At 55.2% G+C, this 48,565-nt stretch carries 38 protein-coding genes, 2 tRNA genes and 1 riboswitch; of the genes, 18 read left to right on the top strand and 22 right to left on the bottom strand.

The features are described 5' to 3' along the window. The 6 genes from JXO50_09375 to JXO50_09350 form a co-directional block, all read right to left on the bottom strand. Positions 1–759: hypothetical protein (locus JXO50_09375; protein MBN2333300.1), on the bottom strand; the 759-nt coding region annotated here is incomplete at its 3' end. Between the two features lie 14 nt (positions 760–773). Further along, on the bottom strand, positions 774–1,658 hold the full coding sequence (locus JXO50_09370) for a YjbH domain-containing protein (GenBank protein MBN2333299.1): 885 nt from the start codon (positions 1,656–1,658) through the stop codon (positions 774–776). A 27-nt stretch (positions 1,659–1,685) separates the two neighbouring features. After that, positions 1,686–2,924 carry a YjbH domain-containing protein gene (locus JXO50_09365; protein ID MBN2333298.1) on the bottom strand — a complete coding sequence of 413 codons (1,239 nt, stop codon included), beginning with the start codon at positions 2,922–2,924 and terminating at the stop codon, positions 1,686–1,688. A gap of 15 nt (positions 2,925–2,939) precedes the next feature. Then, positions 2,940–4,037 carry an SLBB domain-containing protein gene (locus JXO50_09360; GenBank protein MBN2333297.1) on the bottom strand — a complete coding sequence of 366 codons (1,098 nt, stop codon included), beginning with the start codon at positions 4,035–4,037 and terminating at the stop codon, positions 2,940–2,942. Beyond that, on the bottom strand, positions 4,034–5,650 hold the full coding sequence (locus JXO50_09355; GenBank protein ID MBN2333296.1) for an SLBB domain-containing protein: 1,617 nt from the start codon (positions 5,648–5,650) through the stop codon (positions 4,034–4,036). Before JXO50_09355 ends, JXO50_09360 begins: the two co-directional genes overlap by 4 nt. 135 nt (positions 5,651–5,785) lie before the next feature. Then, positions 5,786–6,094, bottom strand: a complete 309-nt coding sequence (locus JXO50_09350; protein ID MBN2333295.1) for a hypothetical protein — start codon at positions 6,092–6,094, stop codon at positions 5,786–5,788. 191 nt (positions 6,095–6,285) lie between these two features. Between JXO50_09350 and JXO50_09345 the strand changes: the two genes are divergently transcribed. Then, complete coding sequence (locus JXO50_09345; GenBank protein ID MBN2333294.1) at positions 6,286–7,029, top strand: hypothetical protein; 744 nt, start codon at positions 6,286–6,288, stop codon at positions 7,027–7,029. 706 nt (positions 7,030–7,735) lie between these two features. Here JXO50_09345 and JXO50_09340 read toward each other — a convergent pair. The 5 genes from JXO50_09340 to dprA form a co-directional block, all read right to left on the bottom strand. After that, positions 7,736–7,812 (bottom strand) — tRNA-Arg (locus tag JXO50_09340). Positions 7,813–7,910: 98 nt separating this feature from the next. Further along, on the bottom strand, positions 7,911–8,423 hold the full coding sequence (locus JXO50_09335) for an ATPase (protein MBN2333293.1): 513 nt from the start codon (positions 8,421–8,423) through the stop codon (positions 7,911–7,913). Positions 8,424–8,513: 90 nt separating this feature from the next. After that, entirely contained in the window at positions 8,514–10,778 is a 2,265-nt protein-coding gene (gene topA, locus JXO50_09330; GenBank protein MBN2333292.1) for a type I DNA topoisomerase, read from the bottom strand. A gap of 137 nt (positions 10,779–10,915) precedes the next feature. After that, positions 10,916–11,398: a DUF494 family protein gene (locus JXO50_09325; GenBank protein MBN2333291.1), complete on the bottom strand. Its 483-nt coding sequence runs from the start codon at positions 11,396–11,398 to the stop codon at positions 10,916–10,918. Between the two features lie 102 nt (positions 11,399–11,500). Next, positions 11,501–12,616 carry a DNA-processing protein DprA gene (gene dprA / locus JXO50_09320; GenBank protein MBN2333290.1) on the bottom strand — a complete coding sequence of 372 codons (1,116 nt, stop codon included), beginning with the start codon at positions 12,614–12,616 and terminating at the stop codon, positions 11,501–11,503. Between the two features lie 384 nt (positions 12,617–13,000). Here dprA and JXO50_09315 point away from each other — a divergent pair, with 384 nt between their 5' ends. From JXO50_09315 to JXO50_09290, 6 genes are read left to right on the top strand one after another with little or no spacing between them, the layout of a single operon-like run. Beyond that, positions 13,001–13,474, top strand: a complete 474-nt coding sequence (locus JXO50_09315) for a GspH/FimT family pseudopilin (GenBank protein MBN2333289.1) — start codon at positions 13,001–13,003, stop codon at positions 13,472–13,474. After that, complete coding sequence (locus JXO50_09310) at positions 13,458–14,435, top strand: PilW family protein (protein ID MBN2333288.1); 978 nt, start codon at positions 13,458–13,460, stop codon at positions 14,433–14,435. Before JXO50_09315 ends, JXO50_09310 begins: the two co-directional genes overlap by 17 nt. A 14-nt stretch (positions 14,436–14,449) precedes the next feature. Continuing rightward, positions 14,450–14,893 (top strand): prepilin-type N-terminal cleavage/methylation domain-containing protein, encoded by a 444-nt coding sequence (locus JXO50_09305; protein ID MBN2333287.1) that lies wholly within the window; start codon positions 14,450–14,452, stop codon positions 14,891–14,893. 2 nt (positions 14,894–14,895) lie between these two features. Further along, positions 14,896–15,357: a hypothetical protein gene (locus JXO50_09300; protein MBN2333286.1), complete on the top strand. Its 462-nt coding sequence runs from the start codon at positions 14,896–14,898 to the stop codon at positions 15,355–15,357. 21 nt (positions 15,358–15,378) lie between these two features. After that, positions 15,379–19,308: a hypothetical protein gene (locus JXO50_09295; protein ID MBN2333285.1), complete on the top strand. Its 3,930-nt coding sequence runs from the start codon at positions 15,379–15,381 to the stop codon at positions 19,306–19,308. Between the two features lie 35 nt (positions 19,309–19,343). After that, a complete protein-coding gene (locus JXO50_09290; protein ID MBN2333284.1) occupies positions 19,344–19,688 on the top strand; it encodes a hypothetical protein in 345 nt (114 codons plus the stop codon). 145 nt (positions 19,689–19,833) lie between these two features. Here the strand turns inward: JXO50_09290 and oah are convergent, their stop codons facing one another. The 8 genes from oah to priA all read right to left on the bottom strand — a co-directional run bounded on the left by oah (position 19,834) and on the right by priA (position 30,028). Continuing rightward, a complete protein-coding gene (oah, locus tag JXO50_09285) occupies positions 19,834–20,970 on the bottom strand; it encodes a 6-oxocyclohex-1-ene-1-carbonyl-CoA hydratase (protein ID MBN2333283.1) in 1,137 nt (378 codons plus the stop codon). Between the two features lie 58 nt (positions 20,971–21,028). Beyond that, a complete protein-coding gene (gene had / locus JXO50_09280; protein ID MBN2333282.1) occupies positions 21,029–22,117 on the bottom strand; it encodes a 6-hydroxycyclohex-1-ene-1-carbonyl-CoA dehydrogenase in 1,089 nt (362 codons plus the stop codon). 33 nt (positions 22,118–22,150) lie between these two features. Next, positions 22,151–22,927, bottom strand: a complete 777-nt coding sequence (locus JXO50_09275) for an enoyl-CoA hydratase/isomerase family protein (GenBank protein ID MBN2333281.1) — start codon at positions 22,925–22,927, stop codon at positions 22,151–22,153. A 158-nt stretch (positions 22,928–23,085) separates the two neighbouring features. Continuing rightward, positions 23,086–23,829, bottom strand: coding sequence for an SDR family oxidoreductase (locus JXO50_09270; GenBank protein MBN2333280.1), 744 nt, complete (start codon positions 23,827–23,829; stop codon positions 23,086–23,088). A 57-nt stretch (positions 23,830–23,886) separates the two neighbouring features. Further along, a complete protein-coding gene (locus tag JXO50_09265) occupies positions 23,887–25,071 on the bottom strand; it encodes a thiolase family protein (protein MBN2333279.1) in 1,185 nt (394 codons plus the stop codon). A 192-nt stretch (positions 25,072–25,263) separates the two neighbouring features. After that, positions 25,264–25,488, bottom strand: coding sequence for a hypothetical protein (locus JXO50_09260; GenBank protein MBN2333278.1), 225 nt, complete (start codon positions 25,486–25,488; stop codon positions 25,264–25,266). Between the two features lie 474 nt (positions 25,489–25,962). Further along, entirely contained in the window at positions 25,963–27,405 is a 1,443-nt protein-coding gene (locus JXO50_09255; GenBank protein MBN2333277.1) for a hypothetical protein, read from the bottom strand. Positions 27,406–27,559: 154 nt separating this feature from the next. Continuing rightward, a complete protein-coding gene (gene priA / locus JXO50_09250; protein MBN2333276.1) occupies positions 27,560–30,028 on the bottom strand; it encodes a primosomal protein N' in 2,469 nt (822 codons plus the stop codon). A 168-nt stretch (positions 30,029–30,196) separates the two neighbouring features. On the opposite strand from priA, the gene JXO50_09245 reads away from it, so the two are divergent. From JXO50_09245 to JXO50_09195, 11 genes are all read left to right on the top strand, one after another. Next, positions 30,197–30,955, top strand: a complete 759-nt coding sequence (locus JXO50_09245) for an NYN domain-containing protein (protein ID MBN2333275.1) — start codon at positions 30,197–30,199, stop codon at positions 30,953–30,955. Positions 30,956–31,081: 126 nt separating this feature from the next. Next, positions 31,082–32,302, top strand: coding sequence for a class I SAM-dependent methyltransferase (locus JXO50_09240; protein MBN2333274.1), 1,221 nt, complete (start codon positions 31,082–31,084; stop codon positions 32,300–32,302). A gap of 152 nt (positions 32,303–32,454) precedes the next feature. Further along, positions 32,455–33,027, top strand: coding sequence for an aminodeoxychorismate/anthranilate synthase component II (locus JXO50_09235; GenBank protein MBN2333273.1), 573 nt, complete (start codon positions 32,455–32,457; stop codon positions 33,025–33,027). 63 nt (positions 33,028–33,090) lie between these two features. Beyond that, positions 33,091–34,521, top strand: coding sequence for a CCA tRNA nucleotidyltransferase (locus tag JXO50_09230; protein MBN2333272.1), 1,431 nt, complete (start codon positions 33,091–33,093; stop codon positions 34,519–34,521). A 248-nt stretch (positions 34,522–34,769) separates the two neighbouring features. Continuing rightward, positions 34,770–36,551 carry a formate--tetrahydrofolate ligase gene (locus tag JXO50_09225; protein ID MBN2333271.1) on the top strand — a complete coding sequence of 594 codons (1,782 nt, stop codon included), beginning with the start codon at positions 34,770–34,772 and terminating at the stop codon, positions 36,549–36,551. Between the two features lie 183 nt (positions 36,552–36,734). Continuing rightward, positions 36,735–38,711, top strand: coding sequence for a DUF4445 domain-containing protein (locus JXO50_09220; protein MBN2333270.1), 1,977 nt, complete (start codon positions 36,735–36,737; stop codon positions 38,709–38,711). Between the two features lie 60 nt (positions 38,712–38,771). Beyond that, positions 38,772–39,533 (top strand): AAA family ATPase, encoded by a 762-nt coding sequence (locus JXO50_09215; protein MBN2333269.1) that lies wholly within the window; start codon positions 38,772–38,774, stop codon positions 39,531–39,533. Between the two features lie 115 nt (positions 39,534–39,648). Next, the gene (locus tag JXO50_09210; protein MBN2333268.1) at positions 39,649–40,593 is read left to right on the top strand and encodes an acetyl-CoA decarbonylase/synthase complex subunit delta; all 945 of its coding nucleotides are present in this window, start codon (positions 39,649–39,651) and stop codon (positions 40,591–40,593) included. A gap of 56 nt (positions 40,594–40,649) precedes the next feature. Next, positions 40,650–42,866 carry a CO dehydrogenase/CO-methylating acetyl-CoA synthase complex subunit beta gene (cdhC, locus tag JXO50_09205; protein ID MBN2333267.1) on the top strand — a complete coding sequence of 739 codons (2,217 nt, stop codon included), beginning with the start codon at positions 40,650–40,652 and terminating at the stop codon, positions 42,864–42,866. Next, a riboswitch (cobalamin riboswitch) is annotated at positions 42,862–43,052 on the top strand. Its footprint overlaps the gene before it by 5 nt. 69 nt (positions 43,053–43,121) lie before the next feature. After that, complete coding sequence (locus tag JXO50_09200; GenBank protein MBN2333266.1) at positions 43,122–44,471, top strand: acetyl-CoA decarbonylase/synthase complex subunit gamma; 1,350 nt, start codon at positions 43,122–43,124, stop codon at positions 44,469–44,471. Between the two features lie 147 nt (positions 44,472–44,618). Then, a complete protein-coding gene (locus JXO50_09195) occupies positions 44,619–45,506 on the top strand; it encodes a dihydropteroate synthase (protein MBN2333265.1) in 888 nt (295 codons plus the stop codon). Positions 45,507–45,611: 105 nt separating this feature from the next. Here JXO50_09195 and JXO50_09190 read toward each other — a convergent pair whose 3' ends face one another. The 3 genes from JXO50_09190 to JXO50_09180 all read right to left on the bottom strand — a co-directional run bounded on the left by JXO50_09190 (position 45,612) and on the right by JXO50_09180 (position 48,120). Next, entirely contained in the window at positions 45,612–45,803 is a 192-nt protein-coding gene (locus JXO50_09190) for a helix-turn-helix domain-containing protein (GenBank protein ID MBN2333264.1), read from the bottom strand. Between the two features lie 190 nt (positions 45,804–45,993). Beyond that, positions 45,994–46,069: transfer RNA gene (locus JXO50_09185), tRNA-Ala, on the bottom strand. Between the two features lie 134 nt (positions 46,070–46,203). Further along, a complete protein-coding gene (locus JXO50_09180) occupies positions 46,204–48,120 on the bottom strand; it encodes a SurA N-terminal domain-containing protein (protein ID MBN2333263.1) in 1,917 nt (638 codons plus the stop codon). Positions 48,121–48,565 lie beyond the last annotated feature (445 nt).

Here is a 48,565-nt window from a genome sequence, read left to right as displayed (position 1 = left end):
TTGGGATGCCAGCAGCTCCCTGGTTATGGCGGCCTGGGAAGTTTTAACATTTGGCACCTGCTGTTCCCAGCGCTCCAGTTCAGTTTTGGCCTTTTGCAGCTGTTCCTCAATAAATACCCGTTCACGTTGGGCATCAGTCTCGTATTCGAAGTCGAGATAATAATTTAGCTCGTTAATAACTCGGTCTAGCATGGTGGCGGCAAACTTGGGGTCTTCATCGACCCAGGAAATAGTTATCAGCTCGCTTTTTTTGTCACTGGAAACGGCATAAATGTCTTCCAGGACTTCATCCTGGATCGTTTTAACGATGGACGGCTGATCTTCGGGGTCATCCTCTTTCCATTTTTTTTTGTCAGCATCCCAATCATCCGCAAACAGATAGGGCAGCAGGTCGTATTTTTCCAGGAGTCTTTCTTTGAGGGTGCGGCTTGAGAGGAAGTCCATCAGTTTCTGGCCGGTGGTGTCGCCGGTGGGCAGGCCGAGGGAAAAGGGCAGGCTGCCGGCCAGGGCACTCAGTTTGCCCATGGTGCCTGAGTCAGGGGTAGTGGGTTGGAGAACGGCGGTTGACCGGTAGGTCACTGGCAGGATGAGAACGATGATCACCGCCAGGATGGTGCAGCCGAGAGTGAAGAGGGAGATGAATTTTTTCGCCCCCCAGATGACATTCCAGTATTCCAGCAGGTCGATCTCGTCCTCTTCATAGGGGGCGGGATAATAGCGACATGGCTCCTGGGGTGGCTGATGGTGGTCGGTGGTCATGGATTACTCCGTTGTCAATAGCGGCGCATCGTGTCCAGGTCCCTGCCGGTCTGCAGGGGCGTGTTGTAGGGGTCAAGGGGGTAGAGGCTGCCGGGCTGGGCAACCGTCTGCCCCTGGTCACGGGTAAAACTGGTAAAGGTGTAACCCAGGTGGCCCGGGACATCGCGATCCTTGAACAGGGCCAGCGGGAAGCGGATATAGACTCCTTTTTGCTCCGCGGCGCGGTTTTCCGGGGCGCTGAAGCAGCTGGTGTCGGTCTTGGTGTACCAGGCGCCGATGGTAAAGTATTTGAAGGAGCGGCGCAGTTCAATGCGGACGCCGGGGTCGCCGGCCAGGAAGCGGCCGATCTTCAGCCCTCCCTCCAGCCCCTGGCTGGGCCACAGCTGCGCGTAGAGGTTGAGAAACGCCGTGTGGAACCAGCCATCCATGCCCGCTTCATCCCGCAGCTTGATGTTGTTGTTGACGTCGCGCTTGCGCACCGCCTCGCTTTCCAGGCCAACACCCCAGCGGCCGTCGTGAAACAGGCGGAAGACCTCGCCGCCGAAGCCGGCAAAGGCCCGTTCGAAGAGGCCGGCGGCCAGGCGGCCCTGCCATTGCCCGGGCAGGGTGGCATACTGCTCCAGAGCGAACATGGTGAGCTGGGGGTCGGTCTGCCGCTGATATTCAACCAGGTCGGTGCGGACAGAGTCTTCCTCCAGCTTGTCATAGATCAAGTCGTCGAACTGGTTGAACAGGACCAGCTCCACCTGGCCCACCAGCCTGGCTCCCGGCCACAGGCGGCAGCCGCCATCCAGCAGGGCAACGCCCTTGTGCTTGAAAAACCCGGCCTTGTTGTTGAGAAAGGTGAACAGGCGCGGGTTGATCTCGTAGTAAAAGCGGCTGTCGCCGCCGACCTGCACCTTCCCCGGGTTTTTCCGGTCAAATTCCTACCGATGCTCCGCCCCGTAGAGGGTCAGGTCAGCAAAGGTGTTCAGGCCTTCATCATCCAGGCGCTGCTCCATGAAGGCCTGGAAGCTGGCCCGCGGCAGGCACAACGACTGGACGATCTGCTCGTTGTGGCGCTGGTTGAGGTAAAAGGTTGCAACGCGTTCCGGCAAAAAGGCCTGCAGGGTGTCGGCCAGGTGGCCGAAGGCCCGCGGAATCTCCAGGTGGCGGCTGTTGACGAACTCCACCCAGATGGCGTCGTCGGCACATTGGACCCTAAGGTCGGCAAACCCCTGGCGGCTTAGCTGGGCGGCCGCCAATTGGGCCAGTTCGTCGTTGTCGGCCCGGGCGGCCCGATAGCGCAGGCTGGCGCCCGGCTCGAAGGGTTCGGTCCGCTTCCAGCCCAGCAGGGAGTTGAGCTCCAGCGGTGTGGCGAACTCCAGCGTCCCCGCCAGGGTGTCGCCACGCAGCAGGGCCAGACCGCCCTGGAGATTTTCCCCGTGATACTTGATGCCCATATTGACCGGCCAGCGGTCGTCGTCATCATAAATTTCCAGGCCATGGTGGTCCCGGTAGCCAAAGAGCTTTTCCCGCCTGATGGGCGAATACTCGGCGCTCAGCGTCCATGTGGGCGCAAACTGGTATTCGATCCCGCCGAACATCCTGGTGCGGCGGAAAGGACTGGAAAGGAGAAAATCCAGCGCCTTGTCCTGGCTGACGCCGACATCGAGACTGCCGCCGGTGGCCAGGTATTCACCGGCCAGCACCCCCTGCCCCAGGCCGAGGGTCAGATCCCATTTGCCGAGCTGCTTGCTGGCGACGATATAGCGCTGGGCAAAGAGCGATGTTCCGGTGGCATCGAAGGCCCCCACCGCGATCTGCGGCAAGACCTCATCTTCCTTGTACAAAACCCAGCGCAGGCCTGCCGCCCGGTCCTTGTAGTTGCCGTAGTCGTAATCAGCAAAAGCGGTGATCGTGCTGATCTCGGTAAACTGGCCGCAGACCTCGAACCGGTCGAAGAGCCCCATGGCGCCGCCGTAGTAGCGGTAGGGGTCGGCATGGCCGTAGCCCAGGCGCAGATGCCAGTCCGGCAGGATGCGGGCGTTGGGCATATTCCAAAGACCGGTGTACGACTGCAGGGACGGCAGCGCGGCCGCCGCCAGCGGTGCGGCCATGCCAAACAGCAGAACCAGCACACTCCCTGCCAGGCGGACGGCAGCCGGCAGGCCGCAGCATTTCATACCCTGTCCCATACGCTAGATGGCAAAGAAAATCCCGGCCGTGGTGACGATGCGAAAGACAATCTCCGTCACGTCTTTGAAGACGCGCATGACCGGCAGCCGTTCCAGGTCTTCGAGGACCACCACCGCATCGCCGGGCATCAGCTCCTGGCTGTAAAAGCGGCTGAACATGCCCGACTGTTTGGCCGACAGCACTTCCCCGTTGGCCCGCTGGACATAAATATAGTCTTCATCGGCATCCTTGGTGGGGCCGCCGCTCAGTTCCAGATAGTCAGCCACGGTCAACCCCGGCTGGAAAAGATAGGAGTTGGGGGAATAGACGCTGCCGACAACCGAGACAAAGGCCGGTTTCGGTGGAATGTGCAGGTGGTCGCCTTCCTGCAGCTCGACGTCAAATACCGAACCGGTCAGTTCGCTGAGCGGTGCCAGGCGCATGCTGATCCGGCCGCTGGCCTTGACAGCCGCCAGCTCCTTGATCAGTTTTTGCGCGGTAATCTGGCTGACTTGCGCCTCGGCGGCGGAATCTTCGGCAGCCGCCAGCTGTTCCATCTTGGCAATATTGCGCTGGGCGGTCAGCTCCAGGGTTTGGACCATCTTGTCGATGCTCTGCTGCTGGACTTTCTGGGCCTGGAGGGAGGTGAAGGACGCGCCGTAGAAATAAGCGTTGTCGGTGAAACCGCCGGCCCGACGGATGACATCGGAGAGATATTCGCCGTCGGCAATGCTGTAGGTCCCCGGATAGCGGACTTCACCGCTGAGGGTCACGGTGGCCACCCGGGTGGCATCCTTGACCCGGGGGACGAGGACGTAGTCATAGGGCTGGAGGATGAAGTTTTGCTGATCGGCAAGATCGACGGTCAGGTGGCTGATGTCGGAAATCCCCTCTTTGATGAGGATTCGGGAAATCTCCACCCGGTCGGTACGGGCGCCGATGGTGGGGCCGCCGGCCAGATCCACCAGATTTTTGACGGTGAGGGCCGGATGCCAGACAAACTCGCCCGCCTTGCGCACCGCTCCGGCGATATGGACCGGTTCGTCGAAGTTGTAGTCGGTGCGCGACAGCAGGGTGACGCGGTCGAAGGCTTTGAGCTCCACCGGGGTGGCGTCGCTCAAGGCTGTTTGCAGATCAAGCTTCTCAATCGAGTAGCGCAGGGTTGCCTGATCGTAGCGGTACAGGTAGGCGTTGCCGTCGATATACTCGTGATCCTTGACGCCGCGCCGGCCAGCACCAGCAGGTCGGCCACCGTCAGGCCGGGGTGGAAGCCATAGGTCCCCGGCCGCCAGACGGCCCCGGAAACGGAGACGTTTTCCTTGATGCCCAGGTCAGCGCGGGAAAGAATCTCGATCGTGTCGTAGGGCTGCAACGGCAGCTGGTAGGTGCCGGCAAAAAAATCGCCCAGGGGAAACTTCTGCACTTCGTAGCGGGTGGTGGCCGGATTGTAGCGGTGCAGCAGGGCGTGGTCGAGAAAAGCTTCCGGTTTGAGTTCGTCTATCGAGTGCAGGATATCCTTGAGGGTCAGGCCGCTGGCATAGTTGAAGGTCTGGCCGACTTTGACATGGCCCATGAGGCGGACGGTGTCGGGCCGGTCTTCGGGAATGAAGGGCACTTCCAGCAGGCCGCCGGCCGGCATGGCCCGGCGGAGGGCGTCCTGGTTGCCGGGGCGGATATCTTCCACCTGGAAAACATTGGCGGCATCGTAGTATTTGACGTACAGGGCCTGGGAATAGGCGTTGGTCAGCAGGCCGCCGCCGAGGGCCAGCAGCTGTTCAACCGTTTTTTCCTCCTGGAGTTCGAAAATTCCCGCCTGGTAGACAGCGCCGGCAAGGGCGGCGGTTCGGCCGATGCGGGGCACGAAGATGACATCGCCGTCCTGGAGGATTTGGTCGGCTTGGCGATTGCCCTTGAGAATCAGGTCATAGAGATCAAGCCAGGTGTTCGCCTGGCCGTTGCGGTAGAGGGTGATGCGCCGCAGAGTGCCGGATTTCTTGACGCCGCCGGCGGCCTGCAGGCCTTTGAACAGGGTCGAAAAGGCCGGGACAACATGGAGGCCGGGGCTGCCGACCTCACCGACGACGTAGACTTCGACGCTGTGGAGGGTTTCCAGGGTGACGCTGACGTTGACCCCCTGGGTGTATTTCTGCACCTCGCGGCCGATGACCGTGTTGAGCTGTCCGAGGCGTTCGCCGGCCACCGCCACCACGCCGATTTTCGGCACGTTGATGGTGCCGTCGGCATCGACCGGGGAGATATACTGGGTGTCCTCGGTGGTGCCCCACAGGCGGATGCGGATCTGGTCGCCGGGGGTGATCAGGTAGTTGTCGTTGGGAACCACCTTCTGGGCCACCCGGGAACTGGCGGCGCTGAATAGATTGTAGCCGAACTGGTCAAGCTGGGCCGCCAGCGAGGACTGGTAGCGGCCGCGAAACTGGCGCTCCAACAGTGAGAGGCCGGCAGGCAGGTCAACCTTTTCCGGCCGGTCGGCGGCCGGCGGCGCGGTATAAGCCGGAGCAGCGGGGGTTTTTACCGTCTGGGTGACAATCTTTTCGCTGACCGGATTGGGGCTTACGGAGCCCTTCTGGTATTCCTGGATGATTTTTGCCTGGACATCGGCCGGCAGGGCCTGCAGCTGCTGCAGCGCCTGCGGATCAAGGTCGGCGGCAAAGGCGCCGAGGCCAAGGGAAAGAAAAAAGGTCAAAAAAGCAAGCAGACGGAACAATCTTTTCATGGCTTTTTAAGTCCTGAAATAAAACAGCGGGTTGCATTCTCAAAGAAAGCAACCCGCTGGGTAGAGTTCTGCAACGGGCTTATATAGTTGTCCCGTTCAACCGCAGCAGCCTTTGCCACCGCCAACCAAGGAAAATCAATGTCCGTGACCGTGCGCTGTGGTGGTACTGCTGCCGCCGCCGTCGGAACCCAGGGCCGCGGCACCGCCGATGACGGCCGCGGTTACGGCCAGGGTGGTCACCACCGCCGTGGTGGAGATGCCGGTACCGGCAGCAGCTTCGGTATTTGCCGTTGCTATGGTGCCGGGTGTTGGTACGTTTGCTGCCACCTGGCTTCCCGCAGCTTTATCGGCAGCGGCAACCTGTTGGTTTTCGGCGGCAAAGACCGGTGAGGCACAGAGAGCGGCGACCAGAAGACCCGCAAGTAAACAGTTCATCAGTTTCATGCTGTACTCCTTTCTGCAGTATGTCAGGATATGATGTTATCAGGATGTGCTTCAAAACATCAACTTAAAAACCCCTCCCCCATAACCTGCAGATTCGGCGTGACAGGGAGGTTAAAATAGTCGTATAATGCAAATATGGCTATACCCTTTCTAAAACAATGTCAGCAACAAAATAGTAAAGAACTCTAATCATGCGAGTGTTGTTGGTACATGCTATTCGGCTGTTTATCCTGGTTTCTTTAGTGTTCACTGTCGGTGGCTGCCAATCGGGGCAGCAGTGGTACCATCCCCACAAGCGGCTTTGCGATTTTCGGCTGGATGATGCCATGTGCCAGGAGATTGCCCTGGCCAAAGCCCGGGATGCCTCGCTGACCCCGCAGCATATTGCCGAGGTCTACAGCCGGGTCTACAGCAACTGTCTCAGTGCCCAGGGCTGGCAGCCGGTTGGCACCCGGTCTGAACCTGTTGTTTTTGCGGCGGTGCAGCTGCGGCAGACGCTGGCGGGTGTGACCTTTGCGGCTGACCGTCTGTCAATGACCCTGGCGGGGGCATATCAAGTCCTTCAGCAGTCCGACACCTCGGCCCTGTTGCTGGCTGGCCAGACCTACCTATCGCTGATTTTTCAGCTCCACTCTCCCTCCCGTTTTTTGAAGATCCTGCCGCCCCTGGGGCCGGACGCGGTGTTGTTTGATCGCTGCCGGGAGAAAAAGGCCGCCAGCCAGTTTTACTACCAGGAGGTCAGCGGCCGGCTGATCTTCGCCTGTACATCATACCTTTATCCCGGTCGCCGTGACCGGATCATCATGACCTTCAGTCGGGATGTCTGTGCCATGCCGGAGGATTTCATGGAGCTGCCCAGGGAGCAGTTTGACCTGCTGCTTGCCTGTCAGCGCGAGTGGCAGGTGACGTTGGCAGCCCTGGCCGAGCAGCTGTGAGCTTTACCCCCTCAGCTTTAGCAATGGTGTAGATCTTTTTCTGCCCGGAGCCTGGTGCCTGCACAATCAAATCCACTTTTTGTTCACCGAACTTTTTCTCAAATTCCCGTAAAAAAGCTATCTTTGCCGGCAGGAGAGGGGTGTCATTTTAAGGATTCCCGGGTTACAGCATTCATCGCGGATACAGGCACTTACCTGCCCAGAAGGCCAGCCGGAAGCAATAGCCTATTTTCACAACACCATTAACCACATCATCAATACTCTTCGGCCGTTCATTGTCAACCTTACCAGAACCATATAAAATGGACCTGGATAACGCCAAAATTTTAAGAGCCCAGGGCTGCCTACTCGGCCAGCTGGCCGGCGACTCACTGGGCAGCTTGGTGGAGTTCCAGTCGGCTGAGCGGATGCCGCCATCACTCACCCCCACGTCATTTGCCTTCAGGTCAATGCATTCTTTGCGGTGGTGATTGCTGGAGCGATTGCCTACTTTGTCCGAGATGCTCACTTTTCAATTACGTCGGGCAGTTTAAGCATGGCTCCGGTCGCCCTTCTGGCTCCCTCCGCCATGCTTTCAACTTTTCAACCAGTAGCATAATTCATTCCTGTTTTTGAGTCATAAATTCAGAAACGGGGGGATAGTCAATCAACAAAAAATTAGGCTGTTAACTGATATCAGTTAACAGCCTAATTTAACTAGATAATTTGGCGCGCCAGGGAGGACTCGAACCCCCGGCCTACGGATTAGAAGTCCGTTGCTCTATCCAGCTGAGCTACTGGCGCCTGGCATTTGCTGATGGGAAAAAACAACGAGCCGAAAGTATACTATCGGCTCGGATTTGTCAATTATGGAACGAGCACCTTGCTCCCCGGCAATGCTTTTATGTCTGACGTTCCCAGTAGACCCGGGTAAGTTTCAACCCCTCAGAAAACTTGACTTCGAGATTGCCCTTGAAGGCGCTGTTCAAAGCCTTGCCCAAACGCACCGCCAGATGATCGCTGGTGGTGGTGATCTCCCATTGGGGCGGTTCTTTTTCCCAGGTCATAATCCGCTGCAGGGGATGTTCGGTTTTTGCCTGATCAGCCTTATTGACAAGCAGCTGCTCAATTTCTCCTGCGTGGCGTCGCAAAAATTCAGAGTCGGCGAGGTAGAGGTAGCCGGCCGGATTTTTATCCATTATCCGGCGGCAGGCGGGACAGACCACTTCATGCAGCTCTTTGCCCGTGGGCAGCTGCTGCCGGTCAAAATCATCCCACCACATTCCTTTCACGTAAACAATGCCACATTGGGAACAAACAGTCGGCTCAGGAAACTGCTTGTCACCCAGATAGGGATCAGAGCGTTTGAAATGCAGATCTTTCCGGTACACCTCGTTGACAGTTCGATTCTTCATTATCCCCTCCTTCACCGGTTAGATGACGACGCACCTTGGTAAAAAGTATAAAAGGAGGGACATGGGTTGTCAACTATCGCCCGCAAAGACCTACCCTTTATCCGGCAGATCAGCGGAATAGGAACACTCTTTCTCGGGACATTGCAGGAAATGCCCCCGGGATTTGGACGTTTTCTCCACCAGAAAAGGATGGCCGCATTGGGGACAAGTCAACGGATATGGCTTATTCCAGAGGGCATAGGTGCAGTCAGGGTAACGGGAACAGGAGTAAAATATTTTTCCCTTGCGCGACCGTTTTTCAACAATTTCGCCATCACAACCGTCCTGCGGGCAATGGATGCCGGTACCGATGGAACGGGTGTACTTGCATTCCGGATAACGAGAACAGGCGATAAACCGGCCAAAACGACCACTTTTGATAGTCAGTGGCTGCTCACATTCAGGGCAGTTGCCCAGCTGATCCAGCTCTTCCTTGGTTGCCGGGGGAACCTCCGGTCCTTCTTTCTGCTCAAGGTTTCTGGTATTTTTACATTCGGGATAGTTGGGGCAGGCAAGAAATTTGCCGTTGCGTCCCCACTTGATGACCATCTGGGCGCCGCATTTTTCACAGACCTCATCCGTTGTCTGCTCCTGCTGTTTCACTTCCTTCATGGTTGCCACTGCCGCCACCAGTTTCTCATTGAATGGCTGATAAAAATCGTCCAGCAGCTGTTGCCAGTCCTGTTTCCCTTCACCCACCAGATCCAGTTTACCCTCGAGCTGAGCGGTGAAACTGACATCAAGGATATCAGGAAAACTTTTTTTCAACAGCTGGGTTACCAACTCACCCAAATCGGTCGGGTAGAACTTTTTCTCTTTCAATTCCACATAGTCACGATCCTGAATCGTTGACAAAATAGTGGCATAGGTGGAAGGCCGGCCGATACCCTGCTCTTCCAGCTCCTTCACCAGCGTACTCTCAGTAAATCGGGGCGGCGGCTGGGTGAAATGCTGCGACGGGACCAGTTTTTCCAGGTTGAGCTGATCGCCTTCAGCCAATGGCGGCAGCTCGGTATCCTGTTCACTGACGTTACCATTATCCGTCCCCTCTTCATAGAGAGCCAGAAATCCGTCAAAAATCTGTCGCCGGCCCACCGCCCGGAACAAAAATCGTTCACCGGCCTGAATATCGGCTATCGTCTGAAAATACTGGGCCGGCGCCATCTGGCTGGCCGCAAAGCGGTTCCAGATGAGTCGGTACAGCTTAAGCTGTTCGGCAGAGAGGAATGGAGCTATCCGCTCAGGGTCATGCTCCATGGATGTGGGACGGATGGCTTCATGGGCATCCTGGGCGGCATTTTTATTTTTGAAATGTACTGCCCGGGCAGGAAGATAGTCATCACCAAAACGGTTTTTAATATAGGCCCGACAGTCCTGCAACGCCATATCTGACACCCGCACCGAATCAGTACGCATATAGGTGATCAGACCGGTGGGTCCGGCATCCCCCAGATCTACCCCTTCATAGAGCTGCTGGGCAACCATCATCGTTTTTTTAGCACTGAAATTGAGCTTGCGGGCCGCTTCCTGCTGCAGTTTACTGGTAATAAAGGGAGGCAGCGGATTGCGCCGGCGCTTTTTCTGCTCACATTTTGCAACCAGAAAGGGTACCGAAGTAAGCTGCTGAACGATCGTTTCCGCCTCCTGCTGATTGCCAACGACAGCTTTTTTGCCGTCGACAGCATGGAGCCGCGCGGCAAAGGGAGGTGGTTGCCGGCCTTCAAGATTGGCCTCAATATGCCAGTATTCCTGCGGTTTAAACGTTTGAATTTCGGCTTCACGATCACACACCAGGCGAACCGCCACTGACTGTACCCGCCCGGCGCTTAAGCCCCGGCGAACTGTTTTCCAGAGCAGGGGGCTGATTTTATAGCCCACCAGACGGTCGAGAATCCGCCTCGACTGCTGGGCATTCACTTTATCCTCATCAATCGCCAGCGGATTTTTCAGCGCTTCGGCAATCGCCTGGGGGGTAATTTCATGAAAAAGAACCCGGTAAACTCCCTCCCCGCGGCCCAGTTCATGGGCGATATGCCAGGCAATGGCCTCCCCTTCGCGGTCCGGGTCGGGAGCCAGATAAACGGCCTCGGCAGTTTTGGCAGCTTTTTTCAGTTCACTGATAATTTTTCCCTTGCCGCGAATGGTCACATAGGAGGGCACAAACCCGCCTTCCTTGGTGATCTCAATTCCCAGCTCCTTTTTCGGCAGATCTTTTACATGACCCACCGAGGCCTTGACATCAAAATTTTTGCCAAGGTACTTTTTGATCGTCCGGGCCTTTGCCGGCGACTCGACTATTAAGAGTGATTTTGTCATCTGCTTCCATTTTAGTGCCCCCTGGCATCCGGGGGCATACATCTTCAGGTGAAAAGGAACAATACAAAAAGGCAGAGTAAGGTGCTCCTCTGCCTCCCGCGAATCTTCACAGCACCGACTAACTGCTTTTCCCCGGACTAGTGATACATAACCTCAGCATCAGCCTCAATGAACCGCAGGAAGCGGGTTTTGGCGTCAGCGGCACTCTGGCTGAACATCACCACCATGGTGGAAATCATTTTGATCTCCTCAACCCCGACCGCCGGGGTATCCAAAAGCAACGCCTGATCAATAATCTCTTCCAGCAAAGGGGCATCAACCAGATCCAGGTTATGGAGCTTCATGAGATAGCCACGGGCCGGGTTGCTCAGCAGGCGCTTCTCCTCAGCGGTAAAAATGCGAACATACCGGCCAAACTCCTGGGCGTCAAGAGCCTCATCCGTCCGGTTAACCCCCCGGGAAAGGTTGGCAATCCAGTTAAAGGCAGCTTCAATCTCATCCGTTTCAAATCCCAGCGACAGCAGATCTTCAACGATTTCTCCTTCCTGATCAAGAACATCGATATCTTCCATAATATACTGGGAAATAATGCTGATTATTGCCAACATCCGTTCAAACATAGACAGTCCTTCCATATCACAGTTCTGGGAACAGCATCACCCCTGACAGCGGCGGGATAGCTCAGGAAAACGGTTTCCCATGGGATACGCCATAATACGCTTTCACCGGTGGTGAGGATTTCGCTGAAACCTGCCGGCATCAGTGCGCCAGAGGGTCCCTGCCAGCTCCAATCCCAGCACAATGCTGCTGACTTTATCGTGGGTCCAGCCGGAAATCTCCATCAACTGGTCAAGAGAATACTCCGTCGGCCCCATCTTGGCAAGGAGCAGTTTTTCCTCGTCCGAATGCCCCGTCACCCTGCCGGCCGCCGGCGTGCAACCCACCTCAGCTATGGTCTGCAGACGGGGCAGGCAGCAGAAAAGGTCATCGGCACTGTCAAGCAGCTGAGCACCCTCCTTGATCAGCCAATTACTGCCGCGACTGGCGGCACTGCCCGGCAGACCTGGAACCGCAAAGACTTCCCGTCCCTGCTCCAGAGCACAGCGGGCGGTAATCAGGGAGCCACTCTGCAGGGATGCCTCAACAACAACGACGGCCTCCGACAAACCGCTGATAATCCGGTTGCGACGGGGGAAATGGTGTTTTTCCGGCCGGCTGCCAAAAGAAACCTCGCTTACCAGCAGGCCATTGCTTTCAATCTCGGTCGCCAGGCGGCGATGACGGGCCGGGTAGCAGACATCAAGACCGGAACCCCACACCGCTACCGTTCTGCCGCCTGTGTGGAGACATCCTTCGTGGGCGGCACCGTCAATACCCAAAGCCATCCCACTGGCAACGCCGATATTCCGCTCGGCCAGTTCCCCAGCCAAATGGAAAGCAAAATGACGGCCATGGGTGGACGCCTTTCGCGATCCAACAATGGCCACCATCGGCGCAGCAAAGGCGTGTAGATCTCCTTTGCAATACAATATCGGCGGAGGATCATAGATATTGAGCAGATTTTTTGGGTACCGTTCATCGACCCGGGGGATAATAACGGCTCCCAGGTACTCCGCCAGCTGTCGCTCATGGGCAACAGACTGCCAGTCGGCAAAAGCTGATATCCGGACTGCCACCTCAGGGCTGAGGGCGCAGCGGGTCTGCAACTCATGGCCTGCAGCGGAAAAAACCTCTTCCGGACCATGAAACGCCTCTAGAAGACGGTCCACCCCTTTTTGCCCCAAACCGTCGATCATGGTCAGGGCCAACCAGTAATCCAGCGATTCCCGCGGCATCATACCCAGTCCAACACCATATCAAAGAAAAGGATGAAAAAACGCGGCTGCCAAACATCTCCCACAGCTGATTGCCCGGCTGGAGACAGGTCATCTCCCTCTGGACACCAGCATAAGAGGCCGTACTAAACAGAATGACAACTGTTAGTCAAGTTATTTTTTAATCTGCTTAATTTTTTTGAAATCCTGCCGATTAATATGGAGATATGGCTTTAATGCCAGCTGCCAATTCCTATGAATGGCAAAAGATACAGAACTTTAACGGTAGCCGTCGGGATCGGAATGCGGCTTGCATAGGATTGTCCACTGATGGGGAAATATCCCTTTTTATCGAAAAATAGCGACAAAAACGTAATTCTGGTTCCCCTTTCTTCATATTGCAGGCCTATGAATACTGATTTTTCTTCTCGCCGTCATGCACCACAAGCCGGCTTCACCCTGGTGGAGCTGATGGTCACCATGGTGGTCATAGCCGTCATCGCCTCCCTGACCTTTGCAGAGATCAACTCCCAGAGCTACCAGCTGAAAAGCAGCGCCAACACCCTGAAGGGCACCATGCAGCGGGCCCGGCTGGAGGCCATCAACCGCAATCTGGATGTCCGTATCGATTTTGACCCGGATGGCGACGGCACGGTAAATCACGGCTATAGCATGATTGATGCGGACGGGGTCACCGTTGAGACCATCAGCGAGGAAAAGGTTGCCTTTACCCCCAGTCCCGCTTCCCTGATGTTCACATTCACCCCTGAGGGGACCGGCACTGCCGGCAACATTACCATGATCACCACCGGCCGCCCGGCACCGGAATACAAAATCACCACCAACAATATCGGCAGGATAAACATTGAAAAGACCAAATAACAATCATCCACGGCCTTTTTCCCGCCGCGGCTTCACCCTGGTGGAGCTGATGGTGGTCCTAGTCATCCTGGGCATCACCGTGGTCGGCACCCTGGGGCTGGTGGTCACCCAGAACAAGGCTTACCATAGCGAGGAAGCAATTATCGACATGCAGACCAACGCCCGCCTGGCAATGACCGAGATTACCAGGATCGTCCGCATGACCGGCTATGGCTGCGCCGGCAGTTTCGGTGCCAATTACACCTCGGGAAACATGACCGTTGAAGGCGACGCGGTTGCCGACCCCCTCACCTCGCTGATCGCCATCAACACCCTGGCGGATTATGATGATGATGGCAATTATGACAATGAAAAAGATGCCGGCACGGATGACCTTACCATCGTTGCCGGCATGAAATATGTGGGGCAGGTTACCGCCGTCCCGGCAACCAACCAGATCACTCTCGACAGCATCGGCAACCTGAAGGATGATGACACCGATGCAGCCAAAAGCTATATCTATGTCTCCCCCAACATCAACAGGGCTTATGATGCGATTGACACCGTTGCCGGCACCACCCTCACCACCCATGCCAATACCGACGCCCAGGTGGGCGATACTGTCCATCAGGTGCAGGCCTTCACCTTCCGGCTGGTGGACGGCAGCCTGAGGATTGATGAAAACGTCGATCCTTCGACTGCCAACATGGATCGGGCAAACAACATCGAGGACCTGCAATTTCAGTATGGCATTGATACCACCGGGGACGGCTTCTACGACAGCTGGTCAGACAACCCGGCCAGCATCAACCGGATAAAAGCGATAAAAATCTTCATCCTTGCCCGGACCGCCAACCCGGACCGCGAGTATACCGACAGAAGAATCTACTCCATTGCCGGGGTCAATGTGGGCCCCTTCAACGATCATTTTCATCGTTTTCTCCTGGAATCAACGGTAATGATCAGAAACCTCAACTTTTGAGCTGCCACCCGACAATGATGAACAAGGACCAGTCAAACCGGGGATTTACCCTCATCGAGTTGATGATCGCCATGGTGGTCATGGCCTTCGGCATCCTCGGCTATATGTTTCTCATGAACCGGGCCATTGAAGGCCGGGTCTTCTCCCGGGAGATGAGCCGGGCGGTGATTGTCACCCAGCAGCAGCTGGACCAGCTGCTGGCCGCCGATTTCAATAGCGACCTGCTAGCGGCCGGCAACCACCCCACCGCCGCCGAAGACACGGCCGACGGCAATAATGCCGACGGCCTGCTGACCACCACCATGCAGGGCTTTGAGTATAACACCCGCTGGGAGGTGACAGATACAACCGCGACATTGAAAACCATCGAGGTGGAAACAACCTGGAACATCAAGGGCGAGGCATCAACCGCAACCAGATTTAGACCCATCTACTTAGGTTCCATGAAAAGAGAATAACCATGAAGACACTGAACCAACCCCTCACGATCAACAACAACCAGGGCATGGCCCTGGTGGTCGTGCTCCTGGTCATGGTGGTGGTCACCGTCCTGGCGGTGGGCGTCTCCACCAGCTCACGCATCGACGTGAAAATTGCCGGCAACCACCGGGTGGCCACCGTGGATTTTTTTGTTGCTGAGGGGGGCAACCAGATCGAAGTACCGAGAATCTCCACCGATAACGACCTGGCGGTGTCGGACATCACCAATCCTGCAACCCTGGATAATGACAGCACCTATACCATCGCCAGCCTTGACGGCAGCCCCACCTACCAGTCAACGATCAGATATCACTTCTACCAGGTTGCCATCGTGCCCGGCTTCTCACTCGGCTCGTTCAATCTCTATGTCTACAGCACCCAAACCGACCGCAATAGCAACAGCATTGAAACGGTCGAAAGCAAAATCGGACCCCAGTTATAACTGCTCCCTGGAGGCTTTGCCATGAAGACCAAACGATCTTTCCGCCACCTTTATCTCCTGTGTCTCCTGCTGTTGCTCTTCGGCCTCAGCAATACTCCAGCCATCGCCCTGGATACCGACATCTACGAGATGAATTCCATTCCCAATGTTGCCGTCCTGCTGGACAACTCCTGGAGCATGGATTTCGGCGTCTACGAGCACACCGTTGATTACGGCGGTTTCTACAATGAAGCGTCCGAGCTGGGCGACTATGACCTGATTGCCGGCAGCACCGGCGGCGTTGGGGGAACCAGCAACTATTTCTACGCCGCCGGCGGTCCCGGCACTTCCCCCCAGTATCCACGGAATGAAATTCTGCTGATCAAAGGCAATCTTGGCGTCTCGATCACCGTCAACGGGGTCACCACCACCGGCGATCCGGGCGATCCCGATTACATCTGGTACGTCGGCAGCGTCGTCCACACCTACACCTACATAGACCGAAACGGCAACTTGTCTGATGACGGCACCCATACCCCGCGGATTACGGTGGATGGTGACGGCTATATCCTGCTGGACGGCGATCGCCTGCCCCTGGACCGTGATGTCCTGCTCCATGATTGGCGGCCCAACCCAGACAACACCATGACCGACCATGGCCTTGGCGGCCAGATCAACGCCCCCGGCTGGTATTTCAGCGGCATGGAGGAGGTGACCGCCGGCGCTCATGATCAGGTGGAAGACGGCGATGCCAATGTCTATTTCTTTATCACCGGCAACTGGATCAACATGCAGATGATGTACAATCTCTACACCGGCAGCACCGTTGATGAAGACGACCGGACCTGGAGAACCAGAACCTACAGCAATGTGGAGTGGACCTCCGTCCCCCTGACCGGCATCGAGTCCCGCAACTACCCTGCAGTCTACGGTAGCGGGGCCGATCAGGTTTGGAGTCTTAACGCCCCTTCGGATAACTGCCAGATCAAATTCCACTTCAACGATCTGATTACCGAATCCTCCAATAAGGATTATGTCTCCCTCTATCGCTATGATACCTCCAATCCCAACCTGCTGGCCAAGCTGGGGGGCAATCTGGGCTCGGATATCTGGTTTGGCCCCTACGACCTGGAAGACAACAACGAAATTCACATCACCTTTAAAACCGATACCAAGAACAACAACTACAAGGGTTTCCAGCTGGACCGCTACGAATACCTGGATGACACCCTGGCCACCAGCGGCTACCAGATGCAGCGCCGCATCGACGTGGTCCAGGAGGCTTGCGTCTATGTCATCGAGATGACCCGCGGCAAGATAAACTGGGCCTTCAACCACTACAGCACCAATCAGCTGGAGAACTGGGAACCTTCGGTCAACCCCACCACCAACGATGACGCCAGCCGGGAAAACCTGGTGAACAAGCTGGAAAATGCCGAACCGGAACCGGATAGCGAATCACCCATCGGCGGCGCCCTCCAGGAAACCTTCAACCACTTTGAAAAGAAGGAGCATCTGCTGGATTCGGAATGCTCCAGCAACCATTGCATCACCCTCTCCGACGGCTACCCGTCCGGCGATGATAACTGGGAACGGATCGACGGCCTGACGTTCACTGACAGTGACGGTGACGGCTGGCAGTCAGACCCTTACCAGCCTCCGGTAGTAGACAACTATACCGACGATGTGGCCCACTATCTCTACACCCACAGCTTCCGCGACCGCTCTGAAGTGGATGAACCCACCTCTTCAGTCAACAACATCACCTGTCACATGCTCAGCTTTGTCCAGGGGCTGCCGCTTTTGGAAGATGCGGCCATGGACGGCGGCGGTGTCTACCTGGCGGCTTACAATAAACAGCAGCTGATCAATGCCTTTTATGCCATTGCCCTGATGATCATTGAAAGCTCATCCTACGTCGCCCCGGTTATCTCGGTGGACACTTCCAACAAGACCCAGAGCGGCGACCAACTCTATATGGCCTTTTTCAAACCGGGAGTAGACCGCTGGACGGGCAACCTGAAAAAATATAAACTTGAAAAGAGGGTGAAAAACGGCTGTCCTGACCGGACTGAAGAGGAATGGGTGGTTGTGGATGTCAACGGCGATGACGCGGTGGACTGCGATGGAGAGTTTATTGAAACCTCGCAGTCCTTTTGGAGCACTGAAGATGATGGCGGCGAGGTGGAAAGGGGCGGCGTCGGCCAGGTACTGAAAATTGCCCTGGATGCCTCCAGCCTGAATGACCCCTACAGCTACCGGAACATCAAAGTTCTCATGAATGACGGCTCCACGGAAGATTTCCTCCCCGGTGAATTCACCAACGCCCAACTGGGTGCCGCTGATGACAGCGAACGCTACAAGATCTTCAACTACGTCTATGGCTATACCTATGACGAGGACGGCAGCGGGGATCACTACCCGGTTGAAAAACGCTATTGGCCCCTGGGCAGCATGATCCACTCCAACCCGACGGTCATCCAGTATGAGTCATCTCCCTATGATGCCGACGGCAATTTTAAAACCTTTATCGTCATAGGCGGCAATGACGGCTTGCTCCATGTCTTTGACAACGACGATGGCAGCGAGGTGGTGGCCTACATCCCGGAAAACCAGCTTATCCGCCTCAAGCTCCTCAATCCCAGTGATATCACCGCTCCCGCCCCTCTGTTTTTCCTTGACGGGCCGCCCACCTACCGCTACACGTTTGATGCACAAGGCCGCATCGAACCCCTGCAGCTGCTCACCGGTGAGCGGCGGGGCGGTCGGGCTTACTACGGCCTGGATATCAGCGATCCCGATCCTGACAACTGGACCCAGGAATGGCTGATCACCAACGGCACCGCCGGCTTTGCCGAACTGGGCCAAAGCTGGTCGAAGATCCAGCTGGCCAAGATGAAAACCGCCGGCGGGACGATCACCGCCGCCGTCTTTGGCGGCGGCTATGACCCCGAAGAGGACAATGACCCTCGAGGCGATGACACCATGGGCCGGGGCATCTTCATCATCAACCCCGACGATGGCTCACTGGTAAAAAACGTTGCCTACTCGTCAACAGCCGGCGATCCGACCGAAACAATGACCTATGCCGTCGTCGCTGATCCCCAGGTCATTACCGACGGCCACGGCTATCTCACCGATATCTTTTTTGCCGATCTCGGCGGCCAGATCTGGAAAATCTCCTACAACAACAGCACGTACACCTGGTCCGATCCCGACCGGGTCTTCACTTCGGGCGGCGACCGGAAGATGTTCTATTCCCCCTCCGTTACCCTCCTGGGAGATTGCGATTATATCGACGGTTCCGGCGACCTGCGTGATTATCGGACCTATATGCTTTTTGTGGGTACCGGGGATCGGGAAAAACCGATGGAAACAACAATTCACAACCGGATCTATGGCATTGTTGATGCCCATACCGCCGGCACCCCCCTGACCGAAGCTGATCTGCTGGATGTCACCGATGACGAACTGGATGTCGATTCCGGCGCCACCGATGCCGAAAAAGATGCCCTGCAGGCTCTTTTGCGGGCCTCCGCCGGCTGGTACATTGCCCTCGATGAAATCCCCGATAGTGAAAATCATCTCGGTGAAAAAATCCTCTCGGAGGCAGTCATCTTTTACGGCATCGCCTACTTCACCAGTTTCACTCCCTATGGTGATGACCCCTGTGACCCGCGGGGGGATGCCAGGGTCTACGGCCTGAACTACTGCAACGGCACCGCCGGCTTGAACTACAACCCGGCCAATGATGCCGGCGATGACGCCGCCTATGACCTCACCGACCGCTACCGGACCATCGGCCAATCCATTCCCTCACCGGTAAAGATTGTCATTCGGGAAGGCAAGGTGGGCGCTTTTGTCAGCGTCGGCGGCAGGCTGGGTGGCGCCGGCGGGGGCGGCTCACCAAACATTCCCCAGCCCCCGCTGGCCATTGACATGATCAACTGGCAGGAGAGGATTGGTCAGTAATGCAGGCAACAATTCCGTTTAAAGGAGAACAACACATGAAAAAATTGCTATCTTTAGCAGCAATGTTGCTCTTTCTTGCAACCGCAGTTCTGAGCCAGGCAGCCATCGTTCCAGTAACTGACGAAGTTGTAACCGGCAAAATAACCAGCATCACCCTCCATAATGATCGCTATCGGGTGAAAATCAACACCCAGGATGGTAAGGAGATGAAATTCAAGTATGGCTACCAATCCCTCTACGTTCCCCAGGATAACCAGCTGCTACTCCAGCAGGTCACTGACTGCAAGGCCGGCCGGCATACCATCGCCACCATCGCTTATCAGAAATCGGATGGCAAAATCATCAAGATAACCTGCCGGGGGCCGGGAAAAGGAAAATAATCTTTCCCAACCTACATTGCTAAGACAATAAAAAAAGCCCTTTCGACATGAAAGGGCTTTTTTTACGCTACTTAAAACATGTGCTCTCTTTATGCCCGCACCCGGCAAAGCTCGATTGGGGCACTCCCAGAGCATGACATCCTGGCTATTCCTGCGGGGTACCGAAAACCTGGGTATAGAGCTTTTCACCCAGCTCTTCACCCTCAGCGACCAGCTGCCGGTAACGGATGAAGTCGATGGTATCCTGACCGGTAATCTTCTTGGTGTTGAAGGCATTAAAGCCCATGAAGGCCTCATAGTTCATATTCGCCGCCAGCCAGTGCCGATTGGGCAGCTTCATCTGATCCCAGAAGAATTTTTTCTTGGCCCGGATGCCATCGACGGACTTCATCAGACAGTGGGGCATCAGGTTGGCAAATTTCCAGACGATCTCATCAACGGCCTCATCCAGCAGGCTCAAATCAATCTGGGCCTCCTTCACATAGGCCCGGGCCTCCTTGGCAGCTGCCCCGGTTTTGAACTCACCATAGGCAATTTCGCCATCTTGAACCCAGCTGTCAGTAATCACCAGCGGATTGCGGACCCATTGATCACCCTCTTTGATCACCGGAACCACCTTGGTGAGCAGGCCCAGCCGCTTCATCTTATAGGCACTCCACATTTCACAGGACACACAGTTCCACATGGCATCCTCAATCCCCAGATACCAGGGGAGAAAATCGGTGGAACCGCCATCGGGGGCGGAACCATGCTTCGGACCCGCCTGGCCGAGAATAGCCAGATCGGAAGCCACCGAAAGATCGGTCGCCATGCCAATCTCCTGGCCGCCGGCCACCCGCATGCCGTTGATCCGGCAGATGGTGGGTTTTTTACAGTTCAGGATGGCATCGACCATGCCGTTGAAAAGGTCCATGTAATCGCCATACTCCTGGGGCCGCTTGCTATAGTACTCGGCATACTCCTTGGTATTACCGCCAGTGCAGAACGCTTTGTCACCCACGGCAGTAAAAATTGCCGCCACGACACTGGGGTCAGCCGACGCCCGCTGGAAGCCGGCAATCACCCCTTTAACCATGTCGGTGGTATAGGAGTTATACTGATTGGGGTTGTTGAGGATGATCCAGCCGGTATAGAGGCCGTCAATCACCTTTCCCTGCGGATCAAGCACCGGCCGCTTCTCGTAGATGGTACAGGGCGCTTCACTTTCGCTGCCAAAATGGGCATCAAGCCACATGCCATGATCTTTTTTCCCGTGTTCACGGGGTATCCACTCTAAAGCCATTGTCCAACTCCTTGTTCTGGGCACATTATTATTTGGTAAACGGTTGTGGTTGTTTTTCCTAAAAATCAGGTTCCAGCACAATCCGGCGCAGCAGCGGTTTGGCATGCACTTCAGCAAAGGACTCCCTGATCGTACTCATGGGCCTGGTTTCCAGAAACGGCTCAATGGCCACCTTGCCACTCTGCACCATCTCCAGAACTGCCGGATAATATTTGGGATGGCAGCCCCAGGTACCAATCAGTTCGGCGTCAAAGGCCATCAGACGGGAAATCATGTATTCATGCTTCACCATATTGAAGCCGACGATGATCATCTTGCCGATGAAGGACAAAAGCTCGAGGCCCAGCGCCTGCCCGGGCTTGGAGCCTGAACATTCAAATATCTTCCAGCCGAAATTATGGGGCACCCCCCGCTCTTTGGCAAAAGCTTTAATCTCCCCCTTCACCTCTTTTGCCGTTTTGCCCATGACATTGATCGCCAGGTCGGCACCGTACTGGCAGGCCCGCTGCAGCTTTTCATCATCAACATCAACGGCAATCACCACCTGGGCTCCCATGGCTTTGGCAATCTGGGTCATGTAAGTACCAACGCCGCCGCCGGCGCCGATAACCACCACCAGATCACCTTCGGGGAAGTAAGGTTTGTCCAGTTCAGCCCGGATCGCCGCCTGGTAGGGAGTCGTCCCGGCATCGGCAACCACCGCATAGTGGGACAGAGGCAACCCCTTGAGATCCTCAATAACGCACACCCCATCGGTAGGCACGACGATGTGGCTGGAAAAACCGCCATAGATCCCCAGGCTGTTGCCGGGCATCTTCTGCGCCAGACAGCGGTTGCCGCGGCCGGCCTTGCAGATCTGGCATGTGCCGCAGGGCATCACCGCCGGAATGATGACCATCTTGCCGATCATCTCGGCGTCGCCGCCGATCACCGTGCCGCTGATCTCATGCCCCAGAGTAAGGGGCGGTTCATTGACGGTGGGCACCCCATCATAGAAGTATCCCAGATCGGTATGACAGATGCCGCAACCGGCAACTTTCACACACACCTCGCCGGCCTTGATCGCCGGCATATCAATCTCGGTTCGGACCATCTCCCCCGGCTTGACCATCTGCCAGGTCTGGATTTTTGCAGGTATTTCAGACATCGACAACCTCCTTTGACGGCAGCCAGCGTGAGATCATTTATTCTGCCACTCAGGCTTGCGCTGCTCAAGAAAAGAACTCAACCCTTCATGGGCATCGTGGTTTTTCATACAATCATTGAGATACAGGTCTTCGACCGCATCAAGAGCGGCGGCAAACGGCTTGCCTGCAGCCGCCCGGAGTGCTCTTTTGGTTGACCGCAGGGCCGAACCGCTCAGGGAGGTAAAACGGCTGACAAATGTAGCCACTTCATCATCAAACTGCTCAACCGGTACTACCTTGTTCACCAGTCCGCAGGCCAGGGCTTCAGGAGCCCGCAGGGCGTCACCGCCAAGAACAATTTCATAGGCCTTTTTCGAGCCAATGATCGCCGGCAGGGCGGCGGCAGCAATCGGCGGAAAGACCGCCAGCTTGATTTCCGGCTGGCCGATTTTAATGTTTTCAGCGGCAACAATCATATCGCAAAACAGGGCCACTTCACAGCCGCCGCCCAGCACCGCGCCTTTGACCGCCGCCAGAGTGGGAATCTCCAGGCGGTCCAAACGGCGAAAAATGCCGTGAAAAACCCCGATCATGGTCCCGACTTTATCTTCGGTATGGTCGGCCACATCAACGCCAACCGAAAAGGCTTTCTCGCCGGCCGCCTGGATAACCAGCAGCTTCAGTTCGGCACCGGCCGCCAGCACCTGGTCCAGGGCTTCATTCATCTCCCGCATGGTGGCAATATCAAGCCAGTTCAATGGCGGGCGATTAATGGTCAGATACGCCGCGCCGCCCTTCTCCTCATAGGTAATACATTGATAATCAGCCATTGGTACTCCCCCTTCGTCCTGATGGTCTAGAAAAAATGAATATCCCGCTCCAGATCCTGAGATGCCTAACAGTCATAAACTGTTTACGGTTCAAGGTTGCGGGTTCAGGGTTTTAAGCTTCTCCGTATACCGTCGACCGTACCTCTTTTACCGCTCCCTTAAATGTATTGGCCACCGTCAACTTTGATAACCTCACCGGTAATGTGACCGGCAGCATCAGAAGCGAGAAAAGCCACCAGATTCGCCACATCTTCCGGTTTGCCGGCTTTTTTCATCACTCCTTCATTGATGGCAATCTGCTTGAATTCATCGGGCATCGCTTCGCCCATCTCGGTCAGGATAAAACCGGGTGCCACTGAATTGCTGGTCACCTGATACTTGCCCAGATCCTTGGCAGCCGCTTTGGTCAGTCCGATAACCCCGCCTTTGGCGGCCGAATAATTGCTCTGCCCGAACTTGCCCCGTAGACCATTAATCGAGGTAATGGTAATGATCCGGCCATAGTTCTGCTCCCGGAACAGGGGCGCCGCCGCCCGGATAAAATTGAAGGTGCCGGTGAGATCCACATCAATAACCCGCTGCCATTGCTCCGCGGTCATTTTCCAGATTACCCCGTCCCAGTTCATTCCGGCGCTGGTAACCACAATATGGACCGTACCCCAGCGTTCCTTGACCTGATCCATCATCTTCTGGGCGTCATCGAAATTTGCCACATCCGCTTGGCAGGACAGCGCATCACTACCGAAGGCTTTGATCGCCGCCACCACTTCTTCCGCCTTGTCGGCACTCTTGTTGTAGTTAACTGCAACCTTCGCCCCCAACCGGCCAAGAAGCTTGGCGATATCGGCGCCAATCCCCCGGCTGCCGCCGGTAACAACGGCAACTTTTCCCGTCAAGTCAATCATCGTCAACTCCTCTTTAACCTTATGACCTTCAGCTTTCAGCCATTGGCCGTTCGTTTATGATTCCCGCTTCATGATGACAGCCATCGTTGCGCCGCCGCCGCCACAAATGGAGGCAACACCAAACTCCTTATCCAGCCGCTTCAAGGCATAGTATAAAGAAACGATGATCCGGGCACCGCTGCAGCCGGTGGGATGCCCCAAGGCGATGGCGCCGCCATGAACATTCAGGCAGTCAAGATCAAGGTTGAGCATCGCCACATTGCCCAGGACCTGGGAAGCAAAGGCTTCGTTTATTTCAAACAGATCAATGTCCTTCAACGTCATGCCGGCCCGCTTGAGAACCCGGGGAATGGCAACTCCCGGCCCCTCACCCATGTAGGTGCCTTCAACCGCCGTCTGAGTGAAATCAACAATGGAAAACAACGGCTTCACGCCCCGCTTTTCCGCCTCTTCCCGGGCCATGGCCACCAGCATCGCTGAACCGTCCGTCAAGCCACAGGCATTGCCGGCAGTCACCATACCATCTTTCTTGAATGCCGGCCTCAGGGACGCCAGCTTTTCCACCGTGGTCTCGGCTTTGATCGATTCATCGACAGCAAACTGATACTCCGCCTTTTTTCGGGTTGCCGGAATGGTCACCGGGATAATTTCCTCGTCGAACCAACCGTTTTTCCGGGCCTCATCCGCCCGCTTATGGGAATTAACCGCATAGAGATCCATATCTTCCCGCTTGATGCCGTATTTCTCCGCGACATTTTCCGCCGTCATCCCCATGGAAACCTTGGCAATGGGATCAAAACTATCACCCCAGCCATCTTCCAGCTTCTGGTCGCCCATCTTGAAACCACCGAACCGGGCACCCTTTAACATATAGGGAATGGTACTCATGGATTCCATCCCGCCACAAAGAACGATATTCCCCTGCTCCATGACAATCTGCTGGACAGCCATGGAAACCGCTTTCATGCCGGCCGGACACGCTTTGTTGATGGTAACGCCAGGAACAAAGGAGGCACAACCGCCCTTGAGAGCCACCGTCCGGCCCGGGTTGACATGATTGCCGGCTTGGCGGCAGTTGCCGATAATGGATTCATCCACCTCGTCACCAGCGACCTGCGCCCGTTTCAACGCCTCGCGCACCGGGAAACTGCCAAGATCATATACCATCATATCCTTCAGCGTCCCGCCAAAACTGCCCATCGGCGTCCTGACGGCGCTGACAAACACCACATCGGTCATCTTGCGCATACTCATGCTCTCCTTCTCAGGTTGGCGGCATCATCACATCCATGCCATAATCATTACTATATCTTTGCCCACAAGCAGATGGCAATAAAACTAGAGCCCCTCGGTCGTCCCGGCATGTTTCATGTTGCTGGTGAAAGGTAGCCGCAACCGGCCAACAAAACCATCGGCGATGTCCTGCCACGTTCAGACCTTTCTGGTGAAAATAACCTTCAATCCGGAAATTTCCCCTGCGTTGCAGCCATGACAGCCAGCCTTCCCGACGGCTACCGGAAGATCATCAACGGGATCGAGCAGCATCACTTCATGCCCCATCTCTTCATAAGACTCGACAGCCAGCTGCAGCCGTTCGCCGGCGGCACTGAACTGCCGCCTCCAGCCAGCAAGGATAAGCTCTTCCCCCTTGGTCATGGCACCCCCTGCCAGGCAGCATTCTCCTCCTGCAGCTTTTCCATGGAGGCTGGAGGGGTGCAATATATATGCCACCAGCCTTCCCGAACCAGCCAGTGAATGCAGCCGGACGAAAGCACCATACGATTCATTGCAGGGTCAGAAAGCATGCTGTAAACCTCTCTTAGCCTGGAGAAAAAACATGGCTTCAGTCGGCATCCTGATGATAAAATTTCACCATGCCAGGTGAATTTCTGCTGACAAAGCAAGGATCAACACCCCAGAGGCCAGCTGTCCCATAACCTGATCAATGGCAACTGACAACCGTGGGCACAGTGTCCCTGCAAATCTCGGATACTTACCACGTACCCGCAAAGGCAAGGGGCCGTAACCACACCTGGAGCCGGCCGGGGATCATCGGCAGGCAAACAGGCAGGAATGAACCCGGGAACAGCCGGGAAACCGCTCCAAGCACGAAATAATCCCGCTTACCCTTCAAACCCCAACCGCCACTTCCAGACCCTGAATCCGGGCATATAAGCCGGCAAAATCGCCGGTACTCATGAGTACCACCAGGCGGGGTGACCCAGCCTCCCGAACCAACCGGTCAAAAATTTCCTCAACACTGGCTGCCGCTTCTGCAGCGATCCCTCGAACAGCAAGATCAGCGGCCAAGCGGACCGTATCGAGGCGCTGGTCGTCGGGCAGCAGTTCTCCCCGGTACACCGGCGCAATCAGGACTTCATCAGCGGCATCAAAGGCACGGGCAAACTCCTGCTGGAAGAGATTGCGCCGGCTGGTTGCCGTCCGAGGCTCAAAAACCGCCACCAGCCTATGGTCCCCATACTGGGCTCGCAGAGCTTCAAGCGTTTTGGCAATGGCTGTCGGATGGTGGGCAAAGTCACTGATGAAAATGGTCTGCCGCCAACACTGGATCACTTCCTGGCGCCTTTTCACGCCGGCAAAGCTTTCCAGCCCTGCCGCCGCCTGTTGCCGGCTGATCCCAAGATTTCTGGCCAACAGGTAGACGGCCAGTGTATTGGCGGCGTTATGTCTGCCAATGGTGGCCGTCGGCAGGGTAAACGGCTGCCGATCAACCCCAAGAACGGTAAGCAGGGAGCCGCCACCCTGAGGCCGGCAATCCAGCAGTCGGCAGTCAGCCGCCTCATGGTCACCATAGGTAATCACCTGACAGGGACTTTCCTTCAGCAGCGTGGCAAGACGGGAACAGTCAGCCGCAGCCACGATAACTCCGGAGGCCGGCATTCGAGCGATCAACCACCTGAACTCCTCTTCAACAGCCTCAATGCCGGAGAAAATATCGGCATGATCCATCTCCAGCCCGGTAAGCAGTAGGTGCGTAGGTCGATAATGATGAAACTTGGCTTTTCGATCAAAGTAAGCCGCATTATATTCATCACCTTCCAAAACAAAAAGCGAAGGCGATCCCAGCTGATAATTGGCGGCAAAATTATTGACCAGACCGCCAATGAGAAACGACGGTTGCCGGCCGGCTGCCTGCAACACCCAGGCAGCCAGAGAAGCAGTGGTCGTCTTGCCGTGGGTTCCGGCGACCACCACCCGGGTGGTGGCCTGCTGGAGAAACTCTGACCACAACACTTCCGGCAGTGATCGACAGGGCAAACCAAGCTCCTGGGCCCGCTGAACTTCGGGATTGTGCCGGGCAGCCACATTGCCAACCACTACCAGATCCAACCCGGCATCAAGCTGTTCAGGACGGTAACCGGGGACAAAGGAAAGCCCACGGGCATTCAGGATGTCACTCATGGGTGGATAGCTGCCAGCATCCGAGCCGCTCACCTGCCAGCCCTTCTCCTGCAGCATGCAGGCCAGCGCAGCCATGGCGGTACCGCAGATTCCGATTAGATGTATTCTCCCGGTATTCAGATCATTGACCATCAACGCCCCCCAACCCATGCCGCACTTCTGCAACGACTCTCCAACTATCGTGGCTCACTACCGCCCTCATTTCACCACCCCTGTCCAGCACATTCAAACAGCCGGCACGATTACCAATGAATGCGATAACGCATTAACACAACAACCCCTGAAAAACACTCTGCAAACATTTTCAGGCAAATGACAGGGGATCGATATCAATACTGACCGTTACCTGGCGGGCGCCGGGCAGCCGCCGCAGTTGACCAACCAGCTGGTGCAGGCGGGGCCTCTGGATTCCCTTCAGCAGCAGGTGCCAGCGGAAACGGTTTTTAATCTTCACCACGGAGGCCGGCACCGGACCCATGACCACGATAGACTCGTTCCAGCCGTTGTCCCTTATGTACTTACAGGCCTCATCCCTGATCGAACCCAGCAGAGCAACCACCTGCTGCTGGTCTGCGCCGTGGGCTCGGATCAACACCAGATAGCTGGCCGGCGGCAACTTCAATTCCTGCCGCAGCTGGTATTCCAGGGCAAAAAAGCCCTGGTAATCATGCCGGGCGGCACACTGAATACTGTAGTGGCGCGGCAGGAGAGTTTGAATGAGAACCAGGCCACGCTGATCACCACGACCAGACCGGCCGGCCACCTGAGTAAGCAGCTGGAAGGTGCGCTCGGCCGCCGTAAAATCCGGGAAATTCAGGGAAAGATCGGCAAAAATCACCCCCACCAGATCAACATTGGGAAAGTGAAGTCCCTTGGCCAGCATCTGGGTTCCCAGCAGAATCTGATACTCACCACCGGCAAAGGCATGAATCAGGGCTGCCAGTTGGCCTTTTTTCCGGGTGGTATCTCGGTCCAGCCGGGCAATTTTCACTGCCGGAAAATGGTGTTCGAGGGTTTCGGCCAGTTTCTGGATCCCCACCCCCAAAGGAAAAAGCCGGGGTTTATGACACTGGGGACAAACCTTTGGGGCCGGCAACGTCAGACCGCAATAGTGACAGACCAGACGATCAATCTCTTTGTGGAAAGTCAGACGCACCGAGCAGGAACGGCAGGAGGGCATATGACCGCAGTCCAGGCAGTAAAGCGTGCGGGAAAACCCCCGTTTATTGAGAAACAGCATCACCTGACGACCGGTGTCCAGCACCTGGGTCATCCGCTCCAGCAGCTGGGGGCTGAATCCATCCCAGTCAAACAGCTTCTGTTTACCGGCCCCCAGATCCACCACTTCAACCCGGGGCAGCTGTTTGTCCCCCCCCAACCGCTCTGGAAGCTCCAGGAGCCGATAGCGACCGGAGATGGCACCGTAATAGGTGGTAACCGCCGGGGTTGCCGACCCCATAACCACCGGACAGCCGGTCATCTGAGCCCGCATGAGCGCCAGATCGCGGCCATGATAGGGGAATGCCGACTCCTGCTTATACGATGGTTCGTGCTCCTCATCAACAACAATCAGCCCCAGATTGGTCAACGGCGCAAAAACCGCTGAACGGGCTCCGAGCACCACCCTTGCCGAACCGCTTTTGATCCGCCGCCATTGGTCATAACGCTCGCCGGCACCCAGGGAGCTGTGCAGCACGGCCACCTGATCGCCAAACTCACGGATCATCCGATGCAGCAGCTGGACGGTCAGAGCAATCTCAGGCACCAGGTACAGTGCACCCCGCCCCAGGGACAGGACTTTTTTAATCAGCTTCAGATAAATTTCCGTTTTACCGCTGCCGGTCACCCCATGGAGGAGAAAAGGGGAAAAGGAACCGGTCGTCACCGACGGCACCATCCGCTCATAAAGCTCCTCCTGGGCTTTGGTTAACACAACCACAGGGGGCAATTGCTGATCGCCATCCTGCTCCGCCAAAGTGCGGAACCAGGGGATCTGCCTGGCTGCCACCAGCTCCTGATCTTGCCAGCGACGCAGGGCACCGCTACTGCCGGGGAAAGCCTGAAGAAACTGCCGCCGACTGAAAAAGGGGCTGCCCCCGAGAAATTCAGCCATCAGCTGCCGCTTTTCCGGCCGCATTTTCCCAGACCCTACCTGGGCAAGGAGAACCGTTGACTTGACGATTTCATAAATGGTTTCGGTCCGCTCCCGAGCCAGAGGGGGCAGCAGCTGGATGGCTGACGCCAACCACCCTTGGCGGACACCATTGTTGAGCATGGCGGCAAGCTGTTCTTTTGAACCAGTCAGACCCGCCTCCAGTTCGGCAGCGGACAGCGGTCCTTTCCCCTGCAGAAGGTTCACCACTTGCGCTGCCAGTTCCTGACGGCGGCAATCTCTGCTGACCGGCAGTGGTTTGCCGGTCAGTACATAGTCCCGGCGGGAACGAAACGCCAATCCACCGGGCAGGAGAGCATGGAGTGCCACCCCGAAAGGGGTTTGATAATAGGCAGCCGCCCGGCGGTAAAACGCCAGCTGGGCCGGGGAAAAAAGGGGCTGCTGATCAACAACCGCCGTCAGCGGCAGCAGATTTCCCTGCTGGTTGGCCAGCGGCTGGTCACGCAGGGAAATCAGGTAGCCGCTCACCTGCCGGCCACGGAAAGGCACCAGAACCCGTTTGCCAACCTCAAGCTGCGCCGCCATCCGCACATCCTCCACCATGTAGGTAAAGAGCGTCTCCAAGGGCAGATTCAGGGCAACATCGGCAAACATGAACATTTTATCAACAAACCTTGCAATAATATGATTTATTGGTTATTTTGTATAACGTCACCCGGTCCGCAGGCATGTGAACGTCATCTTTTACGCTGCCATCCAGATTCGGTAGTCTTGCACTGCCGGCATCCTAACAAAATCCCCGGGAAGAAAAAAGGAGAAAACCAACTCATGTCAGAAACCGAACATACCCTGGCGGTCTTTATCGACTTTGAAAATCTTGCCCTGGGATTCAAAGATAAGAAGAAGAACGGCTTCAAGGTGGAAACCATTCTCGCCCGCCTGGTGGAGAAGGGTAAAGTAATTGCTAAAAAAGCCTATGCTGACTGGAGTGCTTACAGCCAGTATAAACAGCATCTCCATGCCGCCGCCATTGAGATGGTGGAGATCCCCAAGCGGGGCATGACCGGCAAAAATTCAGCCGACATCAGACTGTGTGTCGATGCCATGGACATGTCCTACTCCAAGGAGCATATTGACAGCTTCGTCATCGTTTCGGGGGACAGTGATTTTTCCCCTTTGGTCTCCAAGCTCAAGGAAAATGGCAAGCATGTTATCGGCATCGGCATGCGTGAAAGCACCTCACCACTGCTGAGCGACAATTGTGACGAGTTTATCTTCTACGAAGATCTGGTACAAGCCTCTGAGATGACCCCGCCGAAGATTGCCGGCAACATCAGCGATGAGAAACGAACAGCCTTCCAGCTGCTGTTTGATTCCATTACCGCGCTGATGCGGGAAAACAAGGAAATTCTCTGGTCGTCGATGGTCAAGCAAACCATGCAGCGCAAACGGCCCTCCTTTAACGAATCATCTCTAGGCTATCGCTCTTTCAGTGAAATGCTCAAAGATGCGGAAAAGCAGGGCTATCTGCAGGTCAGAAAAGACGCCAAAAGCGGCACCCTGATCGTTGAGGGGTTTGCCAAGTAGCATCCCCCGGGATGCCCGCAGGTCCGGATGAACACGGCATCCCTGCCTGGCATAACCATGAAGATTCAGGCCTCTTTTCCCGATGAGCATGCACCTTTATGCTAACTGGATACAGGAGGTTGAACCATGGACATGGTACCATTGAAGCAGCTGGTCCACTCTCTCGCCAGCCGCTACACTTCCGAACCGCTGACAGTTATCTTCTGGGATGGAGACAAACGGGAGTACGGCCCGGGGGAGGCCGACCAGGCCAATCGCTGCACCCTTCGCTTTCACAACAAAAAAGCCGTCCAGCAGACCTTCTTCCGCGGATCACTCGGCTTTGGCGAAGCCTACATGGCCGGCGATATTGATGTCTTCGGCAACTTGCAGCAGGTAATCAAACTGGGACTGGAACCGGCTTACGAGAGTTGCCAGCTGCCGGGCCTTGCCAGGCTCTCCTCCCTGCGGGGCAGCCTCAGCAACTTCAATTCGGCCAAAGGCGCCCGCCAGGCGATTCCCTTCCATTACGATCGCGGCAATGATTTTTACCAGGAGTGGCTTGATGAAAGCATGACCTACTCCTGCGCCTACTTCAAGGATCCCCACCAGTCATTGGAAAAAGCCCAGGAGGATAAATATGAGCATATATGCCGTAAACTGCAGCTCCAGCCCGGTGACCGGCTGGTGGATATCGGCTGCGGCTGGGGCGGCATGCTGATCTATGCCGCCACCCATTACCGGATTAGTGGCACCGGCTACACGCTCTCCCGTAACCAGCTCGACCATGCCCGCGACTGGGCCCGGCGGGCCGGAGTTGACGACCGGATTACGTTTCACCTGCAGGATTATCGTGACGCCACGGGAACCTATGATAAGGTAGTGTCCATCGGCATGTTTGAACATGTGGGCAGGAAATACTATTCGACTTTTTTTGACCAGGCTAAAAAACTCCTGAAACCCGGGGGGATCGGTCTTTTGCACACAATCGGCAAAAATGACGGCTCTGGCACCGATGCCTGGATAACCACCTACATTTTCCCCGGTGGAGAGCTGCCGCAACTGTATGATATCTGCCGTTTCATGGGAACTGCAGATCTGGACATCCTTGAGGTGGAGAATCTGCGCCGTCATTACCATCTCACCCTTGAGCACTGGATCAAACGCTTTGAGAGCAAACTCCAGCCGATCCGCGCCCTGTTCAAGGAAGACCCCGATGCGGTGGAGCAGTTTATCCGCTGCTGGCGGCTGTATCTCAACGGCAGTTCGGTCAATTTTCTCCATGGCAACCTCAACCTTTACCAGTTGACTTTTACCCGGGGATTGGTTAATGACCTGCCATTGACCCGCAGCCATATCTACCATTAGGAACTATGGGGATATCATCCACGCGTTGAGCCTGGGAATCCGCCCAAAGCAGCAGCCGGTTCTCAACGGTTTCGGCATCAAACAAAATTCTTCTCTGGCGCTTCGTCAGTTCAGCGTTGACGTGGCGTCAGTATGCCAGGATATGAGATACCATGCTGTTGATGATCGACAATTACGATTCCTTTACCTATAATATCGTCCAGTACCTGGGAATCCTTGGGCAGCAGGTCACTGTCTACCGCAACGATGAGCTGACCGTTGCCCGGCTGCTTGAACTGCAGCCGGACCGCCTGGTCATCTCTCCCGGACCCTGCACTCCGAAGGAAGCAGGGATCTCCGTCGCCGCCATCACCGCCTTGGCCGGCAAAATTCCCATTCTCGGCATCTGCCTGGGGCACCAGGCAATCGGCGCGGCTTTTGGCGGCCATGTTGTCCGGGCCGGCCGCGTGATGCATGGCAAAACCTCGTTGATCGGCCACCATGGCAAGGAGCTGTTTGCCGGCATCGACAACCCTTTTGAGGCCACCCGCTACCACTCCCTGGTCATTGAGCGGCATTCGCTGCCATCCTGCCTGGAGATAACCGCATGGGCAACAGATGATCAGGAAATCATGGGTGTCAGACACCGGGAGCTGCCGGTCTGGGGCATTCAGTTTCACCCGGAATCGATCCTGACCAAAGCCGGCATGCAGATCCTGGATAATTTCCTTCACCTGGCACCGTAAGCCACCCTTTGCCAATCATTCAGGAAGCTCATTGCACCTCAATCCCAACCCCCCTATGAACTGATGATTGACACACCGTACATCTTCGACGCAGATGCCCTGCAAGCCCATCTTGGCAGCCGCCTCCCCGGCTGGACACGGCTGATGGAGGTTGCCCACCGCCATTGTCTACCCCTGTTCATTGTCGGCGGCACGGTTCGCAACCTCATCCTGGAGCGACAACTGGCCGATGTTGATCTTGTTTGCCGGCCGCAGGAATTGGCAATCTGGGAAGATCATCTTGCGACGATCATGGACAGTCACTTTTTTACCCTGGGCAAAGATGAGCGGATTACCAGACGCCTGGTCAGCCGGGGGGTGACCTTTGACCTGACCCCCATGGAGGGCAGATCGATTACCGAAGACCTCCGGCGGCGCGACTTTACCATCAATGCCATGGCCTACGGCATCCACGACGACCATTTTCACGATCCCCATGCCGGCTTGCAGGCGCTGGCCGCCAAGAAGATCATCGCGGTTCATGAATCAAGCCTTGACAATGACCCCCTGCGGATTCTGCGGGCGGTGCGTTTCTCCCTGGGCCTGGACTACTGCATTGACCCGGCAACCATTGAGCAGATGCGCAACGGCCGGCAAGGGTTGCTGCAGACTGCCGGGGAGCGGATCGGCAGCGAATTTCATCATATTCTGACCCATGAGCGGGCGACAACCGGGATCCGGCTGCTCAGGGAAACCCGGGCATTGTTCACCCTGTTCCCCTCCCTGTTTCCACTTCAGGGATTGACTCAAAACGAATTTCACCATCGGGACGTTTTGGATCACACCTTTGAAGCCCTGGAACATCTTGACCGACTGACAAAGGCCAATCCATTCTTTGACCTCCCCCTGACCAGTGAACAGACTGTCATCCTCAAGTGGGCCGGCCTGTTCCACGACACCGGCAAAACACTCAGTAAAACTATTGACCCGGACACCGGCAGTATCCATTTCTACGGCCATGAGCGTTTTTCCGCCCATTTTGCCCAGGAAAAACTGGCCACCCTGGGACTTGGGAAAAAAGTGCTCAAACGGATTGTCAGACTGGTTCAGGAACACCTGGCCCCCCTCCTGCTTACCTTATCCGAGGCCAAACCAAAAACCCTGCGCAAACTGGTCTTCACCATGGAGGAGGACCTGCCCCTGCTGCTGCTGCTGGCCGAAGCCGACACCCAGGCCAGCCGGGGGAAAAACTTTGACCAGCGGCAGAAGAAAATGCACCAGTGTCTGCGGCAGTTGCTGACAATCTATGAGCAGGAACGGGAATCATTTATCAAGCCGCTGATTTCCGGCAAAGATCTACTCACCCTGGGGTTGGAACCGGGCCCCCAAATCGGCGTCATGATCCGCGCCGTCCATCAACGGCAGGTGAACGGGGAATGCAGCAGTCGAGAGGCGGCCTTGGACTGGGTGCGGCAGTTGATGGGCAAACCGGAAACAGAGCAAGCCGGCAGCTGAATGCCAAATAATTTTGCCTTGACAAAGGAAAGGCAATGTGATTATGTGCACGTGCTATTTTTGATGGCTTCAAGTGTAGTGGAGGGATTTTGGTGTACACTGCGGTACTGTATAAAATAAACAACCCGCTTTCGAGGGTGGTTTTTGTCAAGTGAAATAGATGAGGGCAACCTCGACACCATGTCGTTGTTGCCCTCTTTTTTTATTCCGGGTATTTCCAAATTTCATTTTAACAGGAGGTAAAAGAGATGGGACTTGATTTCACTAAATTTGATGCGCCGAACCTGGCGGACTGGCAGATTGCTGCCCTGGCCGAAAAGGAACTGATGAAACCGATTCAGCAGGTTGCCGATGAGCTGGGTTTGGTGGGCGACGAACTGATCCCCATGGGTAAGTATGTGGCAAAAGTCGACTACATGAAGGTACTCGAACGCCTTGGTGACCGCCCTGATGGCAAATACATCAATGTTACCGCCATTACCCCGACCCCCCTGGGCGAGGGAAAAACCACCACCAGCATGGGGCTGGTACAGGGCCTTGGGCTGATGGGCAAGAACGTCGTCGGCGCCATCCGCCAGCCTTCCGGTGGCCCGACTTTCAACATCAAGGGCTCAGCTGCCGGTGGCGGCCTGGCCCAGACCATTCCCCTGACACCTTTTTCACTGGGACTCACCGGTGACATCGACAACATCATGAATGCCCACAACCTGATGATGGTCGCCCTGACCTCCAGGATGCAGCATGAACAGAACAACACTGATGAATTCCTCGCCAAAAAGGGGCTCAAACGGCTGGACATTGATCCGAACCGCGTTGAAGTCCGCTGGATTCTCGACTTCTGTGCCCAGGCACTGCGCAACATCGTCATCGGCCTTGGCGGCCGGCTCGACGGCATGGTGATGGAATCCGGTTTTGCCATTGCCGTTTCTTCGGAAATCATGGCAATCCTGGCCGTCGCCAAGGACCTCAAGGACCTGCGCGAACGGATGGGTAAAATCATCGTCGCCTACAGCAAAACCGGCAAACCGGTAACCACCGACGACCTTGATGTCGGCGGCGCCATGACTGCTTGGATGGTCAAAGCCCTCAATCCCAACCTGCTGCAGACCGTTGAAGGCCAGCCGGTCTTCGTCCATGCTGGCCCGTTCGCCAATATTGCCATCGGCCAGTCCTCCATTATTGCCGACCGTATCGGTCTGAAACTGGGTGACTACCTGGTTACCGAATCCGGTTTCGGTGCTGACATTGGTTTCGAAAAATTCTGGAATCTCAAGTGCCGCTTCTCCGGCCTGACCCCGAGCTGCTCCGTTATCGTTGCCACCGTCCGCGCCCTCAAGATGCACGGTGGCGGACCCGAGGTGGTTCCCGGCCGGCCGCTGGCGAAGGAATATGTCGAAGAGAATGTTTCCCTGGTCGACAAGGGCTGCGCCAACCTGCTGGCCCACATTGAAACAGTCAAAAAAGCCGGCGTTACCCCGGTGGTCTGCATCAACGGCTTCTACACCGATACCGACGCTGAAATTGCCGAGATCAGACGGCAGGCTGAAGCCGCCGGCGCCCGCTGTGCGGTGTCCAAACACTGGCAGTATGGCGGTGAAGGCGCTCAGGAGCTGTGTCAGGCAGTTATCGAAGCCTGTGAAGAACCAAGCCAGTTCAAGCTTCTCTACGAAGACAGCACGCCGCTCAAAAAGCGGATCGAACTGCTGGCAACCGAAGTTTATGGTGCCGACGGTGCCTCTTTCAGTGATGAAGCACTGAAAAAGATCGAGATGATCGACAATGATCCCGAACTGTCCAAGCTGGGAACCTGCATGGTGAAAACCCATCTCTCCCTGTCCCATGATCCGACCCTCAAGGGCCGGCCGAAAGGCTTCACCTTCCCGGTTCGCGACGTACTGATCTATCAGGGCGCCGGCTTCTGCGTACCTCTGGGCGGGACAATCAAACTGATGCCTGGGACCGCATCCGATCCGGCGTACCGCCGCATCGATGTTGATGTGGAAACCGGACAGGTAAAAGGCCTGTTCTAACCCGGCAGCACAACTACCCACAACCTGCAGGCGGTTCCATCAAAGAACCGCCTGCAGGTTCCCTTAAAACGAAAAAAGCTGAACTGACCCCTTGGAAAACCACCAGGGAGTCGCTTCAGATTTTTTCGTTTTAAGGAAGGGTCTGATAAAACAATATTTGAACGGAAAATTATATTTTTCTCAATGCCAGCACCTATCCACAAAGTAACATTTCAGCCCGACAATATCACCGTTGACGTTTTTCGCCATGGCGAAAATCTGCTGCGGGTAGCCATGGCGGCCGGGGTCCATATCAATGCGTCCTGTGGTGGCAACGGAGCCTGCGGCAAATGCAAGGTGCTTATTGAAAAGGGCCAGGTAGATGCCAAACAGTCCGCCAAACTCAGTGATGAGCAGTGGGAGAAGAATTACCGCCTCGCCTGCCTGACCAAAGTCATCGAGGATCTGGTGGTCAGCATTCCGCCCGAGTCGCGAATTGACAACTCGGTTCTTAAGCAGAAAACGGGCGGCCAGCGGCATATTCTCAAGGCCCGTGACCTGAACAGCCTGGTCCAGGGGCTGACCATCAATCCCGCCGTATTCAAACTCTACCTGGAACTGCCTGCACCCACCGCCGACGACAATATGAGTGACCTTGGTCGCCTGATGCGCCACATCAAGCAGAGCTACAAGCAGGAAAAAATCTCCACCGATTTCCCGCTGCTGCGGCGGCTCAGCCATCTGCTGCGTGATGCGGACTGGCGGGTGACCGCGACCCTGGTCTACAACCCCAAGGGTCTTAAGCTGATCAATCTGGAGCCAGGCGATACCACCAAGAAAAACTACTCGATCATCATCGATGTCGGCACCACCACCGTCAAGGGCCAGTTGCTCAACCTGGTGGAATGCCGAGTTGTGAACGCAAAATCGCAGGATGAGGATTGTGACGACAACCTGCTGGCGGAAGATGCCAAGTATAACAGCCAGGTCCGTTTCGGCGAAGATGTCATCAGCCGTATTGTCCATTCCCAGAAAAAGGGCGGCTTGGAAGAGTTGCGGTTGTCCATCATCAAGGATCTCAACGAGATCATTAGCAGCCTGCTGCATGCGGCCGGCATCGACCGATCACAGATCTCCCACCTGGTGATGGCCGGCAACACCACCATGACCCAGCTGCTCCTTGGCATTGATCCGAAGTATGTCCGGGAAGATCCTTACGTACCCACCGCTAACTTCTTTCCACCGGCCAGGGTCAGTGATTTCGGCATTGACCTCCCTGAACATGTCCACATGTACACCTTCCCGCTGGTCTCCTCCTATGTGGGCGGCGATATTGTCGCCGGGGTCTTGGGCTCCGGGATTTTTCAGCGTGATGACCTGACGCTGTATATTGACGTCGGCACGAACGGCGAGATCGTCCTGGGAAATTGTGACTGGCTGGTCTGCACCTCCTGCTCAGCTGGGCCGGCCTTCGAGGGCGGCGGGGTAAAAAACGGGATGCGGGCAACCCGGGGAGCCATTGAACAGGTGCGCATCAATCCGGAAACCTTTGAGCCAATGGTCATCACGTTGGGCAACCAGCAGGCGCTGGGCATCTGCGGCTCCGGATTGATCGATGCGGTGGCTGAAATGCTGCTCACCGGCATCATTGAACCTAATGGCAAATTTAAACGCAACTTGGAAACAACGCGGGTTCGGGAAGGGGAAAACGGCTGGGAATATGTCCTGGTCACTGCCGAGCAGGCGGCTGAAGGGATCGGCGACATCGCCATCACCGAAGGCGACCTGGACAACCTGATCCGCACCAAAGGTGCCATCTACGCCGGCTGCCGCATTCTGCTGGAAAGCGTCGGCCTGAGCTTTGCTGAACTTGACCGGGTGATAATCGCTGGCGGCTTCGGCCAGTTCATCAACCTTGAGCGGGCAATTTTTATCGGTCTGCTACCGGAGCTGCCGGCCGATAAATTCATGTTTGTCGGCAACGGGGCACTGCTGGGAGCCCGGCTGGTTTCTTTTTCCCGGGAGATGATGAAGGATGCCCAGCGGGTTTCAGAAATGATGACCAATATTGAATTGGCCAACAATATGAAATTCATGGATGAATATGTCGCGGCCCTGTTTCTGCCGCATACCGACACCAACGCTTTCCCGGAGGTGATGAAAGTGCTGGAAAAGAGCTAGATGAGCCGGGTAAAGCGAACCATTATAACCGTGGAAATAATCAAGAGGTAAGATACAATTATGGGGAAATCAATTGCTGTTGCCGGCAAAGGCGGTACCGGAAAAACCACCCTCACCGGCCTGCTCCTGCGTTATCTGGCAGAAAAAGTGAAGCGGCCCATTCTGGCCGTCGATGCCGATGCCAATGCCAACTTGAGTGAAGTTCTGGGGGTGGAGGTCCCGGGAACCATTGGTGAACTACGGGAGGGAATGAAAACCGAAGTTCCGGCCGGCATGACGAAAGAAGCGTACATGGAATACAACATTCAGAAACTACTGGTGGAAACCGGCACCTATGATCTGCTGGTCATGGGCCTGCCGGAAGGGGCGGGATGCTATTGCTATGCCAACGCCCTGTGCAAAAAGTTTATCGACTTCATGATCAATGAGTATGATTATCTGGTCATGGACAACGAAGCCGGGCTGGAGCACCTGAGCCGCCTGCTGACCAAAGATATCGATGTCCTGCTGGTCATTTCCGACCCGAGCCTGCGGGGCATCCGCACCGCCGGCCGGATCAAGGAACTGATTGACAAGCTGAACCTGAACATCAAGAAACTAGCCCTGATTGTCAATCGTGCTCCCGAGGGTGAAATCTCCCCTGAAGCACGGCAATTGATCGATTCCCTTGGTCTGGAACTGGCCGGCATCATTCCCGACGATCCCCTGATCGCCCAGTTTGACCGCCAGGGAAAGGCAACGGTGGAAGTCCCTGCTGAAGCAGTTTCCTACTGCACTTTAAGGGAAATTATGGAGACAATTTTTCCCTTGTATTTGCAATAAAAATCCACTATAGAATATTTTCCCTGGTGGGCATTATGCAGTATACAATTCCTTGTACGGATAGTGCAAATAACATAAAAGGTTAGAACAACTTTAAGGAAAGGAGAATGAAAACATGGCATTTGCAGCAGTGTCGGAAAAATATTCCGGCAAAATGAGAACATTGGTAATCGGTACCGGTGACAAATCGGTAGCGGTCGGCGGTCAGGCCACTATGCCTTTTTGCGACTTTGATGGTGAGCTCGGTAAGAAACCGCTCATCGCCATGGAAGTCTACGATGTGGTTGACCCCGAATGGCCGGCGGCAGTGGTTGATCCCTTCAAGGATGTGATCAACGATCCGGTTGCCTGGGCCAAAAAGAATGTTGATGAATACGGCGCCAAAATGATCTGCCTCCAGTTGGCGGCCACCGATCCTAACGGGGAAAACAAGGATGCGGCCTACGCTGCCGATCTGGTCAAAAAAGTGGCTGGCGCCATCTCCGTTCCGCTGATGGTTTGGGGCAGCGGCAACGTGGAGAAGGATGCCGAAGTACTGGCCAAAGTCTGCGAAGCATGCGAAGGCATGAATCTGCTGGTGGGCCCGGCAGTGGAAGAGAACTACAAGAAGATTGCCGCCGCCGCCCTGGGATATGGCCACTGCGTGGTTTCCCAGAGCCCCATCGACGTCAATATGGCCAAACAGATGAATATTTTGATCAGCAATTTGGGCCTGCCCCTGGAAAAAATCATTATGGAGCCTTCAACCGGTGCCCTAGGCTACGGCGTAGAGTACTCCTATTCGGTCATGGAAAGGATCTCCCTGGCTGCCCTGTCGCAGAATGACGAGAAGATGCAGTGTCCGATGATCAATGACCTGGGCAAAGAGTGCTGGAAATCCCGGGAAGTGAAACTGACGGTGGAAGAAGAACCGGCGATGGGCCCCGACATGGAGAAACGCGGCGTTCTCTGGGAAGCGATGACTGCCGTTGACATGGCCCTGTGCGGTTCCAACCTGCTGATCATGAGAAACCCCCATGCAGTCAAGTTGGTCGAAGAAGTTTTCACCGAATTAAGCTAGATTTTTCAAACGCTACGCTATAATGGCAGGCAAGAAGCCTGCAGGAGGATGAAAGGATGTCAAAACTTATTATCAGTTCTGCAATCCGCGGTGCCCACGCCGTTGTCGATCGGGTCGAAGGCAAAGTCAATGCCGCCATCGCCAAATTTGGTGCAGATCACGACGTTAAACTGCCCAACACCGGGTATTATCTGCCGGTTATTTATGGCATGACCGGCTACAAAGTGGAAAAACTCGGCGATATGCCGGAAGTCATTAAAATGTGCCGCGACCTGCTGCCGGAAATCCCGGCGGAAAACTGCTGGCTGCCCTATCTTGGCCCAGGCCTGGATGCCGGCATGGCAACCGCTTTTGCCTTCGACGTTGAAGAAGCGCTGAAATATCTGGAAAACTGCCCCTACCTGCCGATGAAGGAAGATCCGGAAGATACCGATCCTGACATCTGGCTGGGTGCGGCTGATGACATCATTCTACGGAAACGCGGCGTTGAGTTCGTTGACGGTTCCGCTCCGGGCTTTGCTGCGGTCGTCGGTGCTGCCAAGGATGTGGAAACTGCGGTTAAAATCGCTAAGGAGCTGCAGGAAAAAAGCATCTACGTGTTCATGGCCGGCTGCAATCCCAACACCGGGATCTCCTTCGCCGAACAGCTGAAGGAAGGCGGCGTCCAGTTGGGTTGGAATACCCGCCTGGTACCTTTCGGTAAAGACACTTCAGCCGCCATTCATGCCCTCGGCTTTGCCACCCGCGCCGCCCTGACCTTCGGCGGCATCAAGCCGGGCGACTTCAAAGGCAACCTGCTCTACAATAAAAACCGGGTTTTCGCCTTTGTCCTGGCTCTGGATGAAGTGGACGATGAAAAATATGCCGCCGCTGCCGGCGCCATCAACTGGGGCTTCCCCACCATTGCCGACACCGACATTCCCGAAGTGTTGCCCACCGGTGTTTGTACCTACGAACACGTGGTTTCCAACATTCCGCAGGAAGAGATTGTTGCCAAGGGTATCGAAGTTCGCGGCCTGAAGATCACCATCACCAAGATCGATATCCCGGTTTCCTACGGTCCGGCCTTCGAGGGTGAGCGGATCAAGAAGGACGCCATGCAGATCGAGTTGGGCGGACCGAAATCTTTCGGTTTTGAATTTGCCTACTCCAAACCGCTGGATGAAGTTGAAGACGGCAAGTTTGAAGTTGTCGGCCCCGATCTGAAAGATGTGGAAGCCGGCGGCCTGCTGCCCATCGGCATCTGGATCGAACTGGCCGGCCGGAAGTTCCAGGAGGACTTTGAGCCGATTCTTGAACGTCAGTGTCACCACCTGCTGAACGGCGCTGAAGGTGTACTGCACATCGGTCAGCGTGACATCGTCTGGATGCGGATTTCCAAGAAAGCTTATGAAGCCGGCTTCACCCTCAAACATTTCGGCACCATTCTGCACGCCAAGATGCACAATGAGTTCGGCGCCATCGTCGACAAGGTCCAGGTAACCATTTATACCGATGCCGATAAAGTGAAGGAACTGCTGGAAGTCGCCCGCAAAACCTGGCATGAACGCGACAACCGCCTGGCTGACATGATCGATGAAACCACTGAAACCTACTATTCCTGTTCACTGTGCCAGTCTTTTGCACCGACCCATGTCTGCGTTGTAACGCCGGAACGGCCGGGGCTGTGCGGCGCCTACAACTGGCTTGACTGCCGGGCCTCCTATGAAATCAACCCCCACGGGCCTAACCAGCCGATCGAAAAGGGCGATGTTGTTGATGAACGCCTCGGCAAATGGAAAGGGGTAGACGAATTTGTCGTACCGGCCTCCGGCAACGCCTTTGAAAGCTTTGCCGCCTACTCCATCATGGAAGACCCCATGACCTCCTGCGGCTGCTTTGAAGCCATCGGTGCCTGCCTGTTCGCTGCCAATGCGATCATGGTGGTCGATCGCGACTACACCGGTGATACCCCCTGCGGCATGGCCTTCTCAACCCTGGCCGGCAGCGTCGGCGGTGGTATGCAGACTCCCGGTTTTGTCGGCATCTCCAAATTCTATATCGGCAGCAAAAAGTTTGTCTCCGCCGAAGGTGGCATTAAGCGCCTGGCATGGCTGCCGAAAGCGCTGAAAGAGCAAATGAAAGATGTTATTGAAAAACGTGGTGAAGAGATTGGGGTACCAAACCTCTACGATATGATCGCCACTGAAGAAAACGCCACTACCGAGGAAGAAGTGATCGCCTTCATGACGGAAGTTGGTCACCCGGCCCTGGAAATGGATCCGTTGATGTAACCTGAAGCACACTGGAGAAGATATACTACCTGGCCTAAGGGAATCCCGTGCAAGTCGGGAGCGGACCCGCCGCTGTGATCGGGGACGAAAACCGTGACAAACCACTGAGCAATTAATGTTTGGGAAGGAACGGCAAGTAGGACGATCCGTCAGCCAGAAGACCTGACCAGGTAGTCAATTTTCCTCATATCTCTTCGCGGTTTTCAAGAGAGTGGGGGGCAGCAAACCAACTATATTACGGAAGGAGATAAGTGAATGGGACTCACTGGAATCCAAATTTTCAAATTGCTCCCCAAAACCAATTGTAAAGAGTGCGGCAGCCCTACCTGTTTGGCTTTTGCCATGCAATTGGCAGGGGGTAAAGCCGAACTGGACAAATGCCCTTATGTTTCCGATGAAGCCAAAGCTCAGCTGAGCGAGGCCTCTGCACCGCCAATCCGCGGCGTGGTTATCGGTACCGGCGACAATGCCATTAAAGTTGGTGAAGAGATGGTCATGTACCGGCATGAAAAAACCTTCATCAATCCCACTGCGATTGCCGTCCTGGTTACCGATACCATGGCTGATGGTGATGTGGATGCTAAAATCAACAACCTCAATACCGTTTCTTTCGAACGCGTTGGCCTGACCCTGGCCCCGAACCTGCTGGCCATTCAGAACACCAGCGGTGATGCCGGCAAGTTTGCCGCCCTGGTTACCAAAGCCATGGGCGCCACGGAAAAAGGCCTGATTCTCTGCAGTGATGATCTTGCTGCCCTGGAAGCCGGTGCCAAGGCTGCCAAAGGCAGAAAAGCACTGCTCTATGCCGCTACCGCTGACAACGCTGACAAGGTTGCCGCCATTGCCATAGAAAACGAAGCGTCCGTGGTTGCCAAAGGCGATTCCCTTGAAGCGGTTTCCAACTTCACCAAGACAATCGTCGATGCCGGAGTCAAAGATATCGTTCTCGATACCGGTGCCACCACCCTCAAGCAGATGTTCGTCGACAACCACCAGGTTCGCCGCTCAGCACTGAAGGCCAAAAATAAAGATCTCGGCTATCCGACCATTAACGTCGTCTGCGCCATGACCGATGATCCCTACAAGGAAGCCCTGTATGCCGCTATCGCGATCGCCAAGTACGGCGGCATCGTGGTCATGAGCGATGTGGACAAGGAACGGATGCTGCCTCTCTTGGTGCAACGCCTCAACATCTACACCGATCCGCAGCGGCCGATGATCATGGACGAAGGGATCTATGAGATCAATAAACCCGGTCCTGATTCACCGGTTATTATCACCACCAACTTTGCCCTTACCTACTTCATCGTCTCAGCTGAAATTGAGGCCAGCCGGGTACCCACTTGGTTGCTGATTATGGATGTTGAAGGGATGTCCGTACTGACCGCCTGGTCAGCCGGCAAATTCGTTGCTGACGCCATGGCGCCCTTTGCGGTGAAATCGGGTATTCGTGACAAGATCAGCCACAACAAAATTATCATTCCCGGTTATGTGGCCCAGCTCTCCGGTGAATTCCAGGAAGAACTCGGCTCCGACTGGGAGGTTATTATCGGCACCCGCGAGGCTTCAGATCTGCCGAAATTCCTTAAAGACATGACTGTCTAGGGTACACACAGGAGCAAGATAGGAGCTGGCAATGCCTGCTCCTATCTTTTTACCCAACCGTACACAATAGAAAATAGTTTTATTTCAGTAAACGGAGGCAAGAAAAAAATGGGAAACGTATTAGCACTTGCTGAAAGCATCAATATCATGTCAAAAACCATCGGGCCGGCGATCAAGGAACGTGATCCCAAACCGGTGCAGAAAATGGCCATTGAGCAGGAAGAGGCCGGAGCAGATTATCAGGATCTGAACCTCGGGCCGGCACGCAAAGCCGGCGATGAGATGATGGCCTGGCTGGTAAAAACCGTTGAAGAAGTATCCAAACTTCCTCTGGCCCTGGATAGCACCAATCATCAGGCCATCATTGCCGGCCTGAAAGCTTCCAGAAGCCCGCAGACCTGCATTGTTAACTCCATCACCGCCCAGACTGACAGCCTTGAAACCCGGATGCCCATCGTCAAAGAGTACGGCTGTGATTTTGTCGCCCTGACTCTCAGCGAAGAAGGCATTCCCCGGGATGTCAATGAACGCGGCATGTGTGCAGCGGAAATTTACAATAAGGCATTGGAATATGACATTCCGGCGGAAAAAATGTGGATTGACCCCATCGTCCTGCCGGTCTGTGTTGATCCGGGCCAGGTGGCCTCTTTCCTTGAATTCCTGCCCTTGATCCCCGATTTCGCCCCCGGTGCCAAATCAACCTGCGGCCTCTCCAACATCTCCAACGGGACGCCTAATGAACTGCGCCATTTCCTCAATCGCGGTTATCAGGCAATGCATAAATATCTGGGCATCTACTCCTCCATCGTTGATGCCTATGACGCAGAGATGATTGCTTTGTGCCACGGTCAGATTCCGGCAGTAGATGAACTGACCAGGAAATTGATGGAAGGTGAGGATGTTGATGAGAAATCCTTGGGTGTTGAGCTCCAAGTCTATTACCGCAGTATCAAGTGCTGCAACGGAGATATTCTCTATTCTCACTCGTGGATCGAAGACCTGGTGGACAAATATAATCCCAACTGGTACAAATAAACAGCCAGGCTGCCCAACAAGAGCATAAAAAAAGCCGCACGTTTTACGTGCGGCTTTTTTTATGCCACCACCTTGAACACAACGTTCAATTTTGGCGTATCACCTCTAGGCCTCTACCAGCTGTTGCTCTTTTATCCAACGGGAAATAGCACGTTTATTAAAGCGCCAGAATTTACTCACTTTATAGCCTGGCAGGATACCTTTTCTAGCCATATAATTGACATTATCAGGACTGGTGTCAAGGAGCTTGGCGACCTCGACACTGTCAATTTCCCGATCTGACCTCACAATCTTCATCAGACCTCACCTCCTCACCAAAAACCGCTTTTGCAGCATCACTGGATTACCACTCGACAACCCTAGACATTGTTTAGTGGACTATTAAAATAAATATAGTTTCTGATCATTCCTCTGTCAATGGGAACCAGAAAAAAAAAGCCACTGGGTCATCTCCCCATGGCTTTTTCTACTGATTATGAACTGATAGTGGTGGAGCTGAACGGGATCGAACCGTCGACCTCTTGACTGCCAGTCAAGCGCTCTCCCAGCTGAGCTACAGCCCCACAATAGCACCTTATTTATTGGAAAAAAGTACCTACCACATAGATCTCCAGTTTGTCAACAGATATTTCCCCCTTTGGGATCAACACTCAGCCCCTTTGCGCGTACGATGGCACATACTCCCGATGGAAGGTATTTATTCCTCAAGGACTCCCGGCGCTATGGCAATATCAGCCTCCTGACGCAAATAGGTGTAAAAGTTGTTCAGTGCTTGGAACTCCCGGTAGCGATGCAACTGAGAGGCTAAATCCTCCCGCAGCGCCGCCGCTTCGGTTTCACTTTCAGTCGTTTTTCGTTCCTCCAGCTGAGCCAGAAAAACCATGTCCTGATAGACAAGCGGTTCAGGATACAGAGGTCTTTCGGGATAAAGGGCAAACAATCTTTTGCTCAGCTGCTGGTCAACACCGATGGTGGGAATAAACCCTCTTCCCCTGGGGAAGAGGCCGGTATGATCAACCGTCAGTTTGGCCTGCCCGGCAACCTCTTCCAGCCCTACGCCGTCGCCTGCCCGAGCGAGGATATCGGCCGCCAGATTCTTCACCTTCACCCTGGCCATTGCCAGCCGGTATGCATGTTCAACTTCATCTTTTACCTGGGTCAATTCGGGCAGAAAACTTTCCTGCTTGCCGGATACTAAAAAAAAGTAGCTTTTATTAAGGGTATTTTCCACCCTAGCGGTTGAGCCAACCGGCGTCGCAAAAACTTTTGCCGCCAGGAGAACAACATTACCAATCCCGGCAATCGGCTCATTCTGGGCAAAGAACTCGCTTTCCATCGCCGTCAGGCCAAAAGAAGCAAGCTTTGCCATAAACTGGTCCGGCTCCACATCCTTCATCTGGCTGGCAAGGTTGTCAATCTTTCGGGAAACCAGCGTCGGCAGACGTTCATCAATGATCTTTGCCTCAATCTCACCCCGCACCTCCTCCAGGCTCCTGGTATGGGCTGCCTGGCGTTCATCAACTTGAACCAAATGATAGCCAAACATGGTCCGTACCGGCTTACGGGTATACTCGCCTGCCTGCAGGCGGAAAGCAGCATCTTCAAAGGGCTTCACCATCGCTCCCCGGGCAAACCAGCCAAGATCACCACCACGGGGAGCCGAGGGTCCTTGGGAATATTCCTTGGCAAGCTCAGCAAAGGTTTCCTTCCCCGACTGCAGCCTGCCGACCAGTTCCAGTGCCTGGGCATGGGCCTTATCCCAGGCATCCTGAGGATCTTCCGCTGCCACCTTCAGGAGGATATGGCGTGCTTTGACCTTTTCCGGCACCATAAAATCACCACGGTGTTCATTGTAATAAGCGGCAATTTCCCCGTCATCAAGATGAATCTCCCGCCGCTCCACGGCATGATCCAGGGTTACCACCCTGATCTGTCGTTTTTCAGGGACCCTGAAGGTTTCCCGATTCTCGGTAAAATAGTTTTGCAGCTCAGCAGCATCTAGGGCGGCATCAGAAAGATACTGCTCCGGCTTCAACTTCACCAGCATCAAGGAAATCTTTTCCTGCTGCTGCAGATACTGCTGTTCAATCTCGAAGGGGGCGGTTTTAGCTCCTGAACGGATCAGATTGCTGATCTTGTCAATCAGCAGATCATCCCGCAAACTGGTTTCAAACTCGGCCGGAGTTAAACGGTTGTAGCTCAGCAGCTGTTGGTAGAGTTGTTGGTCGAAAAGACCGTTATTCTGAAAAGCAGCCATGGTGGCAATACGTCCGCGAAGCTCATCGTCACTCACCTGCAGTTTGTAGCGACTGGCAAAGTCGAGCATCAACTGTCGATCAACCAGACTGTTCAGGGTCTGCTCTTTCAACCGCAGCTGAGCTGCCAACTCGGCGTTAAACTGATCCTTATACTGTTCCTGGTAACGCTGTACCAGCCGTTGGTATGCCTTGCCAAAGTCATTGTGCGTAATAACCGAACCATTGACCGAAGCCACCATATTCTGCTTTTTTGTTTTCATGCTGCCGACCCCCCAAAAGCAGAAGACCACGATAATAACAAAAAAAACCAGCTTAACAATCCATGATTTGGCATTTCTTCTCATATACCGTAACATATCGTCTCATTACCTCTATCTTTGATTTATCGCTTTTCGCCTGACAGCGTTATGCAGTGACAATCGCCAACCGTGATGAACTCATGGCAACCGGTACATCCTTTCGAACACCGGCTGACACCTCAACAGCCCCAAACCCAAGGCATGCAAAACCTGAGGCATGCGGCATACACACACGTACACTGCAGTAGCTCTGGTTGCAGCTTAACAAGAAAGATGGATTGTTACAAAACCATCAACCTTGGGTTATAGGAAATCCGCAATGAAAATGCAAGGTTTTTACGTCTTATTAGGGGGCTAAATGCCGCCAGCGCCTTTATCCAGCAGGGGAGATGACTAGAAAGGGCGGTACGGCATAAAATCCAGCGGCAAAGCAGCGAAAAATTCGCTGAAATACAACCCGCACACGGCAATGCCTTGACGAAAATTGCTGCGTACAGAACTC

Source organism: Candidatus Anaeroferrophillus wilburensis (genome assembly GCA_016934315.1).
Lineage (GTDB): Bacteria > Desulfobacterota > Anaeroferrophillalia > Anaeroferrophillales > Anaeroferrophillaceae > Anaeroferrophillus > Anaeroferrophillus wilburensis.
The sequence above is the reverse complement of the archived record's forward strand: the minus strand, read 5'-3'. Positions and strand labels throughout refer to the sequence as shown.

Bases quoted from the DNA above. Each gene is read 5' to 3' on its own strand.
- dprA (MBN2333290.1), bottom strand. From the start codon at position 12,616: ATGATGCCGCGGGAATCGCTGGATTACTGGTTGGCCCTGACCATGATC.
- JXO50_09290 (MBN2333284.1), top strand. From the start codon at position 19,344: ATGAAAAAATTGCTATCTTTAGCAGCAATGTTGCTCTTTCTTGCAACC.
- JXO50_09295 (MBN2333285.1), top strand. From the start codon at position 15,379: ATGAAGACCAAACGATCTTTCCGCCACCTTTATCTCCTGTGTCTCCTG.
- JXO50_09265 (MBN2333279.1), bottom strand. From the start codon at position 25,071: ATGACCGATGTGGTGTTTGTCAGCGCCGTCAGGACGCCGATGGGCAGT.
- priA (MBN2333276.1), bottom strand. From the start codon at position 30,028: ATGTTCATGTTTGCCGATGTTGCCCTGAATCTGCCCTTGGAGACGCTC.
- topA (MBN2333292.1), bottom strand. From the start codon at position 10,778: ATGACAAAATCACTCTTAATAGTCGAGTCGCCGGCAAAGGCCCGGACG.
- cdhC (MBN2333267.1), top strand. From the start codon at position 40,650: ATGTCAAAACTTATTATCAGTTCTGCAATCCGCGGTGCCCACGCCGTT.
- JXO50_09300 (MBN2333286.1), top strand. From the start codon at position 14,896: ATGAAGACACTGAACCAACCCCTCACGATCAACAACAACCAGGGCATG.
- JXO50_09190 (MBN2333264.1), bottom strand. From the start codon at position 45,803: ATGAAGATTGTGAGGTCAGATCGGGAAATTGACAGTGTCGAGGTCGCC.
- JXO50_09355 (MBN2333296.1), bottom strand. From the start codon at position 5,650: ATGAAAAGATTGTTCCGTCTGCTTGCTTTTTTGACCTTTTTTCTTTCC.
- JXO50_09325 (MBN2333291.1), bottom strand. From the start codon at position 11,398: ATGTTTGAACGGATGTTGGCAATAATCAGCATTATTTCCCAGTATATT.
- JXO50_09345 (MBN2333294.1), top strand. From the start codon at position 6,286: ATGCGAGTGTTGTTGGTACATGCTATTCGGCTGTTTATCCTGGTTTCT.
- JXO50_09195 (MBN2333265.1), top strand. From the start codon at position 44,619: ATGTCAAAAACCATCGGGCCGGCGATCAAGGAACGTGATCCCAAACCG.
- JXO50_09365 (MBN2333298.1), bottom strand. From the start codon at position 2,924: ATGAAATGCTGCGGCCTGCCGGCTGCCGTCCGCCTGGCAGGGAGTGTG.
- JXO50_09215 (MBN2333269.1), top strand. From the start codon at position 38,772: ATGGGGAAATCAATTGCTGTTGCCGGCAAAGGCGGTACCGGAAAAACC.
- oah (MBN2333283.1), bottom strand. From the start codon at position 20,970: ATGGCTTTAGAGTGGATACCCCGTGAACACGGGAAAAAAGATCATGGC.
- JXO50_09210 (MBN2333268.1), top strand. From the start codon at position 39,649: ATGGCATTTGCAGCAGTGTCGGAAAAATATTCCGGCAAAATGAGAACA.
- had (MBN2333282.1), bottom strand. From the start codon at position 22,117: ATGTCTGAAATACCTGCAAAAATCCAGACCTGGCAGATGGTCAAGCCG.
- JXO50_09275 (MBN2333281.1), bottom strand. From the start codon at position 22,927: ATGGCTGATTATCAATGTATTACCTATGAGGAGAAGGGCGGCGCGGCG.
- JXO50_09235 (MBN2333273.1), top strand. From the start codon at position 32,455: ATGCTGTTGATGATCGACAATTACGATTCCTTTACCTATAATATCGTC.
- JXO50_09180 (MBN2333263.1), bottom strand. From the start codon at position 48,120: ATGTTACGGTATATGAGAAGAAATGCCAAATCATGGATTGTTAAGCTG.
- JXO50_09305 (MBN2333287.1), top strand. From the start codon at position 14,450: ATGATGAACAAGGACCAGTCAAACCGGGGATTTACCCTCATCGAGTTG.
- JXO50_09255 (MBN2333277.1), bottom strand. From the start codon at position 27,405: ATGGGTTGGGGGGCGTTGATGGTCAATGATCTGAATACCGGGAGAATA.
- JXO50_09220 (MBN2333270.1), top strand. From the start codon at position 36,735: ATGCCAGCACCTATCCACAAAGTAACATTTCAGCCCGACAATATCACC.
- JXO50_09350 (MBN2333295.1), bottom strand. From the start codon at position 6,094: ATGAAACTGATGAACTGTTTACTTGCGGGTCTTCTGGTCGCCGCTCTC.
- JXO50_09240 (MBN2333274.1), top strand. From the start codon at position 31,082: ATGGACATGGTACCATTGAAGCAGCTGGTCCACTCTCTCGCCAGCCGC.
- JXO50_09200 (MBN2333266.1), top strand. From the start codon at position 43,122: ATGGGACTCACTGGAATCCAAATTTTCAAATTGCTCCCCAAAACCAAT.
- JXO50_09335 (MBN2333293.1), bottom strand. From the start codon at position 8,423: ATGAAGAATCGAACTGTCAACGAGGTGTACCGGAAAGATCTGCATTTC.
- JXO50_09315 (MBN2333289.1), top strand. From the start codon at position 13,001: ATGAATACTGATTTTTCTTCTCGCCGTCATGCACCACAAGCCGGCTTC.
- JXO50_09260 (MBN2333278.1), bottom strand. From the start codon at position 25,488: ATGACCAAGGGGGAAGAGCTTATCCTTGCTGGCTGGAGGCGGCAGTTC.
- JXO50_09225 (MBN2333271.1), top strand. From the start codon at position 34,770: ATGGGACTTGATTTCACTAAATTTGATGCGCCGAACCTGGCGGACTGG.
- JXO50_09230 (MBN2333272.1), top strand. From the start codon at position 33,091: ATGATTGACACACCGTACATCTTCGACGCAGATGCCCTGCAAGCCCAT.
- JXO50_09245 (MBN2333275.1), top strand. From the start codon at position 30,197: ATGTCAGAAACCGAACATACCCTGGCGGTCTTTATCGACTTTGAAAAT.